Source organism: Blastococcus sp. TF02A-26 (genome assembly GCF_003319125.1).
GTDB lineage: Bacteria > Actinomycetota > Actinomycetes > Mycobacteriales > Geodermatophilaceae > Trujillonella.
This window is the reverse complement of sequence record NZ_QOHG01000027.1, coordinates 1-54,600: the sequence shown is the minus strand read 5'-3', so window position 1 is coordinate 54,600 and position 54,600 is coordinate 1. Positions and strand designations below refer to the sequence as shown.

General features: G+C 74.4%; 51 protein-coding genes, 1 tRNA gene and 1 pseudogene. 23 read left to right on the top strand and 30 right to left on the bottom strand.

The window, feature by feature from the left end; all coding sequences use genetic code 11:
* Positions 1 to 123: 123 nt before the first annotated feature.
* Both ygiD and soxR read right to left on the bottom strand, forming a co-directional pair.
* Entirely contained in the window at positions 124 to 975 is an 852-nt protein-coding gene (gene ygiD / locus DQ240_RS21785) for a 4,5-DOPA dioxygenase extradiol (protein WP_113841809.1), read from the bottom strand.
* Between the two features lie 42 nt (positions 976 to 1,017).
* Positions 1,018 to 1,497: a redox-sensitive transcriptional activator SoxR gene (soxR, locus tag DQ240_RS21780; protein ID WP_233498898.1), complete on the bottom strand. Its 480-nt coding sequence runs from the start codon at positions 1,495 to 1,497 to the stop codon at positions 1,018 to 1,020.
* A gap of 168 nt (positions 1,498 to 1,665) precedes the next feature.
* On the opposite strand from soxR, the pseudogene DQ240_RS21775 reads away from it, so the two are divergent.
* Positions 1,666 to 2,247, top strand: a pseudogene (locus DQ240_RS21775) (SDR family NAD(P)-dependent oxidoreductase); the annotation flags it as partial.
* Positions 2,244 to 3,272 carry an S-adenosylmethionine:tRNA ribosyltransferase-isomerase gene (locus tag DQ240_RS21770; RefSeq protein ID WP_113841807.1) on the top strand — a complete coding sequence of 343 codons (1,029 nt, stop codon included), beginning with the start codon at positions 2,244 to 2,246 and terminating at the stop codon, positions 3,270 to 3,272. The pseudogene DQ240_RS21775 and the gene DQ240_RS21770, both read left to right, overlap by 4 nt.
* Before the next feature lie 43 nt (positions 3,273 to 3,315).
* Here the strand turns inward: DQ240_RS21770 and DQ240_RS21765 are convergent, their stop codons facing one another.
* On the bottom strand, positions 3,316 to 4,029 hold the full coding sequence (locus DQ240_RS21765; protein WP_113841806.1) for a (2Fe-2S)-binding protein: 714 nt from the start codon (positions 4,027 to 4,029) through the stop codon (positions 3,316 to 3,318).
* A gap of 111 nt (positions 4,030 to 4,140) precedes the next feature.
* Between DQ240_RS21765 and acs the strand changes: the two genes are divergently transcribed.
* From acs to DQ240_RS21750, 3 genes are all read left to right on the top strand, one after another.
* Entirely contained in the window at positions 4,141 to 6,090 is a 1,950-nt protein-coding gene (acs, locus tag DQ240_RS21760; protein ID WP_113841805.1) for an acetate--CoA ligase, read from the top strand.
* A 203-nt stretch (positions 6,091 to 6,293) separates the two neighbouring features.
* The gene (locus DQ240_RS21755) at positions 6,294 to 6,800 is read left to right on the top strand and encodes a phage holin family protein (RefSeq protein WP_113841804.1); all 507 of its coding nucleotides are present in this window, start codon (positions 6,294 to 6,296) and stop codon (positions 6,798 to 6,800) included.
* A gap of 9 nt (positions 6,801 to 6,809) precedes the next feature.
* Positions 6,810 to 7,736 (top strand): alpha/beta fold hydrolase, encoded by a 927-nt coding sequence (locus DQ240_RS21750; RefSeq protein WP_113841803.1) that lies wholly within the window; start codon positions 6,810 to 6,812, stop codon positions 7,734 to 7,736.
* Here the strand turns inward: DQ240_RS21750 and DQ240_RS21745 are convergent, their stop codons facing one another.
* From DQ240_RS21745 to nth, 5 genes are read right to left on the bottom strand one after another with little or no spacing between them, the layout of a single operon-like run.
* The gene (locus DQ240_RS21745) at positions 7,737 to 8,918 is read right to left on the bottom strand and encodes a MarP family serine protease (protein WP_113841802.1); all 1,182 of its coding nucleotides are present in this window, start codon (positions 8,916 to 8,918) and stop codon (positions 7,737 to 7,739) included.
* 9 nt (positions 8,919 to 8,927) lie between these two features.
* Entirely contained in the window at positions 8,928 to 9,371 is a 444-nt protein-coding gene (locus DQ240_RS21740; protein ID WP_113841801.1) for a plastocyanin/azurin family copper-binding protein, read from the bottom strand.
* Complete coding sequence (locus DQ240_RS21735; protein WP_233498895.1) at positions 9,368 to 10,120, bottom strand: CoA pyrophosphatase; 753 nt, start codon at positions 10,118 to 10,120, stop codon at positions 9,368 to 9,370. Before DQ240_RS21735 ends, DQ240_RS21740 begins: the two co-directional genes overlap by 4 nt.
* Entirely contained in the window at positions 10,117 to 10,704 is a 588-nt protein-coding gene (locus tag DQ240_RS21730; RefSeq protein WP_113841800.1) for a TlpA disulfide reductase family protein, read from the bottom strand. Before DQ240_RS21730 ends, DQ240_RS21735 begins: the two co-directional genes overlap by 4 nt.
* Positions 10,701 to 11,495 carry an endonuclease III gene (nth, locus tag DQ240_RS21725; protein ID WP_113841799.1) on the bottom strand — a complete coding sequence of 265 codons (795 nt, stop codon included), beginning with the start codon at positions 11,493 to 11,495 and terminating at the stop codon, positions 10,701 to 10,703. The genes DQ240_RS21730 and nth overlap by 4 nt, the downstream gene beginning before the upstream one ends.
* 152 nt (positions 11,496 to 11,647) lie before the next feature.
* On the opposite strand from nth, the gene DQ240_RS21720 reads away from it, so the two are divergent.
* Both DQ240_RS21720 and DQ240_RS21715 read left to right on the top strand, forming a co-directional pair.
* Entirely contained in the window at positions 11,648 to 11,881 is a 234-nt protein-coding gene (locus DQ240_RS21720) for a hypothetical protein (RefSeq protein WP_113841798.1), read from the top strand.
* Positions 11,882 to 12,047: 166 nt separating this feature from the next.
* Complete coding sequence (locus DQ240_RS21715) at positions 12,048 to 12,722, top strand: Crp/Fnr family transcriptional regulator (RefSeq protein ID WP_113841797.1); 675 nt, start codon at positions 12,048 to 12,050, stop codon at positions 12,720 to 12,722.
* A 64-nt stretch (positions 12,723 to 12,786) separates the two neighbouring features.
* Here DQ240_RS21715 and DQ240_RS21710 read toward each other — a convergent pair whose 3' ends face one another.
* From DQ240_RS21710 to DQ240_RS23770, 3 genes are read right to left on the bottom strand one after another with little or no spacing between them, the layout of a single operon-like run.
* Positions 12,787 to 13,587 carry an NUDIX hydrolase gene (locus DQ240_RS21710; RefSeq protein WP_113841796.1) on the bottom strand — a complete coding sequence of 267 codons (801 nt, stop codon included), beginning with the start codon at positions 13,585 to 13,587 and terminating at the stop codon, positions 12,787 to 12,789.
* Positions 13,584 to 14,057 carry a RidA family protein gene (locus tag DQ240_RS21705; RefSeq protein ID WP_113841795.1) on the bottom strand — a complete coding sequence of 158 codons (474 nt, stop codon included), beginning with the start codon at positions 14,055 to 14,057 and terminating at the stop codon, positions 13,584 to 13,586. Before DQ240_RS21705 ends, DQ240_RS21710 begins: the two co-directional genes overlap by 4 nt.
* 7 nt (positions 14,058 to 14,064) lie before the next feature.
* A complete protein-coding gene (locus DQ240_RS23770; protein WP_091948604.1) occupies positions 14,065 to 14,238 on the bottom strand; it encodes a hypothetical protein in 174 nt (57 codons plus the stop codon).
* 81 nt (positions 14,239 to 14,319) lie between these two features.
* On the opposite strand from DQ240_RS23770, the gene DQ240_RS21700 reads away from it, so the two are divergent.
* From DQ240_RS21700 to DQ240_RS21690, 3 genes are read left to right on the top strand one after another with little or no spacing between them, the layout of a single operon-like run.
* A complete protein-coding gene (locus DQ240_RS21700; RefSeq protein WP_113841794.1) occupies positions 14,320 to 15,312 on the top strand; it encodes an ArsA-related P-loop ATPase in 993 nt (330 codons plus the stop codon).
* A complete protein-coding gene (locus tag DQ240_RS21695) occupies positions 15,309 to 16,511 on the top strand; it encodes an ArsA family ATPase (RefSeq protein WP_233498894.1) in 1,203 nt (400 codons plus the stop codon). The genes DQ240_RS21700 and DQ240_RS21695 overlap by 4 nt, the downstream gene beginning before the upstream one ends.
* 42 nt (positions 16,512 to 16,553) lie before the next feature.
* Complete coding sequence (locus tag DQ240_RS21690; protein WP_113841793.1) at positions 16,554 to 18,977, top strand: transglycosylase domain-containing protein; 2,424 nt, start codon at positions 16,554 to 16,556, stop codon at positions 18,975 to 18,977.
* Positions 18,978 to 19,073: 96 nt separating this feature from the next.
* Here the strand turns inward: DQ240_RS21690 and DQ240_RS21685 are convergent, their stop codons facing one another.
* Positions 19,074 to 19,529, bottom strand: a complete 456-nt coding sequence (locus DQ240_RS21685; RefSeq protein WP_113841792.1) for a GatB/YqeY domain-containing protein — start codon at positions 19,527 to 19,529, stop codon at positions 19,074 to 19,076.
* Between the two features lie 53 nt (positions 19,530 to 19,582).
* Between DQ240_RS21685 and DQ240_RS21680 the strand changes: the two genes are divergently transcribed.
* From DQ240_RS21680 to DQ240_RS21660, 5 genes are all read left to right on the top strand, one after another.
* Positions 19,583 to 20,494, top strand: a complete 912-nt coding sequence (locus DQ240_RS21680; RefSeq protein ID WP_113841791.1) for a metallophosphoesterase — start codon at positions 19,583 to 19,585, stop codon at positions 20,492 to 20,494.
* A 52-nt stretch (positions 20,495 to 20,546) separates the two neighbouring features.
* Positions 20,547 to 20,623 (top strand) — tRNA-Pro (locus tag DQ240_RS21675).
* 87 nt (positions 20,624 to 20,710) lie between these two features.
* A complete protein-coding gene (locus DQ240_RS21670) occupies positions 20,711 to 22,039 on the top strand; it encodes a hemolysin family protein (RefSeq protein WP_113841790.1) in 1,329 nt (442 codons plus the stop codon).
* Entirely contained in the window at positions 22,036 to 23,121 is a 1,086-nt protein-coding gene (locus DQ240_RS21665) for a hemolysin family protein (protein WP_113841789.1), read from the top strand. Before DQ240_RS21670 ends, DQ240_RS21665 begins: the two co-directional genes overlap by 4 nt.
* A gap of 4 nt (positions 23,122 to 23,125) precedes the next feature.
* Positions 23,126 to 24,919 carry a prolyl oligopeptidase family serine peptidase gene (locus DQ240_RS21660; RefSeq protein ID WP_113841788.1) on the top strand — a complete coding sequence of 598 codons (1,794 nt, stop codon included), beginning with the start codon at positions 23,126 to 23,128 and terminating at the stop codon, positions 24,917 to 24,919.
* A 43-nt stretch (positions 24,920 to 24,962) separates the two neighbouring features.
* Here the strand turns inward: DQ240_RS21660 and DQ240_RS21655 are convergent, their stop codons facing one another.
* Positions 24,963 to 26,003, bottom strand: coding sequence for an aspartate-semialdehyde dehydrogenase (locus DQ240_RS21655; protein ID WP_233498893.1), 1,041 nt, complete (start codon positions 26,001 to 26,003; stop codon positions 24,963 to 24,965).
* Positions 26,000 to 27,265 (bottom strand): aspartate kinase, encoded by a 1,266-nt coding sequence (locus DQ240_RS21650; RefSeq protein WP_113841786.1) that lies wholly within the window; start codon positions 27,263 to 27,265, stop codon positions 26,000 to 26,002. Before DQ240_RS21650 ends, DQ240_RS21655 begins: the two co-directional genes overlap by 4 nt.
* A 24-nt stretch (positions 27,266 to 27,289) precedes the next feature.
* Between DQ240_RS21650 and DQ240_RS21645 the strand changes: the two genes are divergently transcribed.
* From DQ240_RS21645 to leuA, 3 genes are all read left to right on the top strand, one after another.
* Positions 27,290 to 28,882: a phospholipase D-like domain-containing protein gene (locus tag DQ240_RS21645; protein ID WP_113841785.1), complete on the top strand. Its 1,593-nt coding sequence runs from the start codon at positions 27,290 to 27,292 to the stop codon at positions 28,880 to 28,882.
* Between the two features lie 281 nt (positions 28,883 to 29,163).
* Entirely contained in the window at positions 29,164 to 29,793 is a 630-nt protein-coding gene (locus DQ240_RS21640) for a helix-turn-helix domain-containing protein (protein WP_158548849.1), read from the top strand.
* A 187-nt stretch (positions 29,794 to 29,980) separates the two neighbouring features.
* The gene (gene leuA, locus DQ240_RS21635; RefSeq protein ID WP_113841783.1) at positions 29,981 to 31,717 is read left to right on the top strand and encodes a 2-isopropylmalate synthase; all 1,737 of its coding nucleotides are present in this window, start codon (positions 29,981 to 29,983) and stop codon (positions 31,715 to 31,717) included.
* Between the two features lie 18 nt (positions 31,718 to 31,735).
* Here the strand turns inward: leuA and mnhG are convergent, their stop codons facing one another.
* From mnhG to DQ240_RS21595, 8 genes are all read right to left on the bottom strand, one after another.
* On the bottom strand, positions 31,736 to 32,185 hold the full coding sequence (gene mnhG / locus DQ240_RS21630; protein ID WP_113841782.1) for a monovalent cation/H(+) antiporter subunit G: 450 nt from the start codon (positions 32,183 to 32,185) through the stop codon (positions 31,736 to 31,738).
* Complete coding sequence (locus DQ240_RS21625) at positions 32,182 to 32,511, bottom strand: monovalent cation/H+ antiporter complex subunit F (RefSeq protein WP_113841781.1); 330 nt, start codon at positions 32,509 to 32,511, stop codon at positions 32,182 to 32,184. Before DQ240_RS21625 ends, mnhG begins: the two co-directional genes overlap by 4 nt.
* Entirely contained in the window at positions 32,508 to 33,089 is a 582-nt protein-coding gene (locus DQ240_RS21620) for a Na+/H+ antiporter subunit E (protein WP_113841780.1), read from the bottom strand. Before DQ240_RS21620 ends, DQ240_RS21625 begins: the two co-directional genes overlap by 4 nt.
* Positions 33,086 to 34,777: a Na+/H+ antiporter subunit D gene (locus DQ240_RS21615; protein ID WP_113841779.1), complete on the bottom strand. Its 1,692-nt coding sequence runs from the start codon at positions 34,775 to 34,777 to the stop codon at positions 33,086 to 33,088. Before DQ240_RS21615 ends, DQ240_RS21620 begins: the two co-directional genes overlap by 4 nt.
* Positions 34,774 to 35,265, bottom strand: coding sequence for a Na(+)/H(+) antiporter subunit C (locus DQ240_RS21610; protein ID WP_113841778.1), 492 nt, complete (start codon positions 35,263 to 35,265; stop codon positions 34,774 to 34,776). The genes DQ240_RS21615 and DQ240_RS21610 overlap by 4 nt, the downstream gene beginning before the upstream one ends.
* Entirely contained in the window at positions 35,262 to 38,117 is a 2,856-nt protein-coding gene (locus tag DQ240_RS21605; protein ID WP_113841777.1) for a Na+/H+ antiporter subunit A, read from the bottom strand. Before DQ240_RS21605 ends, DQ240_RS21610 begins: the two co-directional genes overlap by 4 nt.
* 74 nt (positions 38,118 to 38,191) lie before the next feature.
* On the bottom strand, positions 38,192 to 38,851 hold the full coding sequence (locus DQ240_RS21600) for a response regulator transcription factor (protein ID WP_113841776.1): 660 nt from the start codon (positions 38,849 to 38,851) through the stop codon (positions 38,192 to 38,194).
* Entirely contained in the window at positions 38,848 to 40,026 is a 1,179-nt protein-coding gene (locus tag DQ240_RS21595; protein ID WP_113841775.1) for a sensor histidine kinase, read from the bottom strand. The genes DQ240_RS21600 and DQ240_RS21595 overlap by 4 nt, the downstream gene beginning before the upstream one ends.
* 146 nt (positions 40,027 to 40,172) lie before the next feature.
* Here DQ240_RS21595 and DQ240_RS21590 point away from each other — a divergent pair, with 146 nt between their 5' ends.
* Complete coding sequence (locus DQ240_RS21590) at positions 40,173 to 40,883, top strand: hypothetical protein (protein ID WP_113841774.1); 711 nt, start codon at positions 40,173 to 40,175, stop codon at positions 40,881 to 40,883.
* Between the two features lie 98 nt (positions 40,884 to 40,981).
* Here the strand turns inward: DQ240_RS21590 and DQ240_RS21585 are convergent, their stop codons facing one another.
* Together DQ240_RS21585 and DQ240_RS21580 are read right to left on the bottom strand one after the other, a co-directional pair.
* A complete protein-coding gene (locus DQ240_RS21585) occupies positions 40,982 to 42,790 on the bottom strand; it encodes an ABC-F family ATP-binding cassette domain-containing protein (protein WP_113841773.1) in 1,809 nt (602 codons plus the stop codon).
* 72 nt (positions 42,791 to 42,862) lie between these two features.
* On the bottom strand, positions 42,863 to 44,701 hold the full coding sequence (locus tag DQ240_RS21580) for a clostripain-related cysteine peptidase (RefSeq protein ID WP_158548847.1): 1,839 nt from the start codon (positions 44,699 to 44,701) through the stop codon (positions 42,863 to 42,865).
* Positions 44,702 to 44,976: 275 nt separating this feature from the next.
* On the opposite strand from DQ240_RS21580, the gene DQ240_RS21575 reads away from it, so the two are divergent.
* Positions 44,977 to 45,738, top strand: coding sequence for a hypothetical protein (locus tag DQ240_RS21575; RefSeq protein ID WP_113841771.1), 762 nt, complete (start codon positions 44,977 to 44,979; stop codon positions 45,736 to 45,738).
* Here DQ240_RS21575 and DQ240_RS21570 read toward each other — a convergent pair.
* From DQ240_RS21570 to DQ240_RS21550, 5 genes are all read right to left on the bottom strand, one after another.
* Positions 45,735 to 46,616, bottom strand: a complete 882-nt coding sequence (locus DQ240_RS21570) for a transglutaminase family protein (protein ID WP_113841770.1) — start codon at positions 46,614 to 46,616, stop codon at positions 45,735 to 45,737. The two genes, DQ240_RS21575 and DQ240_RS21570, sit on opposite strands and share 4 nt — an antisense overlap.
* Positions 46,613 to 47,563, bottom strand: a complete 951-nt coding sequence (locus DQ240_RS21565; RefSeq protein WP_113841769.1) for an alpha-E domain-containing protein — start codon at positions 47,561 to 47,563, stop codon at positions 46,613 to 46,615. The genes DQ240_RS21570 and DQ240_RS21565 overlap by 4 nt, the downstream gene beginning before the upstream one ends.
* Positions 47,557 to 49,152, bottom strand: a complete 1,596-nt coding sequence (locus DQ240_RS21560) for a circularly permuted type 2 ATP-grasp protein (RefSeq protein WP_113841768.1) — start codon at positions 49,150 to 49,152, stop codon at positions 47,557 to 47,559. The genes DQ240_RS21565 and DQ240_RS21560 overlap by 7 nt, the downstream gene beginning before the upstream one ends.
* Before the next feature lie 71 nt (positions 49,153 to 49,223).
* A complete protein-coding gene (locus DQ240_RS21555) occupies positions 49,224 to 49,988 on the bottom strand; it encodes a class I SAM-dependent methyltransferase (RefSeq protein WP_233498892.1) in 765 nt (254 codons plus the stop codon).
* Positions 49,981 to 51,021: a methylenetetrahydrofolate reductase C-terminal domain-containing protein gene (locus tag DQ240_RS21550; protein ID WP_233498891.1), complete on the bottom strand. Its 1,041-nt coding sequence runs from the start codon at positions 51,019 to 51,021 to the stop codon at positions 49,981 to 49,983. Before DQ240_RS21550 ends, DQ240_RS21555 begins: the two co-directional genes overlap by 8 nt.
* A gap of 131 nt (positions 51,022 to 51,152) precedes the next feature.
* Between DQ240_RS21550 and DQ240_RS21545 the strand changes: the two genes are divergently transcribed.
* Genes DQ240_RS21545 through DQ240_RS21535 form a run of 3 tightly spaced genes read left to right on the top strand, consistent with a single transcriptional unit; the run spans position 51,153 to position 53,555 of the window.
* Positions 51,153 to 52,148 carry a pirin family protein gene (locus DQ240_RS21545; protein WP_113841767.1) on the top strand — a complete coding sequence of 332 codons (996 nt, stop codon included), beginning with the start codon at positions 51,153 to 51,155 and terminating at the stop codon, positions 52,146 to 52,148.
* Positions 52,149 to 52,158: 10 nt separating this feature from the next.
* A complete protein-coding gene (locus tag DQ240_RS21540) occupies positions 52,159 to 53,127 on the top strand; it encodes a pirin family protein (protein ID WP_113841766.1) in 969 nt (322 codons plus the stop codon).
* Entirely contained in the window at positions 53,127 to 53,555 is a 429-nt protein-coding gene (locus DQ240_RS21535; protein WP_113841765.1) for a PPOX class F420-dependent oxidoreductase, read from the top strand. Before DQ240_RS21540 ends, DQ240_RS21535 begins: the two co-directional genes overlap by 1 nt.
* 4 nt (positions 53,556 to 53,559) lie before the next feature.
* Here the strand turns inward: DQ240_RS21535 and DQ240_RS21530 are convergent, their stop codons facing one another.
* The gene (locus DQ240_RS21530; RefSeq protein WP_113841764.1) at positions 53,560 to 54,321 is read right to left on the bottom strand and encodes a VOC family protein; all 762 of its coding nucleotides are present in this window, start codon (positions 54,319 to 54,321) and stop codon (positions 53,560 to 53,562) included.
* Positions 54,322 to 54,600: the final 279 nt, after the last annotated feature.

Sequence of the window (54,600 nt, the reverse complement as noted above, 5' to 3'; positions counted from 1 at the left end):
ACGAGGGACCTCCTGTGGTCGGAGTGGGTGCTTGGCGGCTCCCACAGCCAACCCGGAGGTCCCTCCTCACTTCAAGATCACCCTCGGCCAGAGGCCGTGCACCAACCTGTCCGATCAGTACAGCTAGATGTTGGCGCCGTCGGCCGGCGGGTCGTCGGGCAGCGGTGCGGCGAAGCCGCTGCCTCCGGCATCGGGCACGGTCGCGCCGACCGTGTACGACGTCATCGACAGCGACCCGTAGGAGTACCCGTCGACCAGGACGTCGGCGGTCTCCCCGCTCGCGCCGGCCAGGGCCGCCACGTAGAGCAGCGGCAGGAAGTGGTCCGGCGTGGGGACGGCGAGGTCGAAGTCCCGGTGCCCGTCGAGCCGGCCGACACCGCCGGGGTCGGTGAGCATCAGCTCCCGAGCCGCGTCGTCGAAGCGGCGCGCCCAGTCGAAGCCCGCGTCCGGCAGCGCCCGGCTCACCCCGCCGAGGTCGTGCACCACGTTGCCGCTGCCGAGCACCAGCACGCCGTCCTCGCGCAGCGGCGCCAGGGCGGCCCCGAGCTGCAGGTGGTAGTCGGCGGGCTTGAGCGCGTTGATCGACAGCTGCACGACCGGGACGTCGGCCTCGGGGAAGACGTGCCGCAGCACCGACCAGGCGCCGTGGTCGATGCCCCAGCTGTCCAGGTCGGCCCCCACCCAGGTCGGCCGGACGACGTCGGCGACCTGGTCGACCAGCTCGGGCAGGCCGGGGGCGGGGTACTCGACCTGGAACAGCTCCCGTGGGAAGCCGAACAAGTCGTGGATGGTCCGTGGCTGCGCCATCGCGGTGACGGCGGTGGCGTGCACGTACCAGTGCGCGGAGACCACCAGCACCGCCCGGGGACGCGGCACCGACCGGCCGAACGCCCGCCAGGCCTCGGTGTACCGGTTGCGCTCCAGGGCGTTCATCGGGTTGCCGTGCCCGATGAAGGCGGCGGGCATCCTGGTCATGGCAGCTCCCCCTCGCTCCCTCTCCTGTCGTCCCCGGGGCCCCTACCCCGCGCGTGCGGCCGCGCCACCCGCGTTCGACGTGGCGGGCACCCGGCGCAGCGCCGGGGAGAGCCCGCGGGCGCCCGGCCCCTGGGCCGCCACGCGGTCGCCCGGGTTGGACAGCACGCACGTGGACAACGACAGGCAGCCGCAGCCGATGCAGGCCGACAGCCCGTCGCGCAGCTGGACGAGGGCGGCGATCTGCTCGTCCAGCCGTGCCCGCCACCCCGCCGACAGGCGCGCCCAGTCCCGGGCCGTGGGGGTCCGGCCCTCCGGGAGGGTGCCGAGGGCCGCGCGGATCTCCGGGAGCGTGAGGCCCACGTTCTGGGCCGCCCGGATGAAGGCCAGGCGGCGCAGCACCGAGCGGGGGAAGCGTCGCGCTCCGCCGGGCGTCCGCTCGCAGGAGACCAGACCCTCGGCCTCGTAGTAGCGCAGCGCCGACACCGCGACCCCTGACCGCGCGGCGACCTCACCGATCGTCATGAGCTCCACGGCCGACATCCTCTTGACCTCGAGTGGACTTGAGGCAAGACGGTACGCGGCATGGAGATCCGCACCGCCCTCGTCACCGGCGCCTCCCGCGGCCTGGGACGGGCCCTGGCCGCCGTGCTGAACGCCCGTGCCTAGCACCTCGTCCTCGACGGCCGGGACCCCGACCGGCTCGCCGCCGCGGTCGCCGCCCTGCCGCACCCGGACCGGGTGACGGCCGTCGCCGGCGACGTGGCCGACCCCGCCCACCGGGCGGCCCTCGCAGCCGCCGTCCCGGACCGGCTCGACGCGCTGGTCCTCAACGCCTCCGACCTCGGGCCCACCCCGCTCCCCCGCCTCGCCGACCTCCCGCCCGCCGCCCTGGAGCGGGTGCTCGCGGTCAACACCGTGGCGCCGCTGGCGCTTGTGCAGGCGGTCCTGCCGGCCCTGCGCGACGCCGGCGGCCGGGTCCTGGCCGTGAGCAGCGACGCCGCGGTGGCGGCGTACCCCGGCTGGGGCGGCTACGGGGCGAGCAAGGCCGCGCTGGAGCGGCTGTCCGCCGTCCTGGCCGTCGAGGAGCCGGAGCTGCGCGTGCACGCCGTCGACCCCGGTGACATGGACACCGCGATGCACCGCGCCGCGGTGCCGGAGGAGACCGGGCTCCCCGCTCCGGAGACCGTGGTCCCCGCGCTGCTGCGCCTGCTCGAGGAGGATCTGCCCGCCGGCCGGTACCGCGCCGCCGGGCTGCTGGCGGTGGCCCGGTGACCGCCACGTTCGCCGTCCCGCCCGGCAGCGAGGCGACCGCGCCCCCGGAGCGCCGCGGCCTGACCCGGGACGGCGTCCGGCTGATGACCGTGCGCCCCGACGGGGTCACGCACTCGACCTTCCGGGACCTGCCCGACCTGCTGACCCCCGGCGACCTGCTCGTGGTCAACACCTCGGCGACGCTGCCGGCCCGCCTCGACGTGCGCCGCCGCGACGGCGTCCTCGTGCCGCTGCACGTCTCGACCACGCTGGACGACGGCGACTGGGTGGTGGAGCTGCGGCGGCCGGACAACGACGGTCCCGACCTCGGCGCGGAGCCGGGGTGCACCGTGCAGCTGCCGGACGGGCGCGCGCTGCGGCTGGTCTCCGGCCACCCGCACCCCGGCCGGGGCTCGCGGTTGTGGCGGGCGCGGGCGGAGCCGCCGGTGCCGGCCCGGACGGTCCTCGCGCTGCACGGCCGGCCGATCACCTACGGGTACCTGCGTGGCCCCGTACGGCTCGCCGACGCGCAGAACGTCTACGCGACCCATCCGGGCAGCGCCGAGAACGCCAGCGCGGGCCGGCCGTTCACCGACCGGCTGCTGGTCCGGCTGATGGCCCGCGGCGTGCCGGTCGTGCCCGTCGTCCTCCACGCCGGGGTGTCGAGCCCGGAGCTGCACGAGCCCCCGGCGCCGGAGCGGTTCGCCGTCCCGGAGGTGACCGCGCGACTGGTGACGGCCACGCGGGCCGGCGGCGGGCGGGTGGTCGCCGTCGGCACCACCGTGACCCGGGCGCTGGAGTCGGCGACCGGCGGGGACGGCGTGACCCGGCCGGTGGTCGGCTGGACCGGCCTCGTGCTCGGCCCCGAGCGGCCGGCGCGCGCGGTGACCGGCCTGGTCACCGGGCTGCACGCACCCGAGGCGTCGCACCTGCGGCTGCTCGAGGCCGTCGCCGGGCCGGAGCTCGTCGCGCGCGGCTACGAGGAGGCCGTGGCCGAGCACTACCTCTGGCACGAGTACGGCGACTCGATGCTCCTCCTGCCGTGAGTGGAGTCGCTCGAGTGCGGAAAGCGCACTCGAGCGACTCCGCTCAGGCGATTCTCTCGGCGGTGTCCTCGAGGAGCACCTGGCGCTCGAACGGCGTCCGCCGGGGGCAGGAGGTGCAGGTCGCCTCACCGAGCAGCCGGTACAGCAGGCAGCACGACGCCCGGCGGGTGAAGCGCACCGACCGCGGGCCGACGTCGACGTAGCGCGGCGCCGGCAGCGGCGCCCCGACCGCCGCGGCGACCGGGCCGGCCAGCGCGGTCACCGCGGCGACGTCCCCGAGGGCGCGGCCCAGCGCCAGCAGCCGGTTCGCGATCGAGTCGGTGGCGATCGCCCACAGCGGCGCCGGTCGCACCCCGCCCGCCTCGGCGACGGCGTCGACGACGGCGCCCAGCGTCTCCCGGAGCTCCGCGGCCGGGTCGGTCCAGGGTGCGGCCGACACCGCGGCGACCGGGGTGCCGCCGGCCAGCAGGGTCACCGACAGGTCGGGCAGCCGCGCCGACAGGGGCACGCCGGCGGCCAAGCCGGCCAGCGGCGGCGTCACGAGGACGGCCGACAGCGAGTACCACCACACCGTCGCCAGCACCCGGCGGTCGTCGCTGCGGTGCCGCCGGCCGAGCTCGGCGACCCGCTCCGCCGTCCACGCCGGGTCGGCGACCAGCGGTCCGGGCACGACCGTCCCGAGAGGCGGCGGGACCAGCCCGAGGGCACCGGCGCCCGGCACCCGCGCGGCCACCGCCGCCTGCCCGCCGTCCGTCACCGGCCCAGTCTGACCGGCACCGCTGCAACGGGTTGCAGCAGCGTCGCAGCGGAGGGCCGGGAGCCATACGGTGTGCTCCAGAGCACTGGTCCGCGCAGCAGGGAGGGATCGATGACCGAGTCGACCGAGGTGGAGGGGCGCCGCTTCCCGGTCCCCGCGCAGCTGGCCGCCCAGGCCAACGTGGGGCCGGACGTGTACGCCGAGGCCGAGCGCGACCGGCTGGCCTTCTGGGCCACGCAGGCGCGTCGCCTGACCTGGACCCAGGAGTGGGACGAGGTGCTCGACTGGAGCAACCCGCCCTTCGCCAAGTGGTTCGTCGGCGGCAGGCTCAACGTGGCCTACAACTGCGTCGACCGGCACGTCGAGGACGGGCACGGCGACCAGGTCGCCTACCACTGGGAGGGCGAGCCGGGCGACACCCGCACGATCACCTACGCCCAGCTGCAGGACGAGGTCTGCCGGGCGGCGAACGCGCTGCTCGAGCTCGGGGTGACCGCCGGCGACCGGGTCGCCATCTACATGCCGATGATCCCCGAGACGATCATCGCGATGCTGGCCTGCGCCCGCATCGGCGCCGTCCACATGGTGGTCTTCGGCGGCTTCTCCGCCGACGCGCTGGCCAGCCGGCTCGACGACGCCGGCGCCGTCCTCGTCATCACCGCCGACGGCGGCTACCGCCGGGGCGCGCCCAGCGCGCTGAAGCCGGCCGTGGACGACGCGGTGGGCCGCAGCCCCGGCGTCCGCAACGTCCTGGTCGTGAAGCGCACCGGTGAGGACGTCGAGTGGACCGAGGGCCGCGACCTCTGGTGGGACGACGTCGTCGCCCGGCAGTCGACCGAGCACGAGCCGGAGTCCTTCGACGCCGAGCACCCGCTCTACATCATGTACACCTCGGGGACGACGGCGAAGCCCAAGGGGATCCTGCACACCAGCGGCGGCTACCTCACCCAGGTCGCCTACACGCACTGGGCGACCTTCGACCTCAAGGCCGACGACGACGTCTACTGGACCGCGGCCGACGTCGGCTGGGTGACCGGCCACAGCTACATCGTCTACGGGCCGCTGGCCAACCGCGCCACGAGCGTCATGTACGAGGGGACGCCGGAGACGCCGCACCGCGGCCGCTGGTTCGAGATCATCCAGAAGTACGGCGTGACGATCCTGTACACCGCGCCCACCGTGATCCGGACCTTCATGAAGTGGGGCGAGGACATCCCCGCCGGCTTCGACCTCTCCAGCCTGCGGCTGCTCGGCTCGGTCGGTGAGCCGATCAACCCCGAGGCCTGGCTCTGGTACCACGAGCACATCGGCGGCGGCCGCTGCCCGATCGTGGACACCTGGTGGCAGACCGAGACCGGCGGCCACATGATCACCCCGCTGCCGGGCGTCACCGAGCTCGTGCCGGGCTCCGCCCAGGTCCCCTTCCCCGGCATCTCGGCCAAGGTGGTCGACGACGAGGGCAACGAGCTGGCCGACGACTCCACCGGGCTGCTGGTGCTCACCGAGCCGTGGCCGTCGATGCTGCGCACGATCTGGGGCGACGACGACCGCTACGTCGACACCTACTGGTCGCGGTTCGGCACGAACGTCTACTTCGCCGGTGACGGCGCCAAGAAGGACGCCGACGGCAACATCTGGCTGCTGGGCCGCGTCGACGACGTCATGAACGTGTCCGGTCACCGCATCTCCACCACGGAGGTCGAGTCCTCGCTGGTCGGCCACCCCGCCGTCGCCGAGGCCGCGGTCGTCGGCGCGAGCGACCCGACCACCGGTCAGGGCATCGTCGCGTTCGTCATCCTCCGCGAGAGCGGCACCGACTCGGGGGAGGAGCTGGTGCAGACGCTGCGCAACCACGTCGGCCGCGACATCGGCCCGATCGCCAAGCCGCGCCAGATCATGGTCGTGCAGGAGCTGCCCAAGACGCGGTCGGGCAAGATCATGCGCCGCCTGCTGCGCGACGTGGCGGAGAACCGCGAGCTGGGCGACGTCACGACGCTGACCGACGCCACGGTCATGAACCTGATCAAGGAGAACCTCCCCGCGTCCTCCTCGGAGGACTGACGAAGGCCCCCCTGCCTCGGGCATGGGTACCGATACGTGCGTCCCGGAGGTCGAGGACGGCGGTATCGGTACCCATGCCCCGGGGGCACCGAGCGACTCCGTCCGGGGGACACCGGGACGCGCCGACGACGGGCATCCGGCACGATCACGGGGAGAGACCGTGGCGGCCACGTGGCCGCCGCCCGACCGAGGAGGAGCCACTCGTGGCCCACAGCGCATCCACGACCCCAGCCGGGGCCCGGCCCGCCGGCGCCGAGGAGCCCTCGGTCGGCACCCTGGTCCAGAGCGCGATGGCCGACGTCTCCACGCTGATCCGCAGCGAGATCGAGCTGGCCAAGGCCGAGGTCGGCAAGTCCGCGAAGAAGGCCGGCATCGGCGCCGGGGCGTTCGGCGCGGCGGCCGTCGTCGCCGGGTTCTCGTTCTTCTTCCTCTTCATCGCGATCGCGGAGGCGCTCACCGCGCTCGGCCTGCCGCGGTGGCTCTCCTACCTGATCGTGTGGGTGCTGCTGCTGGTCGTCGCGGGGATCGCCGCACTGCTCGGACGGCGCTTCATCAAGAAGATCGAGAAGCCCGAGCGGACGATGGAGTCGCTCAAGGAGCTGCCCGACGTCATGCACCGCGAGGCCCCGGGCCAGCGTCGCCGCGACCTGCCGACCATCGCGCCCGGCGGTCAGGTCACGCGCCGTGACCCCGACACCTACCTGGTCTGACGCCCGCCGGTGACGTCTCCGGCCGCCCAGCCGCCCGACGCCACCAGCGTCCTGCTCCCCGGCCCCTGGTCGCACCGGGGGCTGTCGGCCAACGGCGTGCAGCTGCACGTCGCCGAGGCCGGCGCGGGCCCGCTGGTGGTGCTCCTGCACGGCTTCCCGCAGTTCTGGTGGACCTGGCGGGCCCAGCTGCCCGCCCTGGCCGACGCCGGCCTGCACGCCGTCGCCCCGGACCTGCGCGGGTACGGCGCCAGCGACAAGCCCCCGCGCGGCTACGACCTGCCGACCGCAGCCGCCGACGTGGCCGCGCTGATCCGCGCCCTCGGGGAGCGGGACGCCGTCCTCGTCGGCCACGACTGGGGCGCGCTGGTCGCCTGGACGGTGGCCGCGCTGCACCCGCGCAGCGTCCGCCGGCTCGTCGTCCTCTCCATGCCGCACCCGCGGCGGCTGCGCGCGGGGATGGCCGACGCCGCCCAGCGCCGCGCCTTCAAGTACTTCCTCGGCGCGCAGCTGCCACGGCTGCCCGAGCGCCGGCTCACCCGCGCCGACGACGACCCGGTCGCCGACCTGATGCGCCGCTGGTCCGGCCCGGACTGGACGCACACCGCGGACTTCGCCGAGGCCGTCGACCGGTACCGCTCCGCCGCCCGGATCCCGCAGGCCGCCTACGGCTCGATGGAGTACTTCCGCTGGGCCGGCCGGTCCCAGCTGCGCCCCGACGGGCTGCGGTACGCCCGTCGCATGGCGGCACCGGTCACGGCCCCGACGCTGCAGCTGCACGGCGACCTCGACAGCTGCGTGCTGCCCACGACCGCGGCCGGCTCGGGGCGCTACGTCGCCGGCGCCTACGAGTTCCGCACCCTGCCCGGCATCGGCCACTTCCCGCAGGAGGAGGTCCCCGCCGAGGTCACCGAGGCCCTCGTCCGCTGGGCCCGCTGATCAGTCGCAGGGGCCGGTGTCGACCGACGAGGTGGCGGTTTGGCCGGTGGTCGCGGCCTCGGACACCTGGGGTGCGGTCAGGGCGTAGCCGGTGGTCGGGTCGGTGATGGCGGAGGCGAACACCACGCCGAGCACCTGCCCGTTGCCGTCGAAGAGCGGTCCGCCGGAGTTGCCGGCCCGGACCTCGCCGTAGAGGGCGTAGACGTCGCGGGTGACGGTCTGCTGGTCGCGGAAGTCCGGGCCGCTGATGTCCCCGCGGTCGCGCACCCGGGCCGGGCCGACGAACAGCCCGCCGCCGCCGGGGTAGCCCATGATGATCGCGTCGGCGCCGTAGTCGACCGGCTCGGCGGTGAACGCCAGCGGCACCTGCGGCAGGCCCGGCACGTAGAGCACGGCCACGTCGACCTCCGGGTCGACGAACACCGGCACCGCCTCGTACTCCTCGCCCTCGGCGGTGACGACCGGCTCGCTCACCCCGGCCAGCACGTGGGCGTTGGTCATGACGCGCTCCGGCGCGTAGACGAAGCCGGAGCCGTCGACCTGCCGGGAGCAGGAGGGCGCGACGCCGCGGATCTGCACGACCGAGCCCTGGACGCTGGCGACCACGGGGCTGTCCCGCAGCGCCGGGTCCGGCGCGGGGACGTCGCGGACCTCGGTCGGGGTCAGGGGGTCGAGGACGTCGGGCAGCCCGCGCCGCTCGATGGCCTCCCGCAGCTGGTCGTAGATGGACCGCACCCCGTCGGGGACGCTCGCGTCGACCGCGCGCACCAGCGCCGACTGCCGCACCTGGCTGGCGACCTCCGGGAACGGGGCCGTGGCCAGCGGGGTGGCCACCATCCACGCGACGAGGAGCACGGCCACCGCCGACAGCGCCGCGCCCGCGACGGAGTCGACGACCTTGGCCGGCTCCCACGTGACCCGGCTGCGCACCGCCCGCCCGATCGCCCCGGCGAGCAGCTGCCCGAGCAGCGCCCCGGCGAGGACGACGACCAGCGCGGCGAACACCCGGGCCACCGGTGAGGCGTCGACGCTGTCGGCCACCGCACCGGAGAGCTGGGCGCCGACGACCGCGCCGCCGAAGAACCCGAGGAACGACGCCGCCGACACCAGCAGGCCCTGCCGGAACCCGGAGAACGCGAAGGCCAGCGCGAGGAGGATGACGACGACGTCGACGACGGACACGGCCTCAGGTCACCCCGTGACCGTCATCGTGCCGACCTGCCCGAGCTGGAGGTGGAAGCTGCAGTCGAAGCCGTAGTCGCCGACCGTCGTGGCCTCGAACTCGATGGTGGCGCTCTCCCCCGGCTCCAGCAGCGGGATGTCCTCCTCGATCTCCGCCGGGCCCTGGCCGGGCGTGAAGCGGAAGTTGTGCACCATCTGCTCGGCGGTGCTGCGCACGGTCAGCCGCACCGGCCCGGGCGCCACCTCGAACGAGTCCGGGACGAAGACGTAGTCGTCCGGGGTCTCGATGGTGACCTCCTGGACGCCGTCGGGCCCCGTGGTCACCGTGCCGAGGGAGGGGTCGACCGGCGGCGCCGAGTCACCTCCGCCGCCGTCATCCCCACCGCAGCCGGCGAGCAGGAGAGCCGCGGCGGCGAGCGCAGCGGCCCGCACGCGGGTCGGACTTCCGTTCATCGCCCGGGAACCGTACGCGCCGCGGGGTCCTCCTGCCCGTGATCGGCGACCGTCGGCGCGGCGCTGTCCTCGGTGCCGTGCTCCCCGACCGAGCCGGGGACCCGGTCGGGCCGCGCCTTGTCCAGGTCCAGCGGGCGGACGTCGGTGGTGTCCCACGGCCGCGCGAGACCGGCCGCCTCCAGCACCGCCTCGAGCACGCCGGCGGTGAAGCCCCAGACCTCCATGTCCGCGACGGCGAACGCCGGTCCGAGGAAGCCCACCGGGTGCTTGAGGCGGTACCGGTTGGCGGGGTCGACGAGCTCGGCCAGCGGGACGCGCGCGACCCGGGCGACCTCCTGCGGGTCGCCGACGACGACCTCCGTCGGCTTCTCCCACCACGCCACCACGGGGACGACGAGGTTGTCCGACGGGCCGAGGAAGAGCTCCGGCAGCGTGCCGAGCACCCGGACCCCGGCCGGGTCGACTCCGGCCTCCTCCTGCGCCTCCCGCAGCGCCGTCCCCACCGGGTAGTCGTCGCCGGGGTCGACGCCCCCGCCGGGGAACGCCGGCTGGCCGGCGTGGGTGCGCAGGTGCGCGGACTTCTCGATGAGCAGGACGTCGGGGCCGGACGGACCCTCGCCGAAGAGGATCAGGACGGCGGAGCGGCGCGCGGTCTCGGTCCGCTCCTGCATCCGGTGCCGCAGCGGCAGGTCCGCGGCCGACGCCATGAGCCGCTGGAGGAACTCCGGCAGGTCGTCGAGCTCGCTCACAGCTGCACCCCGAGGTGCTCGGCGACGAGCGCGGTGAGCTCGTCGAACGACTCGATCTCGCCCACCTCGACGTGCGCGATCCCGCCGTCGGCGTCGAGGAAGTAGGTGAAGGGCAGCGCGGCCCGGCCGAGCTGGGCCAGCAGCTCGCCGTCGCCGTCGAAGGCGGTGGCGAAGGTGACCCCCGCGTCCTCCGCGAACGACTCGGCCCGGGGGGCGGTGTCGCGGCTGATCAGGCCGACGACGTGCAGCCGGTCCCCGGCCCGGTCGGCGAGCTCCTGGACCACCGGCAGCTCCTCCCGGCAGGGCCCGCACCAGCTGCCCCAGAGGTTGACGACGGTCGGGGTGCCCGGCGCGCGGCCGAGGTCGAGGGTGCCGCCGCCGGGGCAGTCGAACGCGAGGTCGGGCAGCGTCTCCGCGCCCTCGGCCGGGCGGTCGGTCTGCTCGGGGCACGGGCCGAGGGCGGTGTCCGCGCTGAACCCGGAGGAGGGCTGCGTGGTCCCGCCGCCGTCGTCGTCGCCGTCCGACGTGCACCCGGTGAGGACGGCGACCAGGAGCAGTCCGGCCGCCGCCAGGGCGCGCCTCACTCGGTGTCCGAGGCGGCCGGGGACCTGACCAGCTTCGCGGCCACCTCGGGGTCGGTCGGGCCGACCCCGTAGGAGGGGCACCACCGGGCCAGCCCGCAGGCGCCGCACGCGGCCTTCTTGGCGTGGCAGACCCGCCGGCCGTGGAAGATCACGCGGTGGCTGAACATGGTCCACTCGCGCTTGGGGATCAGCTCGGCGACCTCGGTCTCGACCTTCACCGGGTCCTCCTCCGCCGTCCAGCCGAAGCGGCGCACCAGCCGGCCGAAGTGCGTGTCGACGGTCAGCCCGGGGACGTCGAAGGCGTTGCCGAGGACGACGTTGGCGGTCTTGCGGCCCACCCCGGGGAGCGTGACCAGGTCGGCCATCCGGCCGGGCACCTCGCCGTCGAACCGCTCGACCAGTGCCTGCGCCAGCCCGATGGCCGAGTTCGTCTTCGCCCGGAAGAAGCCGGTCGGCTTGAGGATCTCCTCGACCTCGGCCCGGTCGGCGCCGGCCAGCGCCACGGCGTCCGGGTACCGGGCGAACAGCCGCGGGGTCACCTTGTTGACCATCTTGTCGGTGGTCTGCGCCGACAGGACCGTGGCCACCAGCAGCTCGAAGGCGTTGGTGAAGTCGAGCTCGCAGTGCGCGTCGGGGTGGATGACGGCGAGCTCGCGGGCCATCCGCCGGGCGCGCCGGGTGCGGGCCAGCGGCGTCTCGTCCGGGTCGAACGGCTGGCCTCCGCGGGCGGCGGCGCCACGAGCCGGCGCGGAACGGGGTGGGACGGGACGCGCGTAGGCCGGCGTGGACACGCGATCGAGGGTAGGCGGCGGTACCGACGGGTCGGACGTGAGATCATCGGGGCCGGCACCGCCCCGGGCATGGACGCCCGCCACGGGGGTAACCGGGACCGCGCTGGTGCGCTCCGCACCGCCGTTCCCGCCGACCGGAGGAGGAGGTACCGGTGGTCGCCCTCGTCGTCATCCTGTTCCCGCCGCTCCTGATCGCCTTCCTGCTGGTGATGGAGCGCGTGGAGGAGCCGCTGCGCCGGCCGACCAGCAAGCGCGAGGTCGCCGAGTTCGTCGACACGGCGTCGGCCGGGGAGGTCGAGACCCTCACCAACTCCGGCGTCCGGCGTGCCATGGGGCGCTGGCGGCAGCGTCGCCGCGTGAAGCGCGCCACTCCGCCACTCGTCTGAGGAACCCGTTCCTCCCCCCATCGGGGTGTCGCAGCTCCCACCGATCGGGTGACCACGGGCACACGCCCCCTAGACTCGACCCGAGATCGGCGGCTCCTGGGCATCTACGGCCCGTCGTCGATGCGGAACACCGTGTGTGCCGAGGGATCGGTCGAGAGGACGCGTAGTGGACGAGGTGCTGGCCCAGTCCGGGCTCTTCCAGGGGTTGTCGGAGGAGGCCGTGACGCCGGTCGCCAGCCGGCTGGAGACGATCACCCTGCCGCGTGGCCGGGTCGTCTTCAACGAGGGCGAGCCCGGTGACAGCCTGTACATCGTCCTCACGGGCAAGATCAAGCTGTCCCGCCGCTCCCCCGACGGGCGCGAGAACGTGCTCGCCGTGATGGGCCCGTCGGACCAGTTCGGCGAGCTGTCGGTCTTCGACCCCGGCCCCCGGACGGCGACCGCCACCGCGGTCACCGACGTGAAGCTGGCCCGGATGCCGCAGGCCGTGCTGCGCCCGTGGATCGAGAGCCACCCGGAGATCGGCGAGAAGCTGCTCCAGGTCCTGGCCCGCCGGCTGCGCCGCACCAACGACTCCGTCGCCGACCTGATCTTCACCGACGTCCCCGGCCGCGTGGCCAAGGCGCTGCTGCAGATGGCCGACCGGTTCGGCAGCCGGGAGAGCGACGGCCTGCGCGTGAAGCACGACCTCACGCAGGAGGAGCTGGCCCAGCTGGTCGGCGCCTCCCGCGAGACGGTGAACAAGGCGCTGGCCGACTTCGTGCACCGCGGCTGGATCCAGCTGCAGGGCAAGTCCGTCGTCGTCCTCGACGAGGACCGGCTCCGCCGCCGCGCCCGCTGACCTCTGTACGCCAGTGGCCCAGAACCCCTCGGGTTCTGGGCCACTCGTGTTCAGCGGTCGGGGATCAGGACGGGAGCGGGACCACGAGCCTCAACCGGGTGCCGTCGGGGAGGACGGCCCAGCGGCTGTCGGCGTCCTTCTCGAACCGCGGCGTGATGGGGTGGATCGGCTCCGGCGGCGTGTGCGCGAGCACGTCGGCCACGTCGGTGTAGCGGCCGAGCTGCCCGAGGGTGTGCAGGGTCGGCGGCAGCATCGGTCGCACCCCGGACGAGGCCTCGGCCAGCGCGGCGGCGGGGGTCATCCAGCCGGCCTGGTCGGCCTCGCCGGAGACGTGCCGTGCCTCCTGCCCGACGGGGACGGCGGCGGCGAAGAACCGGGTGTCGTAGCGCCGCGGCTCGGACTCCGGCGCGATCCAGTGCGCGAAGGGCCGCAGCAGGTCCGAGCGCAGCTCCAGCCCGCGGGCGGTGAGCATCTCGGCGAGGGAGAGATCGCGGCGCAGCAGGGCCTGCCGAGCCGCCTCCCAGTCGTCCCCGGTGACGTCCGGGACGACGGACTCGCCGCCGACCGGGCCGGCGAGCAGCACCCCGGACTCCTCGAACGTCTCGCGGACGGCGGCGCAGACGAGCTCCCGGGCGACCCGCTCGTCGCAGCCGAAGGCGGCACCCCACTCCGACGGCGGGGGGCCGGCCCAGGCGACGGTGACGTCGCCGTCCCGGGGGTCGACGCCGCCCCCGGGGTAGGCGGTCATCCCGCCGGCGAACGGCATCCCCCGGGTCCGCCGGAGCAGGTAGACCTCGAGCCCCGCCGCGCCGTCGCGGACGAGCAGGACGGTGGCGGCCGGCTTCGGCGTCGCCGGAACGGTCACCGCAGCTCGACCATCAGCTCGACCTCGACCGGCGCCCCGAGGGGCAGCTCGGCGACGCCGACCGCGCTGCGGGCGTGCTGCCCGGCCTCGCCGAACACCTTGCCGAGCAGCTCGCTGGCGCCGTTGACGACCCGCGGCTGGCCGGTGAAGCCCTCGGCGCTGGCCACGTAGCCCACGACCCGGACGACGCGCGCGATCGAGTCCAGCCCGACCAGCTCGTGGATGGCGGCCAGGGCGTTGAGGGCGCAGACCTTCGCGTCGTGCGCGGCGTCCTCGACGTCCACGGACCCGCCGACCTTGCCGGTGCGCCGCAGCCCGCCGTCCACGAACGGCAGCTGGCCGGAGGTGAAGACGAACTGCCCGGCGCGGACCGCCGGCACGTAGGACGCGACGGGCGCGGCCACCGGCGGGAGCCGGACGCCGAGCTCGGCCAGTCGCGCGGTCCAGCTCTGGGCCGAGGGTGCGCTCACGGTGCGGTCAGCTCGCCGGGCGCTTGAGGTAGGCGACGAGCTGGTCGGCACCGCCGGGCCCGGGGAGCACGGTGACCAGCTCCCAGCCGTCCACCCCCCAGGAGTCGAGGATCGCCTTGGTGTTGTGGATCAGCAGGGGGATGGTGGCGTACTCCCACCGCTGCCGGGCCGCTTCGCTCATGGGAGGCGACGCTAGCGCAGCCTGCGCGGGGCCGACCGCCTGCACGGGCCGGGACGGCGTCCTGCTCATAGGCTTCTGCTGGTGAGCACCCTCCCCTCCCCCGTGCGCTGCCACGTGGTCTCCGGCAAGGGCGGGACCGGGAAGACGACCGTGGCCGCCGCGCTGGCCCTCGCCCTCGCCGCCGACGGCGGCCAGGTGCTGCTGGTCGAGACCGAGGGCCGCCAGGGCATCGCCCAGCTGTTCGACACCCCGCCTCTGCCCTACGAGGAGCGGCGGGTGGCCGTGGCCCGCGGCGGCGGCGAGGTCAAGGCGCTCGCGATCGACGTCGAGGAGGCGCTCCTCGAGTACCTGGAGATGTTCTACAACCTCCGGCGGGCCGGCCGGGCGCTGCGGAAGATGGGCGCGATCGACTTCGCCACCACCATCGCGCCGGGCCTGCGGGACGTGCTGCTCACCGGCAAGATCAAGGAGGCGGTGACCCGCCGCAAGGACGGCCGGCTCGTCTACGACGCCGTCGTCGTCGACGCCCCGCCGACCGGCCGGATCACCCGGTTCCTCGGGGTCACCGGCGAGATGGCCGGCCTGGCCCGCTCGGGACCGATCAAGACCCAGAGCGACGGCGTCATGGCCGTGCTGAAGTCCCCGCAGACCGCCGTGCACCTGGTGACCCTGCTGGAGGACATGCCGGTGCAGGAGACCGCCGACGCCATCGCCGACCTCACCGCCACCGGGCTGCCGGTCGGCTCGGTGGTCGTGAACATGGCCACCGAGCCGGTGCTGCCCGTCGACGCCCTCCCCGCCGCCGCGGCCGGCCGGCTCACCGGCGCCGACCTCGCCCCCGCGCTGGCCGCCGCGCACCTGCCCGGCGGCGACGCCCTCGCCGACGCGCTGGCCGCGGAGGCCGTGGAGCACGCCCGCCGGTTCGCCGCCCAGGACGCGCTGCGCGGTCAGGTGGCGGCGCTCGTCCGGCCCACGGTGGAGCTGCCGATGCTGACCGGGCCGATCGACCTGTCCTGCCTGTACGAGCTCGCCGAACGGCTCGAGGAGCACCTCACCGCAGGAGTCGCCGCGTGAGCGCACCGACCCGGGCCGCCCTGCCGATGGACCTGCAGGCGCTGATCGAGGACCGGGACACCCGGATCCTGGTGTGCTGCGGCGCCGGCGGCGTGGGGAAGACGACGACGTCGGCGGCGCTCGCCCTGGCCGCCGCGGAGGCCGGTCGCACCGTCGTCGTCCTCACCATCGACCCGGCCCGGCGGCTGGCCCAGTCCCTCGGCCTGGAGGAGCTGGACAACGAGCCGCGGCAGGTCGAGGTCCCCGGGGCCGAGGGCGAGCTGCACGCGATGATGCTGGACATGAAGCGGACGTTCGACGACGTCGTGTCCGCGCACTCGACGCCCGAGCGGGCCGAGCAGATCCTGGCCAACCCCTTCTACCAGTCACTGTCGTCGTCCTTCGCCGGGACGCAGGAGTACATGGCGATGGAGAAGCTCGGCCAGCTGCGGGCCACCGACCGCTGGGACCTCATCGTCGTCGACACCCCGCCGTCGCGGTCGGCGCTGGACTTCCTCGACGCCCCGAACCGGATGGGCCGGTTCCTCGACGGCACGATGATCCGGCTGCTCACCGCCCCGGCACGGGCGGGCGGCCGGGCGGGGATCCGGATCGTCGGCGCGGGCTTCATGGTGTTCAGCCGGATCATCAGCAAGATCCTCGGCGGACAGCTGCTGCGGGACATCTCCGCGTTCGTCTCCGCGCTGGACACGATGTTCGGCGGCTTCCGCGAGCGGGCGACCGCGACCTACGAGCTGCTGCGCCGGCCGGGCACGTACTTCGTCGTCGTCGCCACGCCGGAGCCCGACGCGCTGCGCGAGGCCTCCTACTTCGTCGACCGGCTCTCGGCCGAGGGCATGCCGCTGGCCGGCCTGGTGCTCAACCGCACGCACCCGCCGGCGAGCACCGTGCTGAGCGCCACCCGCGCCGAGGCCGCGGCCGAGGAGGTCGCCGAGGGCGGTGGCCCGGGAGCCGAGCTGGCCGCCGGCGCACTGCGCGTGCACGCCGAGCGGATGCAGCTGGCGACCCGGGAGCAGCGGCTCGCCGACCGCTTCACCAGCGCCCACCCGGAGGTGGCCGTCCGGGCCGTTCCGGCCGCCGCCGGGGACGTGCACGACCTCGACGGGCTGCGGGTCATGGCCGCCGAGCTGACCGGTCCCGACGGCGACACGCCGACCGGTGTGCCGCGTACCCGGGTGCTCCCCGCGCGCCGCGCCTGATCCGTCCCGAGGCGGCGGCGCGGCACCGTACATTCGACGGCGATGTCGACTACCACCGCCCCCTCGCGCTCCGTCGTCCTGGCGAAGCTCGCGGGGACCATCGTCCTGGCCGGCGCCCTGCTGGCCGGCATGCTGCTGCCCTTCGTCGGTGGCACCGGCCTGGCGGCGCGGAACTCCGCGACCCTGCTGGACGCGCTGCCGGTCGAGCTCACCGATGCCACACCCGCCGGCAACAGCCGGGTGCTGGCCGCCGACGGCTCCCTCATCACGATGTTCTACGAGAACAACCGCACCGTGGTGACGGGCGACCAGATCGCGCCGGTGATGAAGGACGCGCTGGTCGCCATCGAGGACTCGCGGTTCTTCCGGCACAACGGCCTCGACGTGCAGGGCACGCTGCGCGCGCTGGTGACCAACGTCGCCGCCGGCAGCGTGGAGGAGGGCGGCTCGACGATCACCCAGCAGCTGGTCAAGCAGACGCTGATCGAGACCGCCGACAGCGCGGAGGAGATCGAGGCGGCCCGCGAGCAGGACGGCGCGGCCGGCATCTCGCGCAAGCTGCGCGAGGCGCGGCTGGCGCTGGCCCTCGAGGAGACCTACAGCAAGGACGAGATCCTCACCCGCTACCTGAACATCGTGTACTTCGGCGAGGGCGCTTACGGCATCCAGGCCGCCGCGCAGAAGTACTTCAGCGTCAACGCGATCGACCTGACGCTGCCGCAGGCGGCGATGCTCGCCGGGCTCGTGCAGAGCCCCACGAACGACGACCCGATCAACAACCCGGACGCCGCGCGGGAGCGCCGCGACGAGGTCCTGAGCCGGATGCTCGACCAGGGCTACATCGAGCAGGCCGACTACGACGCCGTCGCGGGCACCCCCGTGGAGGTCGTCGAGGGGCAGTCCCCGCCGAACAACTGCGTCGACGCCGCGATCGGCGGCTTCTTCTGCGCCTACCTCGAGCAGTACCTGACCGGCACCCTGGGGCTGACCGACCAGCAGATCCGCAGCGGTGGCCTGACCATCCAGACGACGCTGCGGCCGGACATGCAGGCCGCGGGTGACCAGGCGGTGCTCAACACCCTCCCGATGGGCGACCCGCTGGCCGCCATGTACACCAACGTCGAGCCCGGCACCGGCCACGTCCTGGCGATGAGCGTGAACCGCGTGTTCGGCTGCGACGCGACCCGCCCCGAGTGCGAGTCGGTCGTGCTCAACACCGCGTACAGCCAGGGCGCGGGCTCGACGTACAAGACGTTCACCGCGGCCGCGGCGCTGGAGCGCGGCTTCTCGCAGTACTTCACGCTGACGACCGGCGAGCCCTACGTCTCGCGGGTCTACCGCGGCCCGTGCGAGGGCCGGAACACCGGCGGGATGTACTGCGTGCGCAACGCCGGCAACTACCCGTCGACGCTGGACATGGAGCGCGCGCTCTACATGTCCTCGAACACCTACTTCCTCGCCCTCGAGGACGCCCTGGGCAGCGTCGAGGGTCCGGTCCGCGTGGCCGAGCGGATGGGCATGAACTTCGTGTCCACCCCCGCCGACCAGATCATCGAGGAGAACCGCGGCTCGTTCACCCTCGGCCCGGAGGCGACCAGCCCGCTCGACCTCGCCAGCGCCTACAGCACGCTGGCGGCCAACGGCACCCAGTGCGACCCGACCCCGGTCGTCGCCATCCTCGACCGCAACGGCGAGCCGTTGCTCGGCGAGGACGGGGAGCCGGTGGTGAAGGACGACAACTGCACCGCGCAGGCGATCCCGCCGGGCGTCGCCACCACGCTGAACCAGATGCTGCGCAAGGACGTCGAGCCCGGCTTCTCCGGGCAGACCGCGTCCCGGGCCTACATCCCCGGCCACCAGATCGCCGGCAAGACCGGTACCTCGCAGAGCAACTTCTCGGTGGCCTTCGTCGGCTACACGCCGCAGTACACCGCCAGCGTGATGGTGCTCAACCCCAAGCAGAACCAGGACGTCGGCGGCTTCGGTGGCGGCAAGGGCGCCACGATCTGGCGCGACGCGATGGCGCCGATCCTCACCGGGCAGCCGATGGTGCCCTTCCCACCGGCCGACCCGGTCGTCCAGAACGGCAACACCCGCGAGGTGCCCGGCTGCTCGACCGTCAGCGGCTGTCAGCAGGCGATGACGTCGGCCGGCCTGCGCTTCGAGACCGCGTCGGTGGACAGCGACCGGCCGCAGGGCACCGTCGTCGGGACCAACCCGCCGGCGGGCGCCCGCGCCATCGAGGACCAGGTCGTGACCATCCAGGTCAGCAACGGCTCGCAGTACGTCGAGCCCGCTCCGCAGCCGGCGCCGGGCCCGGCCTCCCCGTCGTCCCCGGCACCCGGCGGTGGAGGTCCCGGCGGCGGCGGTGGCCCGGCCCCGGGTCCCGGTGGCCCCGCTCCCGGTCCGGGTGGACCCGCTCCCGGCAGCACGGCCCCCGGTCCCGAAGGGGAGGGCGGCGACTGAGCCGCACCGCACTGCACCACCTCGCGCGCCCCTGCCGGACACCGGCGGGGGCGCGCGGTCGTTCCAGGGACCGACAGCTGGTCGGCGCCGTGACGGTCAGCCGAGCTGGCGGCGGACCTCCGCGGCCACGCGCGAGCCCTCGGCCCGGCCGGCCACCGCGGCGGTCGCGGCGCCCATGACCCGGCCCATGTCCTTCATGCCGGAGGCGCCGGTCGTGGTGATGACGTCGGCGACCAGCGCGGCCAGGTCGGCGTCCTCCAGCTGCGCGGGCAGGTAGTCGGCGAGGACGCCCTCCTCGGCGCGCTCCCGCTCGGCCTGCTGGGTGCGGCCCGCGCCACCGAAGGCCTCGGCGGCCTCCCGGCGCTTCTTGGCCTCCCGGCGGACCACGGCCTGCACCTCGTCGTCGGAGAGCTCCCGCGCCTCCTTGCCGGCGACCTCCTCGGCGCTGATCGCCGCGAGCACCATCCGCAGCGTGGCGGTGCGCAGCTCGTCGCGGGCCTTCATGGCGGTGGTGAGGTCGGCACGGAGCCGGCTCTTCAGGGCGTCGGACACCTGCTCAGCGTGACACGGCCGCCCTCCGCCCCGGCCCCGTACCCTGGCTGGACATGCGCTGGTACACCGTCGCCCCCGCCGTGGCGCTCGCCTCCGGAGCGGCCACGCTCGGCTACGCCGGCCTCTACGAGCGGACCCGCTGGACGCTGCGCCGCTTCGACGTCCCGGTCCTCGCCCCCGGGTCCGCGCCGCTGCGGCTGCTGCACGTCTCCGACATCCACATGACCGCCGGGCAGCGCTCCAAGCAGGAGTGGCTGGCCGGGCTCGCCGGGCTGCGGCCGCACCTGGTGATCGACACCGGGGACAACCTCGCCGGTCAGGACGCCGTCGCACCGACGCTGCGCGCCCTCGACGGGCTGCTCGACGTGCCCGGCGCCTTCGTGACGTCGTCCAACGACTACTACGCGCCCAAGCCGAAGAACCCGCTCAAGTACTTCAAGAAGAAGCACAAGCGGGTGCTGGGCGACGCCCTCCCCTGGCGTGACCTGCGCGACGGCTTCACCGCCCGCGGCTGGCTGGACCTCACCAACGCCCGCGGCGAGCTCGTCGTCGACGGGCGGCGCATCGTGTTCGCCGGGGTGGACGACCCGCACCTCAAGCGGGACCGCTACGACGACGTGGCCGGCCCGGCCGACCCGACCGCCGACCTGCGCATCGGCCTGGTGCACGCCCCCGAGCCGCGGGTGCTCGACCGGTTCGCCGCCGACGGCTACGACCTGCTGCTCTCCGGCCACACCCACGGCGGGCAGCTGCGGGTGCCCGGCTACGGCGCACTGGTCACCAACTGCGGCCTGGACCGCGCCCGGGTCCGGTGGGTGAGCCGTTGGACGGTGCCGTCGGCGGAGCGGCCCAACGGCACCTGGATGCACGTCTCGGCGGGGCTGGGCACCAGCCCGTACGCCCCTGTCCGCTTCGCCTGCCCGCCCGAGGCGACCCTGCTGACGCTCACCGCCCGCCCCGCCTGAGCCCGCCGCCGGGCCGCCCCGGGACGGGCGGTAGAGTGGTCGCCGCACGCCTCGGGGTGTGGCGCAGCTTGGTAGCGCGCGTCGTTCGGGACGACGAGGCCGCAGGTTCAAATCCTGTCACCCCGACCAGTTCAGGGGCCGCCGGAAGGCGGCCCCTGACCCGTTTCCGGGGCCGGTCCGGTTGGGAGACCGCCGCAGGGGGCACTCGGGAGCCCGATGACCGAGTGGTTGCTCCTCCTCGCCGCCGTGCTGCTCACCGTGGCGACCGGCTTCTTCGTCGCTGCTGAGTTCTCCCTGACGACGGTCGACCGCGGTCGCGCCGAGGAGGCCGCCCAGGCCGGGAACCGGGGCGCCGGCGGCGTCGTGACGGCGCTGAAGAGCCTGTCCACGCAGCTCTCGGCCGCCCAGCTGGGCATCACGATCACCACGCTGATCGTCGGCTTCCTGGCCGAGCCGGCCCTCGGCCAGTTGCTCCGCGGCCCGCTCGAGGCGGCGGGGCTGCCCGAGGGGGCCCTGCACGGCGTGTCCTACGGGCTGGCGATTGCCCTCGCGACCGCCCTGCAGATGTGGCTCGGCGAGCTCGGCCCGAAGAACCTGGCGATCGCCAACCCGCTCAAGGTCGCCGCCGTCGTGGCCCCCGGGATGCGGGCCTTCACCACGGCCACCGGCTGGATCGTCAACTCCCTGCAGCGGCTGGCCAACGCCATCGTGCGGCGCCTGGGCTTCGAGCCCAAGGAGGAGCTCGACTCCGCCCGCGGCGCCGAGGAGCTGGCCGCGGTCGCGCGTCGCTCGGCCGAGGAGGGCGACCTCTCCCCCGTGGCCGCCCGGCTGCTCACCCGGTCGCTGGACCTGCGGCAGAAGTACGCCACCGACGTCATGACGCCCCGGACCCGGCTGTGGACGGTCAGCTCCCGCGCGACCGCCGCCGAGGTGATCCGGGCCGCGACCGAGTCCGGCAACTCACGCTTCCCCGTCTACGGCTCCGATCTCGACGAGGTGACCGGCATCGTGCACGTGAAGCACGCCGTCGCCGTCCCGGAGGCCGAGCGCGACCGGCGGACGGCCGCGGAGCTCGCGGCACCGCTGCTGGCGGTGCCCTCCTCGCTGCACCTCGAGCGCCTGCTCGACCTGCTGCGCGAGCAGGGCCTGCAGGTGGCCCTGGTGGTCGACGAGTGGGGCGCCACGCACGGCCTGGTGACCCTGGAGGACATCGTGGAGGAGCTGGTCGGCGAGATCACCGACGAGACGGACCAGCCGCTGCGCACCGCCCGCCGCGTCGACGAGGACCTCTGGCTGCTGTCGGGCCTGCTGCGTCCCGACGAGGTGCTCGACCGCACCGGGATCGACATCCCGGAGGGGCGCTACGAGACCCTCGCGGGCTTCCTCACCGAGCAGCTGCAGCGGCTCCCGGAGGTCGGTGACCGGGTGGGCGTGCCCGGCGCCTGCCTCACCGTGGAGACGCTGGACGGGCGGCGCGTGGCCCGGGTGCGGGCCGAACGGGTGCCGGAGCCGGCCTCCGACGAGACGGCGGAGGTGGCGGCATGAGCGACGCCGTCAGCCTGCTCGTCCTGGTCGCGCTGCTGCTGGGCAACGCCTTCTTCGTGGCCGCGGAGTTCGCGCTGGTCTCCGTGCGGGCCGACCAGCTGGAGCCGCGCGCGGAGGCCGGCTCGGCGCGGGCGGTCAAGACGCTCGCCGCCCTGCGGAACGTCTCGAAGATGATGGCCGCCGCCCAGCTGGGCATCACGCTGTGCTCGCTGGGCCTGGGCGCGGTCGGCGAACCGGCCGTCGCGCACCTCATCGAGAAGCCGATGGAGGCCGTCGGTGTGCCGGAGGGCCTGCTGCACCCGATCGCGCTGGTCATCGCGCTGTCGCTGGTGACGGTGCTGCACATGGTGCTCGGCGAGATGGTGCCGAAGAACATCACCATCGCCGGGCCCGACCGTGCCGCGCTGGTCCTGGGGCCGCCGCTGGCCGCGTTCGCCCGCCTGCTGACCCCGGTCATCTGGTTCTTCAACACGACGGCGAACGCCTTCGTGCGGCTGTTCGGGGTGACCCCCACCGACGAGGTGGCGGCCAGCTTCGACGAGGCCGAGATCCGGTCGATGATCACGCAGTCCCGCAAGGAGGGCCGGCTCGGCCGCGAGGTCGGTGAGCTCGCCGCCGGGGCGCTCACCTTCGAGCAGCACGCGGTCGAGGACGTGCTCATGCCGATGGCGGACGTGGTGACCGTCCCGCGGGCCACGACGCCGCGGGAGCTGGAGGCGGTCGTCGCCGAGCACGGGTTCAGCCGCTACCCCGTCCGCGGCGACGACGGCGCCCTGGCCGGGTTCGTGCACGTCAAGGACGCGCTCGGCGTCGAGGGCGAGGCGCGGGACCGGCCGATGCCCGACGACAGCGTCGTCCCCCTCGTGCCGCTGGCCCCCGGGAGCACGCTGCCCGACGTCCTCGCCGAGATGCGCACCCAGGGAGCTCACCTGGGCGTCGTCGGCCCGCTCGCCGACCCGGCCGGGGTGGTGGCGCTGGAGGACGTGCTGGAACTGCTCATCGGCGACGTCCGCGACGCCGCCGCCGACCTGCAGGCGGCCGGGACCGGCACGGAGGCGGGAGCCGGCGCCGGGGGAAGATGAGCCGGTGAGCGCCTCTCCGCCGTCCCCCGTCCTCCCCCCGGAGGTCACCGCCCGCTGGCAGGCCCGGTTCCGCGCCCCGCGGGTGAGCCTGCCGGACTGGGCGCTGGAGGCGCCGCACCGCAACCTGTACGCCTCCGACGTCAGCGGCGTCGTCGAGCAGTACGCCTGGGACCGCACGACCGACGTCCACCGGCAGGCCACCGACCGGCCCAACGGCACGCTCATCGGCACCCTCTCCCCCGACGGCGAGACGATCTGGTGGTTCGCCGACACCGACGGCGACGAGTTCGGCGTCTGGATGGTGCAGCCGTTCGCCGGCGGTGAGGACCGGGTCGCGCTGCCCGAGGTCGGGCCGGCCTATCCCGCCGGTCTGGAGATCGGCGACAGCGTGGTCGCGGTCGGCCGCTCCACCGACGACGGCAGCGAGCTCTGGCTGGCCCCGGTCGGCGGCACCCCGCGGGTGCTCTACCGGCACGCCGATCCCGCCTCGGTCGACGCGCTGACCTACGACGAGGACCTGCTGGTCGTCTCGCACTCGGAGCACGGCGACCCCCGCTACCCGGCACTGCGGGTGCTGCGGACGGCGGACGACTCCGTCGTCGCGGAGAAGTGGGACGGCGAGGGCCGCGGCCTGCACGCCCTGGAGTTCGCCCCGCTGGCCGGCGACCGGCGGCTGCTCGTCGGGCACGAGCGGCGCGGCCGCGAGGAGCTGCTGGTCTGGGACGTCGAGGCCGACACCGAGACCGAGATCGTGCTGGACCTGCCCGGCGACGTCACCGCCGGCTGGTACCCCGACGGGTCGGCGCTGCTGGTGGGCCACGACCACGCCGCCCGGAGCGAGGTCTACCGCTACGACCTGGCCACGGGCGCCCTGGAGCAGCTGGAGACCCCGCGGGGCGTCGTCCGGGGGGCGACCGCGCGCCCGGACGGGACCGTGGAGCTGGCCTGGTCGTCGGCCGAACTGCCGCCGGTGATCCGCCGGGCCGACGGTCCGGTCGTGCTGGCCGCGCCGGGCGAGGAGCCCCCGGCGGCCTACCCGGTGGAGGACCGCTGGGTGCCCGGCCCGGGCGGCGACATCCACGCGCTGGTCGTCCGGCCTGCGGGTGAGGCGCCGTACGCGACCGCGTTCCTGGTGCACGGCGGCCCCGAGGCGGCCGACGACGACTCCTACCGCGCCCGACGGGCCGCCTACGTGGACGCCGGCTACGCGGTCGTGCACGTCAACTACCGCGGCTCCACCGGCTACGGCAGCGCCTGGCGGGACGCGCTGACCGGCCGGCCCGGCCCGACGGAGCTGGAGGACGTCGCGGCGGTCTACGACGCGCTGGTCGCCGAGGGCTTCCTCGACCCGTCGCGGGCGCTGATCAGCGGCGGCTCGTGGGGCGGGTTCCTCACCCTGCTCGGCCTCGGGACGCAGCCGGAGCGGTGGGCGGCCGGGATCGCCGAGGTGCCGGTGGCCGACTACCTCGCCGCCTACGAGGACGAGATGGAGGGTCTGCGGGCCTACGACCGGGCGCTGTTCGGTGGCTCACCGGACGAGGTGCGCGACGTGTACGTGCGGTCCTCCCCCATCACCTACGTCGAGTCCGTGCGGGCGCCGGTGCTGGTCGTGGCCGGCGCCAACGACCCGCGCTGCCCGATCCGGCAGATCGACAACTACCTGGGCGAGCTCGAGCGCCTCGGGAAGCCGCACGAGGTGTACCGGTTCGACGCCGGCCACGGCTCGCTGGTGATCGAGGAGACGATCCGCCAGGTCGAGCTGGCGCTGGACTTCGCGCTCCGCCACGTGCAGCCCTGAACGGAGTCGCTCGAGTGCGCTTCCTGCACTCGAGCGACTCCGCTCAGGAGGCGGCGATGAGCTCCGCGATCTGGACGGTGTTGAGCGCGGCACCCTTGCGCAGGTTGTCGTTGCTCACGAAGAGGGCGAGACCGCGACCGCCGTCGACACCCGGGTCCTGCCGGATCCGACCGACGTAGCTCGGGTCCCGCCCGGCCGCCTGCAGCGGGTTCGGGACGTCGGAGAGCTCGACCCCGGGCGCCGTCGAGAGCAGCTCGGTGGCCCGCTCGACGCTGATCGGGCGCTCGAACTCGACGTTGAGCGAGAGGGAGTGCCCGGTGAAGACCGGGACCCGCACGCAGGTGCCCGAGACCCGCAGGTCCGGGATGCCGAGGATCTTGCGGCTCTCGTTGCGGAGCTTCTGCTCCTCGTCGGTCTCCCAGCTGCCGTCGTCGACGACGGACCCGGCCATCGGGAGCACGTTGAAGGCGATCGGCCGCACGTACTTCTGCGGCTCGGGGAAGGTGACGGCGCTGCCGTCGTAGGCGAGCTCGTCGGCCTTGTCGACGACGGCCTTGACCTGCGAGTGCAACTCCTGCACGCCGGCGATGCCCGAGCCGGAGACGGCCTGGTAGGTGCTGGCCACGATCCGGACCAGGCCGGCCTCGTCGTGCAGCGGCTTGAGCACCGGCATCGCGGCCATGGTGGTGCAGTTCGGGTTGGCGATGATCCGGCCGTGCGCCTTGGCGATGTCGCCGGGGTTCACCTCGCTGCAGACCAGCGGGATCTCGGGGTCGCGGCGGAACGCGGAGCTGTTGTCGATGACGATGACGCCGGCCTCGGCGTACCGCGGGGCCTGCGCGCGGGAGGTGGTGGCCCCGGCGGAGAAGAGCGCGACGTCCAGGCCGGTGGGGTCGGCGGTGGCGGCGTCCTCGACGGTGATCTCGCCGTCGCCCCACGGCAGCGTGGTGCCGGCGGAACGGGCGGAGGCGAAGAAGCGGATCGACGCGATCGGCAGGTCGCGCTCGGCCAGGATCGACCGCATCGCGGCACCGACCTGGCCGGTCGCGCCGACGACGCCGATGTTCAGCGGGCGCATGCTCATCGTCCGGTCCCTCCGTAGACCACGGCCTCGGTGTCGGAGCCGAGGTCGAAGGCGTCGTGCACCGCGCGGACGGCGATGTCGACGTCGGTGTCGCGGCAGACCACCGAGATGCGGATCTCGGAGGTGCTGATCAGCTCGAGGTTCACCCCGGCGTCGGCGAGGGCGCCGAAGAACTTGGCCGAGACGCCCGGGTGCGACCGCATGCCGGCGCCGACCAGCGAGACCTTGCCGATGTGCTGGTCGAAGCTGACGTCGGTGTAGCCGACGGTGTGCTTGACCTTCTCGAGCGCGGCGAGCGCCGTCGGGCCGTCGCTCTTGGGCAGCGTGAAGGAGATGTCGGCGAGCTTGCTGGCCTCGGCCGACACGTTCTGCACGATCATGTCGATGTTGACCTCGGCGTCGGCGAGGACGCGGAACAGCTGCGCCGCCTCACCCGGCCGGTCGGGCACGCCGTAGACGGTGATCTTGCCCTCGCTGCGGTCGTGCGCGACGCCCGTGATGATCGCCTGTTCCACCGGGAGGTCCTCCATCGAACCGGCCACGATCGTGCCGGGGAGCTGTGAGTAGGAGCTGCGGACGTGCACGGGGATGCCGTAGCGGCGGGCGTACTCGACGCAGCGGAGCATGAGGACCTTGGCGCCCGAGGCGGCCAGCTCCAGCATCTCCTCGTAGGTGACGGTGTCCAGCCGCTGGGCGTTCGGGACGATCCGCGGGTCGGCGGTGAAGACGCCGTCGACGTCGGTGTAGATCTCGCAGACGTCGGCCTGCAGCGCCGCGGCGACGGCGACCGCGGTGGTGTCGGACCCGCCGCGGCCGAGCGTCGTGACGTCCTTGGTGTCCTGGCTGACGCCCTGGAAGCCGGCGACGATGACGATCGAGCCCTCGTCCAGCGCGCTGCGCAGCCGGCCCGGCGTGACGTCGATGATCCGCGCCTTGCCGTGGCTGGAGGTCGTGATCACGCCGGCCTGGGAGCCGGTGAACGACCGGGCCTCGTAGCCGTGGGTGTTGATCGCGATCGCCAGCAGCGCCATCGAGATGCGCTCGCCGGCGGTGAGCAGCATGTCGAGCTCGCGGCCGGGCGGGGTGTCGGTGATCTGGGCCGCCTGGTCGAGCAGCTCGTCGGTGGTGTCGCCCATCGCGGAGACCACCACGACGACGTCGTTGCCGTCCTTCTTGGCGGCCACGATCCGCTCGGCGACGCGCTTCATGTGCGCGGCGGAGGCGACGGAGGAGCCGCCGTACTTCTGGACGACGAGGGCCACGGTTCCACAGGCTACCGTCGCCCGGTGGACGATCCCGAGAGGTGGCTGCTCAGCGCGGAGGAGCGGGGCAACCCGGCCACCGATCTGCCCGGCTGGACCGCGGGCAACCTCTGCACGCCGCTGGTGCACGGCTCGGTCTACTTCGAGCGCCTCGTCGAGGCGGTCGAGGCGCTGGACGAGGGTGACCACCTCTTCTTCACCGACTGGCGCGGGGACCCCGACGAGCAGCTGCGCCCGGGCGGTCCGACGGTCGCGCAGCTGTTCACCGAGGCCGTGCGGCGTGGGGTGACCGTGCGCGGGCTGGTGTGGCGGTCGCACCTGGACGGCGCCTCGTTCAGCAAGGAGGAGAACCGCGCCCTGGACCGGGAGATCGAGCACGGCGGAGGCGAGGTGATCCTGGACCAGCGGGTGCGCCGGTTCGGCTCGCACCACCAGAAGTTCGTGGTGCTGCGCCACGACCAGGACGCCTCGCGGGACGTCGCATTCGTCGGTGGGATCGACCTGTGCCACAGCCGGCGGGACGACGCCGAGCACCGCGGCGACCCCCAGTCGCTGGCCATGTCGGAGGCATACGGGTCGACCCCGCCGTGGCACGACGTGCAGCTGGAGCTCCGCGGCCCCGCCGTGCACGTGCTCGACACGGTGTTCCGCGAGCGCTGGGACGACCCGCACTCCGCCGACACCGACCACCCGATCGCCTGGGTCCGGGACAAGCTGAACCGTGCCCGCACCGACGGCGACCCTCTGCCGCCGCAGCTGCCGGCCCCGCCAGCGTGCGGGCCGCACCTGGTGCAGAACCTCCGCACCTATCCGGCGATCCGGCCGCCCTACCCGTTCGCGCCGCAGGGCGAGCGGTCGATCGCCCGGGGGTACACGAAGGCGATCGAGCGGGCGCGCCGGCTGGTCTACCTCGAGGACCAGTACATGTGGTCGGCCGAGGTGGCCCAGCTGTTCGCCGACGCGCTGCGGACCAACCCGGAGCTGCACCTGGTGGTGATCGTGCCGCGGGTGCCCGACCAGGACGGCGCGTTCGCCTCGCGGCCGCAGTACGTCGGCCGGTGGCAGGCGCTGGAACTCTGCCGCAAGGCCGGGCCCGACCGGGTGCACGTCTTCGACGTGGAGAACCACGAGGGCACGCCGGTCTACGTGCACGCCAAGGTGTGCGTGGTCGACGACGTGTGGGCGAGCGTGGGCAGCGACAACTTCAACCGGCGGTCGTGGACGCACGACAGCGAGCTGTCCAGCGCGGTCCTGGACACCACCCGCGACGAGCGCGAGCCGCGGGACCCCGGCGGCGGCGGGGACGGCGCCCGCGTGTTCGCCCGTGACCTGCGGCTGGAGCTCGCCCGTGAGCACACCGACCGCGCCCCGGACGGCAGCGAGGACGCCGACCTGCTCGACCCCGAGGCGTTCGTGGCGACCCTGGAGGCGTCGGCCGAGGCGCTCGACGCCTGGTACGCCGGGGGCCGCGTGGGACCGCGCCCGCGAGGGCGGCTGCGCCGGCACGAGCCGGAGGAGCTCAGCCTCGGCACCCGGCTCTGGGCGACGCCCGTGTACCGCCTGCTCGACGACCCCGACGGCCGCCCGCTCCGCCTGCGCCTGCGCGGGAAGTTCTGAATCGAGCCTCGCGCGGCTCCGGAAGGCCGCGGTCCTCCGGATGCTCCTCCCGGCCCGTGCCGGCTCAGGCCGGGATGCTGAACGCAGACCCGAGGCAGCCGGCATGTCCCTCCCCGCACGCTCGTGCTCTGCCCGCCACCGTGGGCAGAGCACGAAGAGGCGCTCCTCGGGCATACACCCACAGCGCTCGTGCTGTGCCCGCGTGTGTGGGCAGAGCACGAGCGTCCACAGACGGACACGCCGTCCCCGGGCTGCGGCCGGATGGGACCAGGGTTCGCGTCGTGACAGATGTCGACCTGGCGGGCCTGCTGCGTCGGATCCGTCGCATCGCCGACCTGTCCCAACGCGAGCTCGCCGCCGCCATCGGCGTCTCCAAGTCCGCGCTCGCAGCGGCCGAGGCAGGGACGGGACGGCTCGACGTCCGAGCGCTCGGCCGGGCGGCCGAGGCCGCCGGGCTCCGGATCGCGCTGGTGGACGCCGCGGGCGACGAGGTGCTCGGGATGGCCGACGGCACGGTGCGGGACATGGCCGGCCGCCGGTTCCCCGCGCACCTCGACACCCGGTACTCCGACGAGGGCTGGTGGCACGACGCGCACCACTACGGCCGGCCGCGCGCCTGGTACACGTACGACCGGGACCGGCGGTGGCGCGATGTCGTGCGCGCACGGCGGGGCACGCCGGAGGACCACCTCGTGCCCGAGCCGGGCGACTCGCCGGCCGAACGGCGGGCGGCCCGGCAGGACGCGGCGCGGCGGAGATCGCGGGCCGAGTGGGAGCGCCGGCGGGACGCCGGGGAGCTGCCACCCCTGCCGCGATGGGTCTGCGACTGCCCCCCGGAGTGCCCGGAGGACGAGGCCGGCGTCAAGTCCTCCCACGCCGACGACTGCGTGTGTCGGTGCGACCTCGACTGACCCGCTGCTACCGTGGGGGCGTGCGCGGCAGCCTCCTGCTTACCCGCCGCGGCGAGGCCCTCTCCTAGGTCGGCCCCCTCGCCGCGGTGATCTGCCGTGACGGCGCCTTCCATGACGGAGAGCGTTCCCGGCGCCCGCTGACCGCCCCACCGGAGCTGAGTCCAGCCCGCGCCAGAGGAGCCCCGTCATGCACGAGAACCACCCGCACGTCCGCAACCCCCAGCAGCCCTCGGCCATGCCGTTCGGCCGCTACGCGCCGTTCACCCCGGTCGAGCTGCCCGACCGCACCTGGCCGGAGAAGGTCACCACCGTGGCCCCCCGGTGGTGCGCCGTCGACCTGCGCGACGGGAACCAGGCACTCATCGACCCGATGACCCCCGACCGCAAGCGCCGCATGTTCGAGCTGCTGGTCCGGATGGGCTACAAGGAGATCGAGGTCGGCTTCCCGGCGGCCAGCCAGACCGACTTCGACTTCGTCCGCCAGCTGATCGAGGACGACCTGGTCCCCGACGACGTCACGATCCAGGTCCTCACCCAGGCCCGCGACGAGCTGATCGAGCGCACCTACGAGTCCCTGCGCGGCGCCGAGCAGGCGATCGTGCACCTCTACAACTCGACCAGCACGCTGCAGCGGCGCGTGGTGTTCGGCTCCGACCGCGCCGGGATCGTCGACATCGCGGTCCACGGCGCCCAGCTGGTGCGCAAGCTGGCCGAGCAGATGCGCGACACCGAGATCCGCTTCGAGTACTCGCCGGAGTCCTTCACCGGCACCGAGCTGGACTTCGCCGTCGAGGTCTGCAACGCGGTCACCGACGTGTGGGAGCCCACCGTCGACCGCCCGACGATCCTCAACCTGCCGGCGACCGTCGAGATGGCCGAGCCCACGGTGTACGCCGACCAGATCGAGTGGATGAACCGCAACCTGGGCCGGCGTGACGCCGTCGTCCTGAGCCTGCACCCGCACAACGACCGCGGCACGGCCGTCGCCGCCGCCGAGCTGGGCTACCGGGCCGGCGCCGACCGCATCGAGGGCTGCCTGTTCGGCAACGGCGAGCGCACCGGCAACGTCGACCTGGTCACCCTGGGCCTGAACCTGTTCAGCCAGGGCATCGACCCGCAGATCGACTTCTCCGACATCGACGAGATCCGCCGCACCGTCGAGTACTGCAACCAGCTGGGCGTGCACGAGCGGCACCCCTACGGCGGCGACCTCGTCTACACCGCCTTCTCCGGCTCCCACCAGGACGCCATCAACAAGGGCTTCAAGGCCCTCGAGGTGGACGCCGCGGCGGCGGGCAAGCCCGTGTCCGAGATGCCGTGGGCGGTCCCGTACCTGCCGATCGACCCCAAGGACGTCGGCCGCAGCTACGAGGCCGTGATCCGGGTGAACAGCCAGTCCGGCAAGGGCGGCGTCGCCTACATCATGAAGACCGAGAACCACCTGGACCTGCCGCGGCGGCTGCAGATCGAGTTCAGCGCGGTCATCCAGCGGCACACCGACGACGAGGGCGGCGAGGTCACCGCCCAGCAGATGTGGTCGGCCTTCAGCAGCGAGTACCTGCCCGACCCGGCCGCGCCGTGGGGCCGGTTCTCGCTGACCGGGCACCGGCACACCGCGCACGGTGACGGGCAGCTCGACGAGATGGTCGTCGAACTGGTGGACGCCGGTGTCCCGGTCACCGTCCAGGGCCGGGGCAACGGCCCGATCGCCGCGTTCGTCGACGCCCTGCGGACCGTCGACGTCGACGTCCGGGTCCTCGACTACACCGAGCACGCCCTGTCGGCCGGCGGCGACGCCCGCGCGGCGGCCTACGTGGAGTGCGCCGTCGGCGACCGCGTGCTGTGGGGCGTCGGGATCGACCCGAACATCGTGACCGCCTCCCTGCGGGCGGTCGTCTCCGCGGTCAACCGCGCCCAGCGCTGAGCACGGCGCCCCGCGCGGTCAGCCGCGCGGGGCGCCCCGGGCGGGCCCCTCGTCGACGACGTGCTCGGCCACCGCGACCTCCGGCTCCTCCGGCGGCGCGTCCCCCGGCTCGTCGCCGATGTAGAGCTTCTCGGCCGTCGTCCCGGCCTCGAACTCGTCGACGAGCAGCAGGTCACGGCGCACGTGCCGGCGCCGGTAGGCCACGCGGCTGATCATGTGCGCGCTGACCGGCGCGGTGAGCAGCTGGAACGCCGCGACCAGGAGCAGCATCCAGGTCGCCGACCAGCCGTGCAGCCGGATCGCCGCGCCCACCATGACCAGCAGCACGCCGAGCACCTGCGGCTTGGTGCCGGCGTGCATCCGGGACAGCACGTCGGGGAAGCGGACCAGCCCCAGCCCCGCGGTCAGGCACAGGAACGCCCCGGCCAGCAGGCAGGCGAAGGCGACGACGTCGACGGCGGCGGTCACCGGCCACCCTCCCGTTCCTCGGCGGCGACGGGGAGCCCGAGGTCGCGGCCGTCCCCCGTCGCCGACCTGCGGAGCATCCCGCCCACGTAGCGGGCGATCGACACCGAGCCGACGAACGCCAGCAGCGAGACGACCACGAGGACCGGCACCACCGTCGGGTCGCGCTCCAGCGCCGCGTAGACCGCCAGGCCGGCGGAGATGATGACCAGCAGCGTGTCGGTGGCGACCACCCGGTCCAGCAGCGAGGGACCCATGGCCAGGCGCAGCAGCGCGAGCAGCGCGCCCCCGCCGATCAGGCCGTACAGCAGGTAGGAGACGACGGTCATCGCGCCGCCCTCTCCGGCGCGCGCCCGCGCCGCTGCAGGTCGCGGTCGATGGCGGCGAGGTCCTCCGGCGAGCCGAACGCCCGCACCAGCCGCTCCTCCACGACCAGGACGTCGCCGCGCTCGCGCTCCACGTCGGCGCGGTCCCGGACGTGCAGCAGGTGGACGGTGATCGTGCTCCCCTCCCGGTCCAGGTCGAGCACCAGCGACCCCGGCACCAGGGACACGGCCTCGGCCACCATCGTGAGCAGCAGGTCAGAGTCGGTGCGCAGCTGCACCCGCACGATGGCCGAGCGCCGTTGCCCGCCGGGGCGCAGCGCCAGCCAGGCCACCTGGGCGCCCGAGACCGCCAGGTCGACGACGAAGTGACCGAGGAACGCCAGCAGCGGCAGGGGTCGCACGCGGGTGCCGCCGACCACGTGCGGCAGCGGCAGGAGCATGGTCACCAGCAGCGCCACCAGCGCGCCGGAGAGCAGGTTCGCCCACGACCAGGTCCCCCACAGCAGGATCCAGACCAGCACGAGCCAGGCGAGCAGCGGGAGCTGGTGCCGCAGCCGCAGCGGCGACCGGTCGGCGATCACTCCGCCTCCTCCGCCGTCGGGGCGTCGAAGACCGACTCCACGTAGGGCGTCCGCTCCACGAGGTCCTGCGCAGCCCGGTCGGACAGGCCGTAGAGGAAACCCGCGACGCCGGTCAGCGCGACCGTCACCGTGACCAGCGCCGCGGTCGCGGCCACCATCGTGCGCGGCAGCGGACGCAGGGCACGCACCGCTCCGGCGGCCGGCGCGATGTCCGGGTCGGCGGCCGTCGCCACGCGGGTGTGCCGGCGCCAGGCGACCTGACGGGCGGTGAGCTCTCCGGCGCCGTCCGCGGAGCCGGGACCGGTCCCGCCGCCGGAGGGGCCGGCGTCGGCCGCGGCGGCCGCCGCGGTGTCCTCGATCGGCGCTTGCGTCGGGGGCCGCCAGAAGGCCCGGGTCCACACGCGGGCGATCGCTACGAGCGTCAGCAGGCTGGTGACCACCCCGCCGGCGACCAGGGTGTACGCCAGCGCACTGCCCTCGGCGACGCCGGCCTGCAGCAGCCCGAGCTTGCCGATGAAGCCCGACAGCGGCGGGATGCCGGCGAGGTTCATCGCCGGCACGAAGAACAGGACCGCCAGCAGCGGCGAGCGCCGGGCCAGTCCGCCGAGCCGGTCGATGGACGTCGTCCCGCCCTGCCGCTCGACCAGGCCCGCGACGAGGAACAGCGTCGTCTGGATGGCGATGTGGTGGGCGACGTAGAAGATCGCGCCGGCCAGGCCGGCCGCCGTCCCCAGGGCGATGCCGAAGACCATGTAGCCGATGTGGCTCACCAGCGTGAACGACAGCAACCGGCGCAGGTCGGTCTGCGCGACCGCGCCGAGGATGCCGATCACCATGGTGGCCAGCGCGGCCCACATGAGCAGGTCGTCGAGCGCGCCGCCGGGGAACAGCAGCGTCTGCGTGCGGATGATCGCGTAGACGCCGACCTTGGTGAGCAGGCCGGCGAAGACGGCGGTCACCGGCGCCGGTGCGGTGGGGTAGCTGTCGGGGAGCCAGGCCGACAGCGGGAAGACCGCTGCCTTGATGCCGAACGCGATGAGCAGCATCGACTGCAGCAGCACCTGCGTGCCCTCGGGCAGCTCCCCCAGCTCCACCGCCAGGTCGGCCATGTTGACCGTGCCCGTGGCCGCGTACACCAGCCCGATGGCGGCGAGGAACAGCAGCGAGCTCGTCAGGCTCACGATCACGTAGGTGATCCCGCCGCGGATGCGGGGCGCGGTGCCGCCGAGGGTCAGCAGCACGTAGCTGGCCATCAGCAGGATCTCGAAGCCGACGTACAGGTTGAACAGGTCGCCGGCCAGGAAGGCGTTGCTCACGCCGGCGACCAGGACCAGGAACGTCGGGTGGAAGATCGACAGCGGGGTGTCCTCGTCGCGGTCGGCGGCGCCCTGCCCGACGGCGAACAGCAGCACCCCCAGCGCCACGGTGGACGCCACGACGAGCATCAGGGCCGAGAGCCGGTCGACGACGAGGACGATGCCCAGCGGCACCGGCCAGCCACCGACGGAGACCGCGGTCGCGCCCTCCGCGTCGGCGGTGAACAGCAGCACGACCGACACCGCGACGACGGCGGTCAGCACGACCAGGCTCAGCGTGCGCTGGGCCCGCGGGTGGTGGGCCAGGAGCAGGGCGGCGGCGGCCCCGAGCAGCGGGAGCAGGACCGGCAGCGGCGCCAGGACGCTGGTCATCTGGTGCCCGCCGGCAGGTCGATGTCGTCGGCCGGCACGTCGTCGGGATCGGCGCCGCGCAGGCCGTCGGCGTGACCGGCCGGACGGTCGGCGGGGACCAGGTCGTCGGGGTCGAGCTCGTCGGCGTCGGTGCCCTTCCGCGCCGCGACCCGCCGGTCCTCCTCGTCGGTGCCGACGACCTCCTGCCGGACCAGCCGCCACGAGCGGTGGATCATCGCCAGCACGAACGCCGAGATGCCGAAGGTGATCACGATCGCCGTGAGGATCAGCGCCTGGGGCAGCGGGTCGTTCATGTCCTCGGGGTCGGAGACGCCCAGGATCGGCGCGAGGCCGGCCGCACCGCCCGCGGACAGCAGCAGCAGGTTGGTGGCGTTGCCGAGCAGCAGGAAGCCGAGCAGGACGCGGGTGAGGCTCCGGTCCAGGAGCAGGTAGACGCCGGCGGCGTAGAGGCCCCCGATGATCACGGGCAGCACGACGGTCGGGGTCATCGGACGACCATCTCCCCCTCGTTGAGCTCGATCGGGTCGTCCTCGTCCTCCTGGCGGTCCAGCTCGGCGCCCAGGCTGCGCAGCACGTCCAGGACCAGGCCGACGACGATCAGGTACACGCCCATGTCGAAGAACAGCGAGGTCACGAGCTTGACGTCGCCCAGCACCGGGAGCGTCGTCTCGAGGATCGCCGTCTGCAGGACCTCGGCGCCCAGCACCAGGCCCCCCACCCCGGTACCGCCGGCGAACAGCAGGCCCGCCCCCAGGAGGACGCCGGGGGCGACGGGGGCGGCCTCGCCGAGCTCGTAGCGCCCACCCGCCAGGTAGCGCAGCACCAGCGCCAGGCCGGCGACCAGCCCGCCGGCGAACCCGCCGCCGGGGTCGTTGTGCCCGGAGAACAGCAGGTAGACCGAGAAGACGAGGATCGTGTGGAACAGGATCCGGGTGATCACCTCGAGCACGACCGATCGCCGGGCGGGGTCCATGGTCGCGCCGGCTGCGAGCCAACTGGGCCGGTCGACCTCGGTCAGGCGAGTGCGCTCGGCGCGGTCGACGCCACCGGTCCGGCTGCGCAGGAACACCAGGCTGGCGACACCCGTCGCCGCCACGACCAGCAGCGAGATCTCGCCGAGGGTGTCCCAGGCGCGGATGTCGACCAGGGTCACGTTGACGATGTTCTTGCCGCCGCCGAAGTCGTAGGCCTCCTCCGGGTAGTCGGCCGACACCGGGGTCGCCGTCCGCGCGCCGAGGGCCACGGCACCGACGGCGCCCATGAACGCGCCGACGGCCACCGCGATCACGCCGCGGACCGCGCGCTCGCGCGGCCGGTGCCGCTCGCCGATGTCCTTGGGCAGCTTGCGCAGCACGAGCACGAAGACGACGAGGGTGAGCGTCTCGACGAGGAACTGGGTCAGCGCGAGGTCGGGGGCGCCCTGCAGCGCGAAGAGGACGGCGGTGCCGTAGCCGGTGACGCCGACGACGAGCACGGCCGACAGCCGCTGCCGGATGCGCAGGCTCAGCGCCGCGGCGGTGACCACGACGACCCCGACCATGGCCTGCACCGGGGTGTCCCAGGCCCGCCACTCCCCCGGCCACGGGGCCCGGGTCAGCAGGACGGTGCCCGGAAGCGCCAGGACGACGACGAGGATGGTGCCCAGGTAGGCCGGCAGGGAGCCGCGCTGGGTGGTGCCGGTGACCAGGACCGACAGCCGGTCCAGGCCCTGGATGACGTTCCAGTAGCCCTCGTCGGCCGAGGCGCCCACGGCCAGCCGGCGCTGGGTGCGCGACACCCGCGCGCGGACGGCGAACAGCGCCCCACCGGCGAGCACCGTCAGCAGGGACAGCGCGAGCGCGGGCTTCCAGCCGTGCCACAGCGCGAGGTCCTCCACCTCCGGGAGGCCGAACGGGACGGTCTCGGCGTACTCGGCGACCAGCGGCGCCAGCAGCGGGCTGAACGGGCCGGCGAGCAGTCCCGCCGTCGCCAGGACCACCGGCGCGGCCAGGAAGAGCGGCTCCGGGGCGTGCGCCACCTCGGTGTCGGCGCAGTCGGGCTTGCGGGCGAAGGCACCCCAGACGAAGCGGGCGGTGTAGGCGGCGGTGAGCGCGGACCCGACCACCAGCCCGACGAGGACGACGGTCGCGGCGGTGCGGTCGGGCAGCCCGCCGTCCCACAGCGCGGTGAACGCCGCCTCCTTGCCGACGAAGCCCAGCAGCGGCGGCAGCCCGGCCATCGACGCGGCGGCCAGGCAGCCGACGGCCGCGAGCACCGGCAGCCGCCGGCCCAGTCCCGACAGGCGGCGCAGGTCCCGCGTGCCGGTGGCGTGGTCGACCACGCCGACGGTGAGGAAGAGCGTGGACTTGAACAGCGCGTGCGCCAGGGTCATCGTGACGCCGGCCGCGGCCAGCTCCCGGCTGCCGCCGCCGACCAGCGTCATGAGGAAGCCGAGCTGGCTGACGGTGCCGAAGGCCAGCAGCAGCTTCAGGTCGGTCTGGCGCAGGGCGCGGTAGCCGCCGACGAGCATGGTCGCGACGCCGAGGCCCAGCACCAGCGGCCGCCAGCCGGGGACGTCGGCCAGACCCGGGGCCAGTCGCGCGACCAGGTAGATGCCGGCCTTCACCATGGCCGCGGCGTGCAGGTAGGCGCTGACGGGGGTCGGGGCCTCCATGGCGGCCGGCAGCCAGAAGTGGAAGGGCACCATCGCCGACTTGGTGATCGCGCCCATGAGCACCAGCACCGTGCCGGCGGTCATCACCGTGCCGCTGCCGGGATCGGCCACGACCTCCGACAGCAGGAACGAGCCGCTGGCCTGGCCGACCATGATCAGCCCGACCAGCATCGCCAGGCCGCCCGCCGTGGTGAGCACGAGCGCCTGGGTCGCCGCCCGGCGCGCGGCGAGCCGGCCGCCCGCCCCGCCGATGAGCAGGAAGGAGAAGACGGTGGTGAGCTCCCAGAACACGTAGAGCAGGAGCAGGTCGTCGGCGACGACGAGACCGAGCATCGAGCCGGCGAAGGCGGTGAGCGTGCCGGCGAAGCGACCGGTGCCCTCCTCGTCGGGGGCGAAGTAGCGGGCGCAGTAGAGGAGGACCAGCGCGCCCACACCGGTGACGACGGCGGCGAAGAGCAGCGCGAGGGCGTCCAGCCGCAGGGCGATCTGGAGGTCCAGCGCCGGGATCCACTCGACGGTCTCGGAGACCTCGCGGCCGTCGAGCACCGCGGACAGCTGCGCCAGCGTCCACGCGAAGGCGGCGGCCGGCACCAGGGCGAGCGCGAGGAAGGCCTGCCGGCCCCACCACCGGACGAGGACGGGCGCGAGCAGCGCGGCGACCAGGTGGAGGAGCAGCAGTACGAGCACGGGTCTCCCGGGAGTCGATGGCGGCTCGGGGACCACAGAACGTCGGTCGACGACGGCCGGCGGTAAGGCCCAGCTTACCCGCCGGGCCGCACGAGGCCGCTCTCGTAGGCGAAGGCCACCGCCTGCACCCGGTCGCGCAGACCGAGCTTGAGCAGCAGCCGGCTCACGTGCGTCTTGACCGTGGCCTCGCCCAGGTACAGCCGGGCGGCGATCTCGGCGTTGCTCAGGCCGGCGGCCACCAGCGCGAGCACCTCGGTCTCCCGCTCGGTCAGCGCGGCGAGGGCGCCGGCCCGCTCCGGGTCGGGAGCCGGGGCCGCGGCGAAGGACTCGATGACCCGCAGCGTCACCGCCGGGTCGAGCAGTCCCTGGCCGGCGGCGACGGTCCGCACCGCGGCCACGAGGTCCTCCGGCGGTGCGACCTTGAGCAGGAAGCCGCTGACCCCGGCCCGCAGCGCCGCGGCGACGTACTCGTCCTCGTCGAAGGTGGTGAGGACGACGACCCGGGTGGGCAGCTGCGCGGCGACGATGCGCCGGGCGGCCTCCAGCCCGTCCATGCCGGGCATCCGCACGTCGAGCAGCACGACGTCGGGCTGCAGCCGGGTCACCAGCGCGACACCCGCGGCACCGTCGGCGGCCTCGCCGACCACCTCGATGTCGGGCTCGGCCGCCAGCACCATCCGCAGGCCCGTGCGGATCATCGACTGGTCGTCGACCAGGGCGACGCGGATCGTCACGCGCCCACCTCCGCCGACGGGCGGGCGGGCGCCGCGACGGGGAACACCGCCCGCACGCGGTAACCACCCCCACGGACGGGACCGACCTCCAGCCGCCCGCCGACGACCGCGACCCGCTCGCGCATGTGCAGCTGGCCGTGCCCGCCGGGGCCGTCGGGGACCGGCGCGGCCACCCGGGGGCGCCCGTCGTCGGTGATGGTCACGGTCACCTGACCGGGACCGTGGGCGACCTCGACGACGGTGGCCGCGGCTCCTGCGTGGCGGACGACGTTGGACAGCGCCTCCTGCACGACGCGGACCGCCGAGACGTCGACCAGCTGCGGCAGCTCGGCCGGCTCCCCGGTGACCACGAGCTCGACCGGCATGCCGGTGCGGCGCAGCTCGTCGAGGACGGCGTCCAGGCGGGACAGCGACGGCTGCGGGGCCGGCGCGCCACCGCCCGCCTCCTCGCGGAGGATCCCGACCACGCGGCGCATCTCGTCGACCGACTCCCGGCCCAGCCGCTCCAGGCCCTGCAGCACCTCCTGGGCGTCGGGCCGGTCGGGCAGCAACCGGCGGAGCCCACCCATCTGCAGCACCATCACGCTCACCGAGTGGGCCACCGAGTCGTGCACCTCGCGCGCGATGCGGGCCCGCTCGGCGACCGCCGCGGCGGCGGCCACCGTCTCCTGCTGCTCGGCCAGCCGGGCGGCCAGCACCTGCAGCTCGCGGGACCGCTCCCGCGACTGCCGGACCAGCACGCCGACGCCCCACGCGACGCCGGTGACGAGGAGGTAGAACATCGCCTCCCAGACGTTCGGCCCGAAGGCCGCCCCGGCCGCGACCACCACCACCGTCGCGACGGCGGCGGCGCGGACCCCCCGCCGCAGCGGCAGGACGGCGGCGGCGTGCCCGACCAGCAGCGCCATGCCGACCAGCTGGGCGCCCCCGGGGCCGGGCGTGTCCAGCGCGTAGTTGCCGAGCACGGTGCACGCGCCGACGACCGCGGCCGCCTCCGGCCAGCGGGCGCACCCGGCCACCACGAGACCCGCGGCGACTCCCGGCAGGCAGGTGTACAGGGGGAAGCCGTAGGTCTGGTCGATCGCCGTCTCGACGATCGCGAGGACCGCCAGCAGCGCACCGACCGCCGGCCAGGACAGCCGGTGGGCGTGCGGCGAGGCCGACCAGGGGGGCATGGTCGGGAACGGTAGGGGCCGCGCGGCCCTCCGGGGATCCCCCTCGCGACGGACGGCGCGCGGCGGTCGGTCCGCCGTCCGGCGGACCCCGATCGGGTCGTCCCGACGGACGCGGGAGGGCACGGTCCGTTCCTAGCTTTCCCGCCATGACCTCGAACCTGATGACCCCCGCCCCGACCGCCCACCCCGCCGGCGTCCCGACCGGGCGCAGCGCCGCATCCCGGCTGCTGCCGATCGCCGGCGGCGCGCTGATCGCGGGCTCCCTGCTGTACGTGGCCGGGCTCGCCACCTCCCCGCCGTGGGACTCGCCGTCCGACGCCGACTACATCGCCTCGCTCGCCCGGGACGAGGGGCAGACGACGCTCTCGGCGGTCCTGCTCCACTACGGCAACCTGCTCATGGGGCTGGCCTGGCTGGCCGCGCCGGCGCTGGTCCGGGGCCGCCGGGGCTCCACCGCCACGATCGTGGGCGCCCTGATGGCCGCGCTGGGCCACGTCACCGTGGCGGGTTTCGTCCTCTACGACTACTGGACCGCGGCGATCGGGCGGGAGCTCCCCGCCGGGCAGGCCGAGGACCTCTTCGGCGTCGTCCAGGCGAACCCGGGCGTCGGCGCGGTGGGCTTCGTGACCCTCTTCGGTCTGCTCGGCCCGATCGTGGCGATCGCCGCCCTCGCCCGTGCCGGCGTCGTCAGCTGGGGGCTGCTGGCCCCGGCGGTCGGCTGCCTGGTCGCCTCGGCGGTGCTGACCTTCGAGCCGCTGACCTACGCCGGGTTCGCGGTCGTCGGCGCCGTCCCGCTGGCGGTCGTCGGGCTGCGGATGGTCCGGCGGCACCGCGCCGAGGCCGCGCTCGGCGCCTGACCGCCGGACACCTCCCGCCCCGACCGCTCGTGCTCTGCCCGCTCCGGTGGGCAGAGCACGAGCGCGTCGGGGCCGGGTGGCGGGGAGGAGGCGGAGCCTCAGCCCTCGGCGAGCTCGGCGGCGGCCAGCCAGTCGGTCTCGATCTGCTCCTTCTCGGCGAGCACCTCGCGCAGCTGTGCGTCGAGCTCGGCGGCCCGGGCGTAGTCGGTGGCCGCGGCGGCGAGCTGCTCGTGCAGCTTCTTCTCGTCGGCGTCGAGCTTCGCCAGCCGCCGCTCTAGGCGGGCGGCCTCCTTCTTCGCCGCCCGGGCCTCGGCGGCCGAGACCGCCGGGACGTCCACCGGCGCCGTCGTCCCGGTGCCCGCGTGGCCACCGGACAGCGCCGCCTCGCCGGCGGCCCGGCGGGCCAGGTACTCCTCCACCCCGCCGGGGAGCGCGGCGATCGTGCCGTCGCCCATCAGCGCGACGACCGAGTCGCACACCCGGTCGACGAAGTAGCGGTCGTGGCTGACCACGAGCACCGTGCCGGCGAACCCGTCGAGCAGGTCCTCCAGCGCGGTGAGGGTGTCGATGTCCAGGTCGTTGGTCGGCTCGTCGAGCACCAGCACGTTGGGCTCGCCCATCAGCAGGCGCAGCAGCTGCAGCCGCCGGCGCTCGCCACCGGAGAGGTCGCCCACCGGCGTCCACTGCCGGTTCGCCGCGAAGCCGAACCGCTCGGCCAGCGAGGACGCCGAGATCTCGGTGTTGCCGATCCGCGCGATGCGGGCGACCTCCTGCACCGCCTCGAGCACCCGCAGCCGCGGCGGCAGCTCGGCGACGTGCTGGGAGAGGTACGCCGGCGCGACGGTCTGCCCCTGCACGATCCGGCCGCGGTCGGGCTCGACCTCGCCGAGCAGCATCCGCAGCAGCGTCGTCTTCCCGGCGCCGTTGACGCCGACGACGCCGATCCGGTCGCCCGGGCCCACGTGCCAGGTGAGGTCCCGGAAGAGGGTGCGCGGGCCGGCCGGGGTCTGCACGGCGTAGTCGACGTCCTCGACGTCGAAGACGGTCTTGCCCAGGCGCCGGGCGGCGAAGCCCTTGAGCGCCATGGTCTCCCGCGGCGGCGGCTCGTCGGCGATGAGCGCCTCGGCCGCCTCGATGCGGAACCGCGGCTTGCTGGTGCGGGCCGGCGGGCCGCGGCGCAGCCAGGCCAGCTCCTTGCGGACCAGGTTGAGCCGCCGCTCCTCGGTGACCGCGGCGATCCGCGCCCGCTCCGCGCGGGCCAGCGTGTACGCCGAGTAGCCGCCGTCGTAGGCGTGGACGTTGCCGTCGGCGACCTCCCACGTGGTCGTGCAGACCTCGTCGAGGAACCAGCGGTCGTGGGTGACGACCAGCAGGCCGCCGCTGCGCCGCTTGACGTAGTCGGCCAGCCAGGCGACCCCCTCGACGTCGAGGTGGTTGGTCGGCTCGTCGAGCACCAGCAGGTCCAGCGGGCGGATCAGCTGCGCGGCCAGCGCGACCCGGCGGCGCTCGCCACCGGACATCGGCGCGACCGGGCTGTCCAGCCCGAGCCGGTCGAGCTCCAGGCCGGCCAGCACGCTGCGCACCGCCGGGTCGGCGGCCCACTCGTGCTCGGAGGCGAAGCGGCTGGTCGGCAGGACGACGTCACGGACGGTCGTCCCGGGCGGGAGGGTGCCGGACTGGTCGAGCACGCCCATCGCCAGGTCGCCGCGGCGGGTGACCCGGCCGGAGTCGGGGTCCTCGACGCCGGTGAGGACCGACAGCAGCGTCGTCTTCCCGCCGCCGTTGCGGCCGACGATGCCGATCCGCTCACCGGCCGCGACGCCCAGGGAGACGTCGTCCAGGATCACGGTGGTGCCGTGCGCCTTGGACACCCGCTCGAGGTTGACCAGGTTCACGGGTGCGCTCATCGGGCCCAGTATCCCTGGCCCGGCCGGAGGAGATCCGGCGGCGTCGGGCCGCCGGATCTCCTCCGCCCCTGATCAGGGGACGACGACCTGGGCCGACACCGCGTCGCTGTTGCCACCGAAGTCGGTGACGGAGAGCTCCGCGTACAGCTCCGTGCCGGACTCCAGCGGCGCGAAGTCGTACTGCAGGCCCGGCAGGTCGGCGTAGAGGCCGACGTCCGAGGCCGGCTCCCAGCTCGCCGTCCCGTCCGGGAGGACCACCAGGAGCTTGGGCACGATCAGCCCCTGCGGGTCGGCGGTCAGCTCGCCGTAGGTACCCGCGTCCTCGTCGTAGACGTAGTAGATCTCGTTGAGGACGTCACCGGTCGAGGGGTTGAACGAGATCGACAGCGTCACGTCCGAGTACTCCTCGCTGCTGCTGCCGGGCTCGTCGTACGCCACGGGCACGTCGATGACGCCGATCTCGGCGTCGTCGTCCCAGGTCAGGGTGATGTAGGCGAACGAGGTGTCGATGCCGTCGGAGATCGACAGCGTCGTCAGGTCGTAGATGCCCAGCGCCCGGCCGGAGCCGTCCTCGAGGACCGCGCCCGGCTCGTCCCCGAAGAAGACGACCGTGCCGTCGGGCTGGGGCAGGCCGTAGCTGATCGTCGTCGCGGAGATGTTCTCGGTGATGGCCGAGTCGAAGGAGCCGACCAGGTTGAGGCCGTCCTGGTCGAAGAAGACCTCGGCCTCGCCGCCGGTGTTGACGAACTCCGGCTGCTCGTCCTCGGGGATCTCGTCACCGGCCTGGTAGTAGCTCTCCAGGAACGCCCCCCACGCCTCGGCGCTCTCGACCGAGGCGTAGTCGGGGTTCATCAGCTCCGGCGTCGGCGGGAAGTAGATGGACAGACCGCTGGCACCCAGGGCGGCCGGGCCGTTCACCGAGTACACGACGGCGTCGTTGATCGCCCGGATCAGTGCGTCGGCCTGGTCGGAGACGTCGAGGGCGTCGACGCCGATCTCCGCGGCGAGCAGACCGAGGTCGGCCATCTGCGTGTCCTGCTCGGGGTCGGGGTCCCGGCCGAAGCCGAGGACGCTCTCCCGCTCGCGCCCCACGACGGGCGCCACCTCGGCGACCCGCTCGGTGAGCGCGTCGCTGAACTCGGTGAGCGCCTCGTCGACCGCGGCCATCTGGTTCAGGTCGACCAGGGAGAGGGTGATGTCGGCCCCGGTGCCCTCCGCCTCCGCCTGCGCGGCGAAGCCGTCGACGATCGCCGTCCCGAGGGTGTCGACGTCGGTCTGCGGGTCCTCGGCGAGCACCGAGAACGAGCGGTAGTCCCAGCCGTGGCCGGGCTCGAGCTCCTGGGAGGCGACCATCCGGTCGGCCAGCGGCTGCATCGCGCTGGCGGTCTCGTACGTGGCCATGAGGCAGGCGTCGAAGCCGAGCAGGTCCAGCTTGTCGACGCCGGCCTCCTCGAGACCGTCGGCGATGCCGCCGCGCAGGTCCTCGAGGGTGAGGGTGCTGTGGTCGGCCGACTCGTCGCCGCCGACACCCGGCCACGAGGCGCCGTGGTCGGAGATGACCAGCGCGTAGTTCTCCGCCGGGTGGTCGGCGATGCCGCGGGCGATGAACTCGCTGAGCGCGGCGGGGTCGCCGGTGTCGACCTCGCCGAGGTCCTCCAGCTCGGTGGCCTCGCCCTGGCCGATCGAGAGGTACTTGGCGCCGACCCAGTCCTCGATGCCCAGCAACGGGTCGGCGCTGTAGTCGGCGGCACGGTCGACCATCGCGGCGATCTGCAGGTTCTCGTTGGACCCGACCTCGGCGAACTCCGCGAGGTCGGCCAGCAGGTAGGGCTCCAGGTCGGTGTCGGCGATCGAGTAGACGAGGACGGTCCAGCCCTCGCCCTCCGGCGCGGACCGCGCCTGCTCCTCCACCGGTTCGTCCTCTCCCGTGCAGCCCGCCAGGGCCACGCAGAGCACTGCACCCACGACCGCCGTCCGGCGCATGCGACTTCCCTCCCCGAATGCCCGCTCCAGCAGCGAGGCCGCCGGACTGTGGCAGGCACCCGACCAGCGCACAACGGTTTCGCGCACGGCCTCCGAACCGTTGCGTCCCGTGCGCCCCAGTCGGCCGCAAGGACCCCGCAAGTGGCGCCCCCGACGCTCGGGTGCACCGGCCCCCGCCGGCTCCCGCGCACCAGGAGGACGCCATGACCAGCGCCGCCCCCACCTCCCTGTTCGACGAGCGCGCCCCGGCCGAGCGGCCGCGCCTGGTGGCCGTGACCCCGCCACCGGCGCCCGCGGGGGTCTGGTGGGCCCGGATCGCCGACGGGGGCCCGGGCTCGCGGGAGCACGCGCTGGTCGCCGTCGGGTCCGGGCGCTTCGCCGACGGCACCCCGGTGGACCTGACCGCGATGGAGGCCGGTGGCCGACGTCCGCAGGGATGGCTGGCCGCCGTCCGGTACCGGGTCGCCGACGGCACGGTGCTGGGCATCGACGCCGCCGACGCCCTGGCCGGACGGTGCCCGCCGGTGTGGTTCGCCGAGCTGCACCACGCCACGAGCCCGATCCCGGCGTCCTCGCTGCTGGCGTTCTCCGGCGGGCCGTTCCGAGCGGGCACGGTGGTCACCCCGCGGGAGGTGGCCGCGGCCGGCATGCGGATGGCCGACCGCGTCGGCGAGGTCCGCTGGTACACCCGCTCCGGGATCGTGGACGACGTCGCCGTCGCCCCGGCGCTGCGCCGGCGCGGGATGGCCACGCTGCTGGTCACCGCCGCCGAGTCGCTGCGGGTGCTCCGCGGGTGGGCGCCGCTGCGCAGCGACGGGCGGCTCACCGACGCCGGTGCCGCCTGGCTGGCCGCCGCTCCCCCGGCCTGGCGACCCCGGCTGGCCGAGCGCGTCGAGGTGCTGCCCGACGCCGACGCCGCCGACGCCCCGACCGGGGTGGCCCGTCTCCTGCGGGACCTCGGCTAGGCGAGGCGGGTGACCTCGACGGTGACGGTGTGCCCGTTGCTGCCGGCACCGGAGAAGATGCCGCGGAACGGGGACACGTCGCCGTAGTCCCGACCGCGGCCCAGCGTCACGTGCCGGGTGCCGACCTCGACGGAGTTCGTGGGGTCGAAGGCGCACCAGCCGCCGTCCCACCACTCCACCCAGGCGTGGCTCTCGCCGGTCACCGTCTGGCCGATGTCGGCGTCCCGCTTCGGGTGCAGGTAGCCCGAGACGTACCGCGCCGGCAACCCGAGCGCCCGCAGCAGACCCACGGTGACGTGCGAGATGTCCTGGCACACGCCCTGGCGGTGCCGCCACGCCTGCATCGCCGTCGTCTTCACGTGGGTGGCGCCGGACAGGTACTCCATGTGCCCGCGGACGAACCGGCAGACGGCGTCGGCGGCCTCGTGCGGCGGGAGGTCCCCGACGACCGCCCGGACCTCGTCGACCACCTCGTCGTCGACCGCGGTCAGCGCGGTGGAGCTGAGCAGCTCGCCGTAGGCGTCGCGCACCTCCGGGCCGCGCAGCGTCGCCCAGTCGACGTGCTCGTGGCCGAGCGGGTCGGGGCCGGCCTCGACGATCGAGGTGCCGGTGACGACCAGCTCCTCGTGCGGGGAGTGCAGGTCGAACGCGGTGACGGTGGAGCCCCAGTAGTCGCGGTAGGCGTAGGCGGTCGCCGCGGGCTCGATCTCTACGCGGGAGCGCAGCGTCGTCTGCCGGCCGCTGTTCTCCGGGGTCAGCCGGGCCTCGTTGTAGGACGAGCGCACCCGGCCGGCGTAGGAGAACCGGGTGCGGTGCACCACCTGCAACCGCCACCGGGACGACGACGGGCGGCTCCCCTGCTCCTGCTGCGCGCTCACGCCACCCCCTCCGGCACCCACACCTGCGGCGCCTGCTCGGTGAAGAAGTGGCTGCTGACCGCGGCGCTGGCCGCCGAGCAGGTGCGCTGCAGCTCCTCCAGGCGCGCGGGCAGCCGGGAGAGCAGCTCGGGCGTGCTCATGTACTCCAGCAGCGTCCGGGCCCGGCCGACGATCCGGTGCGCCTCCCCGGCGACGCCGATGCGGGTGGTGTCGCGGACGGTGCTGCGCTCCAGCTCGGCCAGGCAGCTCTCGGCCTGGTCGAGCGCCGCGAACACCGACCGCGGGAAGAGCCGGTCCAGCAGCAGGAACTCCGCCGCGCGGCTGGAGTCGACCACCCCGCGGTAGGTGCGCAGGTAGGGCTCGTAGGCGCCGGTGGAGCGGAGCACCAGGGTCCAGGACGGCGCGGCGTCCCCGGCCAGCACGCGGGTGGAGATGATCCGGGCGGTCATGTCCACCCGCTCCAGCGAGCGGCCGAGCACGAGGAACAGCCAGCTCTCGTCTCGGCTCATCGTGGAGTCGGCCAGGCCGAACACCATCGCCGAGCGCTCGCGGACGAACCGGAACAGCGCGTGCGGACCGTAGCGCCGGGCCATGGTGCGCTGCTGCGGGAGCGCGTTGTGGGTGACGTTGAGCGACTCCCAGATCTCGCCGGAGAGCACCTCGCGCGCGCCGCGGGCGTTCTCCCGGGCCGCCGACAGCGCGCCGACGATGGAGCTCGGGCTGTCCCGCTCGAACGCCAGCGTGGCCAGGACCCGCTCGGTGTCGGCCTCCTCCTCGGGGCAGGGCGAGCCCATCAGCGCGAGGAGGTTGGCGCAGGCGCGGCGCTCGTCGATCCACGGGTCCTCGACCAGCCGCTGGGTGTGCACGTCGAGGATGCGGGCGGTGTCGTCGGCCCGCTCCACGTAGCGGCCGATCCAGAACAGCGACTCCGCGATCCGGCTCAGCATCCCGCCGTCCCTCCTTGCTGCTGCTGCTGCTGGGACTGGCCGACGACGGTGTCGTTCAGCGGCCCGGGGTCCTGCGCGGGTGGCTCGTCGGGCAGGTCCGCGGCGGTGAACTCGATGCGGGTCAGCTCGGGGACCTGCTCCGGCTCGCTCGCCGGGCGGGGTCGGCTCAGCACCCAGGTGTCCTTGGAGCCACCGCCCTGGCTGGAGTTGACCACCAGCTCCCCCTCCGGCAGCGCGACCCGGGTCAGCCCACCGGGCAGCACCCACACCTTCGACCCGTCGTTGATCGCGAACGGCCGCAGGTCGACGTGCCGCGGCGCGATCCGGCCGCCGATCAATGTGGGGCAGGTGGAGAGCCCGATCGGCTTCTGCGCGATCCAGTCCCGGGGCCGGGCGCGGACCTTGACCGCCAGCTCGGCCAGCGCCTGATCGTCGGCGCGCGGCCCGATGACGATGCCCTTCCCACCGGAGCCGTCGACCGGCTTGAGCACCAGCTGGTCGAGCCGGTCCAGGACCCAGCGGACGGTGTCCTCGTCGTCGAGCCGGTAGGTGTCGGCGTTGGCCAGCACCGGCTCCTCGCCCAGGTAGTACCGGACCAGGTCGGGCACCCAGGTGTAGAGCAGCTTGTCGTCGGCGACGCCGTTGCCGACCGCGTTGGCGATCGTCACCCGGCCGGCGCGGGCGGCGTTGAGCAGGCCCGCGCAGCCGATCACCGAGTCGGGCCGGAAGTGCACCGGGTCCAGGAACTCGTCGTCGATCCGCCGGTAGACGACGTCGACGCGCCGCTGGCCGTCCGTCGTCCGCATGCTGACCTGGTTGCCGGCGCAGACGAGGTCGCGGCCCTCCACCAGCTCGACGCCCATCTGGCGGGCGAGCAGGGCGTGCTCGAAGTAGGCGGAGTTGTAGACGCCCGGGGTGAGGACGACGACCGTCGGGTCCGGGACGTTGGCCGGCGCGGAGGCCTTGAGGGCGGCCAGCAGCCGGGTCGGGTAGTCGTCGACCGGCTGGATGCGGTGGTCGGCGAACAGCTCCGGCAGCACCTGGCTCATCGCCGCCCGGTTGGTGATGACGTAGCTGACCCCCGACGGGGAGCGCAGATTGTCCTCGAGCACGCGGAAGTCGCCGGCCTCGTCGCGGACGAGGTCGATGCCCGACACGTGCACCCGCACGCCGTTGGGCGGTACCAGGCCGTGCGCCTGGCGGTGGAAGTGCGCGCTGGTGCTGACCACGCTGCGCGGCACGATCCGGTCGGCGAAGACCTCGCCGGCGCCGTAGACCTCGGCGAGGAAGGCCTCGAGCGCGAGCACCCGCTGCGCGACGCCCCGCTCGATCACGTCCCACTCCTCGGCGCCGATGACCCGGGGCACGATGTCGAGTGGGAAGGGCTGCTCCTCGCCGGCGTGGGCGAAGGTGACGCCGGCGTCGCGGTAGGTCTGGGAGAGCAGGTCGGCCCGGGCGGAGAGCTCCTCCCCCGCCATCGGCTGCAGCGAGGTGAACAGCCCCGCGTAGGCGGCCCGCGGCTGCCCGGCGCTGCCGAACATCTCGTCCCACTGCTGCCCGAGCGGGTAGCCGTCGAAGAGGTCCGCCATCCCGGGGAAGCTAGGGCCGGGATGTGTCCCGCGCGTTTCCGGAACGCGTCGTCCGGAGGGTGCCGCCGCGCTCACCGCGCCGTCGCCAGCCCCAGCCAGGGGACCAGCACGCCCTCCGACAGCAGCCGGCCGACCCGGCCCGACTGCTCCTGCGCCTCCTGCCACCGCGGGTCCTGGCCGTGCCGGCGCTCGACCTCGGCGTCGACGGCGTCGGCGCGCTCGGTCCACTCCGGCGGGCTGTCGGAGAGGTCGGCGCGGCCGGTGCGCTCCAGGCGCAGCCCGGCGCCGGCCAGGAGGTCGGGCAGTTCCTCCGCGGCCGGGAACGTGTTGCCCTCCGGTTGCGGTCCGGTCAGCGGGCCGGTGGCGGCGAAGACGAGCAGGCCCGCCCGTCCGCCCGGCGCCAGCACCCGGCGCAGCTCGGCCAGCGCCGCCGCCTTGTCGGGGATGGTGCACAGCACCCCCAGGCACCAGGCCGCGTCGAACGCGCCGTCGGCGAAGGGCAGGCCCTGCGCGTCGGCCACCACCCCCGGCAGCCCGAAGAGCCGGTGCGACGCCCGGACCGCCTCGGCCATCGGCTCGGCGCAGACCGCCCGCACGCCCCGCTCGGCGGCCAGCCAGCCGGCCGGGCCGCCGACCCCCGCGCCGTCGTCGAGCACCCGGCTGTCCGGGCGCAGCTCCAGCCCGTCGGCCAGCCAGCGCAGCGCGCTCTCGCTGCCGCTGCCCCGGCAGCCCGCCGGGACGGCGTACTCGGGTCCGAGCGCGCGGACCGCCTGCTCGGTCCAGGCCGCGACGGTGCCGAACTCGGCCTCCATCGCCTCGTCGGCCAGCTCAGCCACCGTGCTCCTCCCTGATGCGTCCGGCCACCTCGGCCTTGACCCGGGCTCCCTCGTCCTCACCGTCGGCCGAGGCCAGGCCGGAGAGGTTGACCCCCGCGACGCCGTCGATGGCCAGCAGCGCCGCCGCCTCGGCCACCGCGGCGGCGATGCCGGCCTCCCGCGGATCGGGCGCGGCCAGCACCGCCTCGATCGCGTCGTCGTCCACCTGGAGGCCCGGGAAGCGCTGCAGCACGCGGGCCGAGCGCTCGTCGGTGTAGACGGCGACCGCGGCGACGAACGGGACGGTCGCGCCCGCGGCTCGGGCCGCGGCGACGAAGCGGGCGACCTCGGCGGGGGTGCGGACGTGGTTGAGCACGCACACCTGCGCCCCGGCCCGCTGCTTCTGCGCGACCCGGGCCGGCCGGAGGTCCACCGGCGGCGCGGCCGGCGACTCGGGGACGGCGACGCTCAGCCCGGCGCCGGTGGCCAGCGCCACCAGCCGGGGACCGTCGAGGTCGAAGACCTGGGTCGCCCCGGGGCGGACGCCGGGGCCGCGGGCGTCACCGGTGACGCAGAGGACGCCGTCCACCCCGAGCGCGGCCAGCCCGGCGACCTCCTGCTCGAGCACCACGCGGTTGCGGTCGCGGCAGGCCAGCGTCGTCCAGAGCCGGCCGCCGGCGGCGTGCACCTCCGCGGCGACGACCGCCGGCGGGAAGTCCGGGCGGTTGGCGTGCTCGCCGACCAGCAGCCCGTCGGAGACCGGGCCGATCACCTCGACCACCCGGCGCAGCGAGGCCGGGTCGTAGGGGACGACGGAGAGGTCGGTGAGGACGACGGGCCGGCTGCGGGCGACGTCGAGGAGGCTGCCCGGGTGCGGCGGCGGCGCCGGCAGGGGCTCGGCCGGCCAGGTCACCAGCGGCTCCCCGACGAAGACGCAGCGGTGCTCGGCGACCTCGCAGCGCTCGTCGGCTCGGACTCCTCCGCAGGGGCCGAAGACCATGCGCTTGGGGCAACCCTCCCGGGCGGGCAGGTCGGCGAGGAGGGTCGGCGGCACGGTGTCCACCCTGGCCCGGACGAGGGACTTTCGCGCGCGAAGGGCTCCCGGCGCCGCGGCGGGAACAGATCCGGGACGACCTGCGCTACCGTGGCCGCAAGGTAGTTGAGGGTTCAACTCAAGGAGTCGAGATGCCCGCCATCACCGTCGAGGACACCACCGTCCTGCCCCGCGTCCCCGCGCCCGCCCCCGGGACGGTCCGCCGCCGGGTCCGCTCGGTGACCACCGCGCCGTCCGGCTTCGAGGGCGAGGGCTTCCCGGTCCGCCGCGCCTTCGCCGGCGTCGACCTCCGCGACCTCGACCCGTTCATCCACATGGACCAGATGGGCGAGGTCGAGTACGCGCCCGGCGAGCCGAAGGGCACCTCGTGGCACCCGCACCGCGGGTTCGAGACCGTCACCTACATCATCGACGGCACCTTCGAGCACGCCGACTCCCACGGCGGCGGCGGCACGATCAGCAACGGCGACACCCAGTGGATGACCGCCGGCAGCGGGCTGCTGCACATCGAGAAGCCGCCGGAGGCGCTGGTGGTCAGCGGCGGGCTGTTCCACGGCCTGCAGCTGTGGGTGAACCTCCCCCGCGCGCAGAAGTGGGCCGAGCCGCGCTACCAGGACCTCCGCGCGGAGCAGTCGGTGCTGCTGGCCAGCCCCGACGCCGGCGCGTTCCTCCGGGTCATCGCCGGCGACGTCGCGGGCCACACCGGTCCCGGCTCGACGTACAGCCCGATGGCCATGGTGCACGCGACCATCGCCCCCGGAGCCACGCTCGACCTGCCCTGGCGGCCGGACTTCAACGCGCTGGTCTACGTGCTGTCGGGCGCCGGCTCGGTCGGCATCGACGGCGCGCCGATCCGCACCGGCCAGCTCGCCGTCCTCGGCCCCGGCGACACGGTGACGATCAGCGGCGCGCAGCAGCAGGAGTCGCGGACCCCGGCACTCGACGTCGTCGTCCTCGGCGGGCTGCCCATCCGCGAGCCGATCGCCATGTACGGGCCGTTCGTCATGAACACCCGGCAGGAGGTCATGGACGCCTTCACCGACTTCCAGGCCGGCCGGCTCGGCACCATCCCGGCGCAGCGGGTCCCGCACGCCGACGTGGTGGGCGAGACGGGTCAGCAGGAGTAGGACTGCGGCCATGAGCAACCTCGACCGCCGCCCGCCCGCCCGCGAACTGGGCGGGCTGGCGGCGACCGCCTCCTCCCCCGTGCTGGACCTGCTGCCGGCCAAGGAGGTGCAGCTCGGGGAGAGCACCCGGGTGCGCCGGCTGCTGCCGACCCTCGGCCGGCGGCTGGTCGGGGCGTGGGCGTTCGTCGACCACTACGGCCCGGACGACGTCGCCGCCGGCCCGGGCATGCAGGTGGCGCCGCACCCGCACACCGGCCTGCAGACCGTCTCCTGGCTGCTGCAGGGGCGGGTGCACCACCGCGACTCCCTCGGCAGCGACGTCGAGTTCGGGCCCGGTGAGCTGGCACTGATGACCGCCGGCCACGGCATCGCCCACTCCGAGCAGTCGCCGGTGTCGCATCCGCGGTACCTGCACGGCGCCCAGCTGTGGGTCGCGCTGCCCGACTCGGCCCGCGACGTGGCGCCGGCCTTCGCCCACCACGCCACGCTGCCCGGCTTCACCTCCGACGGGCTGACGGCGACGGTGCTGATGGGCTCCCTCGGCGGTGCGACCTCGCCGGGCACCGCCTACACGCCGCTGCTCGGCGTGGACCTCGACCTGGCCGCCGGCGCCGACGTGGAGCTGCCGCTGGAGCCGGACTTCGAGCACGCGGTGCTCGGTGCCTCCGGTGGGGCCGACGTCGAGGGCGCTCCCCTCGGCCACGGCCAGATGCTCTACCTCGGCACCGGCCGGCGCACCGTCCGGATCCGCACCGAGGAGCCGGTCAAGCTGCTGCTGCTCGGCGGCGAGCCGTTCGAGGAGCGGCTGGTCATGTGGTGGAACTTCGTCGGCCGCTCGGGCGAGGAGATCGCCGCCTACGCCGAGCAGTGGAACGCCGAGCACGAGCGGTTCGGCGCCGTCGTCGGCTACGACGGCGACCGGCTCCTCGCGCCGGCGCTGCCCCCGGTCGCGCTCAAGGCCCGCGGGAGGGAACGCTGATGACCGTGGACCCGCGGATGCTCGAGTTCGTCGCCGGCCGGAAGTGGGGCGTGCTGGCCACGCTCAAGCGCGACGGCCGGCCGCAGCTGTCGAACATCGGCTACTCCTACGACGCCGAGCAGCAGCTGTTCCGGATCTCGGTGACGGCCGACCGCGCCAAGACGCGCAACCTCGAGCGGGACGCCCGGCTCACGCTGCACGTCTCGTCCGACGACTTCTGGTCGTGGGTGGCCGTCGAGGGCACCGCCGAGCTGACGCCGGTCGCCACTGCCCCCGATGACGCCACCGTGGACGAGCTCGTCGCCTACTACCGCGCCATCAACGGCGAGCACGACGACTGGGACGAGTACCGGGCCGCCATGGTGCGCGACCGGCGGCTCGTCGTCCGGTTCCGGCCGGAGCACGTGTACGGCCAGCTGCCGGCCTGACACCTCACTCCTCCGGCTCGACCTCCAACACCGAGAACGACGCGCCCCACGGGTCCGCGACGACGGCGAAGCGGCCGAACGGCGTGTCCTCCGCCGGGTGCAGCACCCGCCCGCCCCGCGTCTCGACCGCGGTCACCGCCGCGTCGGTGGAGTCGACGGCGAAGCAGACCGCCCACCCCGTCGGCAGGCCCGGCTCGACCGGACCGAGGCCGCCGAGCGGGCGCTCGCCGGTCGCGAAGGTGGCGTAGTCACCCATGTCGGGGATCTCGTCGAAGCGGAAGCCGAAGACCCGCGAGTAGAAGGCCTGCGCCGCCGCGACGTCCTCGACCGCGGCCTCCTCCCAGGTCAGCGCGCCGTGCTCGTTGAACACCCGGACCCCGGTGTGCTGCCCGGCCTGCCACAGGCCGAAGCCGTGGCCCTGCGGATCGGCCGCGATGGCCATGGAGCCGAGCGGTCCGACCTCCATGGGCTCGACGACGACGTCGCCCCCGGCCTCGCGGATCGCCGCGGCCGTCGCGGCGGCGTCGTCGGTGGCGAAGTAGACCGTCCACCCCGGCGGATCGACCGGGTTCGTCAGCGGGCCCATCCCGGCCGTGGGGCCGCCTCCGCGCAGGGCGTTCCAGTAGCCGCCGTACTCCGGGTCACCGCCGGTCCACTCCCAGCCGAACAGCGACCCGTAGAAGTCGCGCGCGGCATCGACGTCCGTGGCGCCGTAGTCGATCCAGCACGGGGTGCCGGCCGGCCAGGCGGTGTCCCGAGTGGGCATGGCTCCTCCTCCGGTGTGGGGAGGTCACACTGCCAGCATCGTCCGACACATCGGACCGGGCGATCCCCGGGGGCCGCGTGGTCGGGGCCGGTGCCGCGCCACAGCGCGGCGGTCAGGCCGCTACCGCGGCAGTGCCGTGGGAGCGGCCTAGATGTACTGATCGGACAGGTTGGTGCACGGCCTCTGGCCGAGGGTGATCTTGAAGTGAGGAGGGACCTCCGGGTTGGCTGTGGGAGCCGCCAAGCACCCACTCCGACCACAGGAGGTCCCTCGTGGTTC

Bases quoted from the DNA above. Each gene is read 5' to 3' on its own strand.
- DQ240_RS21615 (WP_113841779.1), bottom strand. From the start codon at position 34,777: ATGACCAGCGTCCTGGCGCCGCTGCCGGTCCTGCTCCCGCTGCTCGGG.
- DQ240_RS21665 (WP_113841789.1), top strand. From the start codon at position 22,036: ATGAGCGACGCCGTCAGCCTGCTCGTCCTGGTCGCGCTGCTGCTGGGC.
- DQ240_RS21595 (WP_113841775.1), bottom strand. From the start codon at position 40,026: ATGCCCCCCTGGTCGGCCTCGCCGCACGCCCACCGGCTGTCCTGGCCG.
- DQ240_RS21680 (WP_113841791.1), top strand. From the start codon at position 19,583: ATGCGCTGGTACACCGTCGCCCCCGCCGTGGCGCTCGCCTCCGGAGCG.
- DQ240_RS21670 (WP_113841790.1), top strand. From the start codon at position 20,711: ATGACCGAGTGGTTGCTCCTCCTCGCCGCCGTGCTGCTCACCGTGGCG.
- DQ240_RS21565 (WP_113841769.1), bottom strand. From the start codon at position 47,563: ATGCTGAGCCGGATCGCGGAGTCGCTGTTCTGGATCGGCCGCTACGTG.
- DQ240_RS21560 (WP_113841768.1), bottom strand. From the start codon at position 49,152: ATGGCGGACCTCTTCGACGGCTACCCGCTCGGGCAGCAGTGGGACGAG.
- DQ240_RS21535 (WP_113841765.1), top strand. From the start codon at position 53,127: ATGACCGTGGACCCGCGGATGCTCGAGTTCGTCGCCGGCCGGAAGTGG.
- leuA (WP_113841783.1), top strand. From the start codon at position 29,981: ATGCACGAGAACCACCCGCACGTCCGCAACCCCCAGCAGCCCTCGGCC.
- DQ240_RS21740 (WP_113841801.1), bottom strand. From the start codon at position 9,371: ATGAACGGAAGTCCGACCCGCGTGCGGGCCGCTGCGCTCGCCGCCGCG.
- acs (WP_113841805.1), top strand. From the start codon at position 4,141: ATGACCGAGTCGACCGAGGTGGAGGGGCGCCGCTTCCCGGTCCCCGCG.
- DQ240_RS21575 (WP_113841771.1), top strand. From the start codon at position 44,977: ATGACCAGCGCCGCCCCCACCTCCCTGTTCGACGAGCGCGCCCCGGCC.
- DQ240_RS23770 (WP_091948604.1), bottom strand. From the start codon at position 14,238: ATGAGCGAAGCGGCCCGGCAGCGGTGGGAGTACGCCACCATCCCCCTG.
- DQ240_RS21545 (WP_113841767.1), top strand. From the start codon at position 51,153: ATGCCCGCCATCACCGTCGAGGACACCACCGTCCTGCCCCGCGTCCCC.
- DQ240_RS21625 (WP_113841781.1), bottom strand. From the start codon at position 32,511: ATGACCGTCGTCTCCTACCTGCTGTACGGCCTGATCGGCGGGGGCGCG.
- DQ240_RS21540 (WP_113841766.1), top strand. From the start codon at position 52,159: ATGAGCAACCTCGACCGCCGCCCGCCCGCCCGCGAACTGGGCGGGCTG.
- ygiD (WP_113841809.1), bottom strand. From the start codon at position 975: ATGACCAGGATGCCCGCCGCCTTCATCGGGCACGGCAACCCGATGAAC.
- DQ240_RS21690 (WP_113841793.1), top strand. From the start codon at position 16,554: ATGTCGACTACCACCGCCCCCTCGCGCTCCGTCGTCCTGGCGAAGCTC.
- DQ240_RS21590 (WP_113841774.1), top strand. From the start codon at position 40,173: ATGACCTCGAACCTGATGACCCCCGCCCCGACCGCCCACCCCGCCGGC.
- soxR (WP_233498898.1), bottom strand. From the start codon at position 1,497: ATGACGATCGGTGAGGTCGCCGCGCGGTCAGGGGTCGCGGTGTCGGCG.
- DQ240_RS21585 (WP_113841773.1), bottom strand. From the start codon at position 42,790: ATGAGCGCACCCGTGAACCTGGTCAACCTCGAGCGGGTGTCCAAGGCG.
- DQ240_RS21655 (WP_233498893.1), bottom strand. From the start codon at position 26,003: ATGAGCATGCGCCCGCTGAACATCGGCGTCGTCGGCGCGACCGGCCAG.
- DQ240_RS21610 (WP_113841778.1), bottom strand. From the start codon at position 35,265: ATGACCCCGACCGTCGTGCTGCCCGTGATCATCGGGGGCCTCTACGCC.
- DQ240_RS21530 (WP_113841764.1), bottom strand. From the start codon at position 54,321: ATGCCCACTCGGGACACCGCCTGGCCGGCCGGCACCCCGTGCTGGATC.